Raw genomic sequence first — 53,741 nt, 5'->3', positions numbered from 1 at the left:
TTACCGGCACACCGGCCGCAGCCATGGCCTGCATGGTTGCCGCCATCTCATCAACGCCAAGCTTGTGCCAGCCCGAAAAAACTGCCGAAGGCCGTGTTTCAATAATAAACATCATTGCATCTCCTGAGTGCGGGGTTGGTGCATCTAATGGGTATTGCTCGCCATGTGATGCATTAACCGCAGCGCAATGATAGGTACATTTAATACCCGTTAAAGTCAATACGTCTGGGTACAAATAATATCCATTTTATTTTTGAGATTGTATTTCGCAAAAATAATCCGGCCTACTGGCCGTTTTATAGCGGTTATAGTCAAGCTAAAAGGGGCGCTTAATTATCGAACGGGAATTAAGTGATGGATAGTTATTATTTCACGCTTGACCTTGTTCTTGTCAATCAATTAACATGAACATATTGAGAACAAATACTCTTGATGAGGATGTGATGGGTGAGCGTTCAGATGCAGAGTTGATGCGAATTGAATTTATTTTTTTGCTCGGTCAACTTTCACCTGCGGCTCTTCGTCATTATGTTTCTCATTTAAAGAGGCGAGAATTTTTAGATTTTGAATTGCCGCCTCCTGTAAAGAAGGGGAAAGACTGTCAAAAAGATTAATGGCTTCTAATTTTAATTCATCGGTATCTGAAAAATGATCATCAGGTGATCCGATGCCGAAGTTCAGCCATGAAACTGATACATTATATGCTTTTGCATACTTCTTTGCATCGGCAATACCAAAGCCATTCCTGCCGGACTCATGGGCTTTGTAATTATTCACATTCCAGCCAAACTTATCCGATGCCGCCTTGGCCCCGCCAACATCAGCGCGTATGCGCGCAAGGGTAAGGCGTTCTGCGCGGCGTTCTTTTTCACGTTGTTCGTTATTGTTTGTCATGGTGTAATTTATACCCATACATGTGGGTATAAGTAATATCTCTGTCTCTTGACTGATTTGGGTATTAATAGTACCCATGTCACTCATGACACATTCTGAAATCATTGACTTATGGCCTTCCTTGGCAGAATTCGCGCGTGATCTTTGCATTCCTTATGGAACAGCAAAGGCAATGCGGCGGCGTGATTCAATTCCAGCTCAATATTGGAATGCAGTGGTTGCATATGCAGATCACAGAGCTATCAGTAATGTAGATTTGCAAGTTTTGGCTGATGCTGTTTCCATCACTACTTTGTTGCCGGTAAATGCACCTTCGCATTGTGAGGTGCAGCAATGACTGTTCCTTCACATCAAACACGGCTGCGCTTCGCCTGTCACGGAAATCTCATCCTTAAATCTTTCCGGTTCATCTGCCGCTTCCTCCCACGGCAGATGTTTGCCCGCCTGTGCGCCGCTGCCCTCGTTGGCGCATGGGCGGGTTTTTGTTGTGAGGTGTTGGCATGAGCAACCTGCGCCCCACAACAGAGCAGCAACGCCGCCAATTAAAGGCGGTTGTGCGCCGCCTTTTAGAGCTTGCTGGCGGGGTTACCAGTTTTGAGCATGTCACACGGGTTAAGGCGCCTGCTTTGTCCAAATATGGCTCGCCCGATGATGCTGCCGCCCATATGCCGCTGGATGTGGCGATGGATCTGATGCTGGACACCGGTTCCAACGGCATTTTATCGGCCATGGCGGCCATGCTTGGCTACAAGCTGGTGGCGCTGGAGGTGCAGGGGCAGGGCGCGCCCTTGCCGGATATTGCCGATATTGCCCATGTGGTGCGCGACAATTGCAATGTGGTGGATGCGGTTTCTGCCGCCTTGCAGGATGGAAAAATTACCGCCGATGAAGAGCGGGAAATTTCAGCAAATATTGAAAAAAGCGTGCAGGAACTGCGCATTTTGCAGCGCAAGGCCAAGGCGGCCGCGCAAGGCGGTGCGGCATGAAGCGTCATTTTGTTTTTTATGGCGTCAAGCCGTTTGTTTCCCATTCCCGTTATGGTGCGGCGCGTTCCAAGGCCGTGCTTAAAAAATATCCAAACCATGCCGATCGTCTGGCACGGCTAACGGTTGAAGGCCGTTTGCCAAAGCAATGCCTTGTGCCGGTGCGCGGCGGCAAAAAAGCAAAGGTGTGATCATGGCTGATAATACGGAAAACATAGGCATTACAGGCGGGATGTTGCGCGCATTTATCGAGCGCATTGAGCGGCTGGAAGAAGAAAAGAAAGCCATTGCCGATGATATCAAGGAAGTTTTTGCCGAACTAAAGGGCACCGGTTTTGATGTGAAAGCCGTGCGCACCGTTATCCGCCTGCGCAAAAAAGAGGCGCATGAGCGGCAGGAAGAAGAGGCGATGATCCAGCTCTATATGGATGCGCTTGGCATGGAGTGAGCGCCATGTTTGTTGCTGCATATCGCAATACAGAGCGGGGCATTGCGGCTGCGCGTGCGCGCAAGGCGGCGGTGTTGCCCTTTGCGCCCCAAGCGCCCAAAAGCGCAACCCCGCCAAAGGCGCAAAAAACCGCGGCTGACCGCGCATTGGAGCAGGCTGTTGCCAAAAAATTTGAGCAATATCTGGCAGAAATTGCTGCCGAACAGGCCTTGCGCATGCGGCAGCAGGCGCAGCGTGCCTACAGGGCGCGGTTTGATGTGATTGTGCGGCGGCTGTGCCGCGTGTTCAGGGTTTCGCCGTTGGATCTGTGCTCGGCGCGGCGCGGCGGCGCCACGGTGCATGCAAGGCAGGCGGTTTATTATTGGGCATGGCGGCTGTGCGGGCTTTCCAGCCCGCAGATCGGGCGGCGGCTTGGCGGGCGCGATCACACCACGGTTTTGCATGGCATTGTTTCTTATCAAAAAAAGCGCGCCCTCATGGGGCGCAACCTTCGGCAATTGCGGGGGGATAGCTGATGAAGCAGCGTTCAATCTGTTTTGATATTTTTGTTGTTGTGGCGGTCACGCTGGCGGCTTATGCGCTGCCCTTCGGCCTGCTGTGGCTGGCATTGGGAGGGCGCTGATTATGGCACATCAAAATGCTGGTTATGAGGCAAATGAGCTGCGCAAAGCCCGCAACCGGCTGGCGCTACTGGGGCAGGCAGAGTGGCTTCTTACCACCGATGGCGCTGAAACCATGCTGGAGGCACGCCACGGGCTTGAATGCAATGTGATTGCGCAGTTTGCAGGCCGCGCCACGCCGGATGAGATAGATTTTTTTGTCAATGCGCCGCATATGGTGGCGCTGTTGCTGCGCCTTGTTGACCGCGCAATTGCAGCCGCACGCAAGGGCGCTGCCAGCCCCGCGCGGCAGGGGCAAGAGCAAGGGCAGAAAAAAGCGGCCAATTATGCCGCAGAGGCCGCCATGAAGTGCGAAGAGGCGGCGTTTAGGGTGTTTTTGGAAGAGCGGCACGGGCTTTCCCGCCCGCTGACAGAAGAACGCTGCGCCCAGCGTTTGCGCACATTGCTTGGCATCTCTTCGAGAAAAGAACTGAACAATAGCAGCGCCGCGGCGGCACGCTGGCGCAGGCTGCGGGCAGATTATGCCGCGTGGAAAAAAGCCGGAACAGGGAGGGCAGAGCCATGAATAATTCTGTTCATCATCCAAAACATTATACCAGCCATCCGTCCGGCATTGAGTGCATTGAGATCACCGAGCATATGGGGTTCAACCTGGGCAATGCCATCAAATATATCTGGCGGGCTGATCTTAAAGGCAATGCGCTGGAAGATTTGCAAAAGGCGCATTGGTATATTGAGCGCGAACTGGCCTTGCGTGCAGGGAGGCCGGCAAAATGAGCATTGCATTGATGTCCCGTTTGTTCAAGGCGCAGCTTGGCTCGGCCAACCGCAAAATGCTGGCAATAAGGCTTGGCGATTTTGCCGATGATGAGGGGCGCGGCATCTGGCCAACGGTTGGCCGGTTATCGGCAGAGACAGAGCTTTCAGAGCGCACTGTGCAGCGGCTGCTGAAAGATTTTGTTGATGAGGGTTTGCTGATTGTGGTGGCAGAGGGCGGCGGCCGCCCGGGACAGGCCACGCGCTATGACTTCAACATGAAAAAAATTGCAGAGCTGGAGGGGCAAAAAACCACCTCCTACGGGTGTCACCATGACACGGGTGACACGGTGACACCCGTGTCAACCACGACAGAGAGGGGTGACAAATCAGACATAGAGGGGTGTCACGGTGACACCCAAACCATAATAGAACCATTAGATAAACCATTACTCTCTTCTGGCGCGTGCGCGCCTGATGAGGGAGAGGGGATTTCAGAAAATTTATCTCCGGAAGAAAATCCGCAGTCGGCCGCCTTTCAAAAACGGGTTTTGCGTTTTTGCACCGGCAACGGCTATGGGGCAGGGATATGGACAAACTGGGATACGGTTGCGCCAAGCTGGATCATGAAACAGTTTGCAAAACTCACGCCGGATGAGCGCAGACAGGCAGAACGCTGGCGCGATGCCTATCTGCTCGACATTGCAGCCCGCAAGGCTGCGCCAATGGCGGTTGGTGTTTTTCTGCGCGATAAGTGCTGGAACTTGCTGGATGCCGATATTTTGCACCGTGCAGAGCAGGAAAAAGCCGCCGATAGGCCGGTGCGCCGCACCGCCGCCCCTTACGGCAAGACATGGGGCGCAGCCCGCATGGCGGTTTTGCTGGCTGGTGCAAAGCCGCCAGCATGCCGCCCGTCCAAATTTATCGAAGACCAGATCTTGCAGGGCGGGGAAACCGGCGAATTCTACAAGCGCAACTGGCTGATGAAGGCCGGCTATCCGGTGATTGTGGAAATGCACGATGAAGCAAGGCAAAGGCGCGGCTATGTGGTGGATGAGCGTTATCTACCATTAGCCGCCCACATGGAGCAGGTGCGTGTGGGCAGTGAGCAATGGGTGCAATGGCGCAACCTGCATGAAGAGCGCGGTTGGCTGTGGTTTGATGAGCGCGATCTGCCGGAATGGATATGGTTTCCGGCTGGTGGCGTGGCAGGCCTTGGCGCGTTTGAGGCGGTTTTACAAGGATTGGAACAATGATGGTGGCAGATATTGATAAAACACGCATCCTTGAAGCTGCAAACCGGCTGGCAAGCCGCGATCCGGATCGTATCCGCCAGCGCATTCAGGCCAAGTTTCTCAAAATTGCTGCAGGCAGCGAGGCCGCAGAACGGCAATGGTTTGTGCTCAAAACAGCCCACCGCAAAGAAAAAGATGTGTATAACTCTGTGCAGGATGCAGGCATAGAGGCATGGTTGCCGATGAAAAAGCAAACTCGCTTGGTCAAATACACAACCAAGAAGAAGGTTGTGGAGGTGCCGGTTTTCAACGGATATCTGTTTGTAAAAGCAGTGCCATGCGCTGAAAGCTGGGTGGGGTTATCGCGCATTGATGGTGCAGTATCGCTGATATTCGGGCAGCAGGGCGCACTTGTTGTGAGCGAAAAATACATGAGCGATCTCATGGTGTTAACAAATGCCGGCGCGTTTAATGAGGGTGCGGCAATGCCAAGATATGCGCAAGGTGAGCGGGTGCGGTTTCCCATTGCCGGCAGTGTTTTTGAAGGTGTGCTGGAGGGCTATGTTGGCAAGCGTGCGGCACGTGTTCTTTCCTTCATATTTGGCCATGAGCGCGTGATAGAGGTGCCGCTTGCAAATTTAAAAAAATATGCCTAGCCTTATTGTCAGGGACGACCTGTGGACTGTGAAGCATAAGCTTCCGACACGGTGAGCAGCGTAAGACGGCCAGTGCCGCATTGAGCTCCCCACGGATCCCGGAGAAGCGACCGAAGCAATAGCAACCGGCAACCGCTTTTCCCCCCAAGGCGAAGCTATGAGAAAATTTCTGAAAAGCAAAAACCATATCACTCATGTTTATATGACGATTTGAACCCTCCGGTTTATTCAGGCCTTACATAAGTAAAAGAATCAAAAAATATTGTATCTATGGGATACTATATTCGTGTTTATAAATATGCTTGTCGTTTGTGGGTTCAGCGCAACCTCGATGTTTTAAATAATATGATTGAGTTTGGTGAGTATAGAACTTCATCAGCCGGTTCGTTACAGCTCATTGTGCTCAATGCAAAAGAGCCGGCTTATAAATATGTTGTCGATCTAAGCAAAGATTAATTCAATATGCTTGATGTTGCATCTTCAGTGGGCGGGGCTTCGTCATCTGTCGGTTTATCTGTTTATATAAACTTCAGCACCGGGGAATGGGAGAAGCAGCTTAAACGCTATGAGCGTGATGTTCTGCCAAAGGCCATCATCGGCGCATTAAACCGCACCGCGGCTGTTGGCCGTCTGGCCGTGCAGGATGAGATGGAAGCAAGGCTGGATCGGGTAACGCCATTTGCAAAACGCGGCGTTGCCTATGAGCGGGCAACCGCTGCCAATCTGTCGGCTGCGGTTATCATAGCAGGCAAATCATGGGCAAAAAACTCAACCCCGCCTGCAAATTTTCTGACACCGCAGTTTTTCGGCGGGCAGCGCAATCTCAAATCATTTGAGCATCAGCTCATTCGTGCCGGTTTTATGGATAAGGGCTTATATGCTGTTCCTGCAAGGGATTGCCCGCTGGATCAATATGGCAATGTTCGTGTGGCGCTGATTGTTCGCATTCTGGCAGATTTGCAGATTGCAGCACGCACTGCAGGTTATAACCGCCAGCGCAGCGCGGCTTCGCTCAAGCGCAATGCGCGTTACAAAAATGCGCGCTTCTTTGTGCCAGAACGCGGTTCGCATTTGCACCCCGGGGTGTGGCAGCGCAATCCGGTGGATAATTCCATCAAGCCAATATTGCTGTTTGTGAGAATGCGGCCTTATGAGCGTGTGATCAACTTTCATCAGACTGTGCAGCGCGTGGCAGAAGAACGCTTCGCCCGTTATTTCGCGGAAGAGGTTGGCAAGCGTTCAAGGTAGCTTTCCCTCATATTTAAAAGAAGGAGACATTGATGCCGATCATGGGCAATATTGCTCCTAACTTTAAATATAGAGTGAGGGCAGACATGAAACTGAATATGGATTTGGTGCGCGAGTTGCTTCTGTTCATTGAAGAGAAGGCTGATCGACCAATTTCACATATTGAGGATATAACGCTTACAGGTTGGTCAGCGAATGAAATCGCTTACCACGTGATGCTGTTAGAGGAAGCTGGTTTTATTAAAGCCGGGATTGATACTATCCCCGATTATGAAGATCCAATCATTTTGCATGTTACTTATACTATTAACCGGCTCACGCTAAGCGGACATGAATTTCTTGATGCAGCCCGTACCCCTCAGCACTGGATAGCGATCAAAGGTAACGCACAAAAGCTGGGTGTTAATAGTTTGAAAACTGTTGGGCGAATTGCTGAAAGCTACATCACAGACTTAATTAAACAGAGTTTGGGCGGTTAACCTTAAATTCGTGGGTGAGGCTAAGAAAGTTCGGGTAGCGCATTTTTAAGTTCTGCTTGTAGGCTTTTCCATCATTTCGGGTCCTTCCTGCCACGCGCCACCATCGGGTATTTCGCACCGCGGGTCTTCGGCAGTCTGAGCCTCAAATTAAAGCCTAAAGTCAGGGCTAAAGACCTAAAGTCCAGTACTAAATTCACGGGATGCAAGGCCGGATGTAAATTTTTGGGAAAATCATGGCGGATATTCATTCAGATCAGACAATGAGCAAGGGTGAATTTGCCAAGCTGATCAATGTTTCTGCCGGTCGGGTTTCGCAATATATTGCATCCGGACAGATCGGCCGTGATGCATTGCAGGGCGAAGGGCGCAGCGCACGAATTATTGTTGAGCGTGCCAAGCGCCATCTTAGCAACCGGCTGGATGTTTCACAGCGCGTTGGCATAAACGGGATGACAACGCGCATTGCAGATGCCCCTTTGCTGAAGAATGCGGAAGCACTGGTGCCAGAGGCGTTTCAATCACAAAGTGATTTGGTTGCCGATCAGATAGCCCGTGAAAAGCTTGAACAGGCCAGAATGCAGACAGCACGCATCAAGCGTGAAGAGGCGCTGGCATCAGGGCGATATATGCTTTCAGCCGATGCGAAAGCTGAAATAACCAGAGCCGTTGCCATGACATTCCGAGTGATGGAAGGCGGTTTGGCGGATATGGCCACCTATCTTGCAGGCAAGCTGGAATTGCCGCAGCGCGATATTCAACACCACCTGCAGCAGGCATTTCGCAGGGTGCGGGAACAGGCAGCGGAAGGCTTTGCCGATATGCAGGCGGCAGAGCCTGAAACATTGACAGATCCGGAACTGCCGGCAAGCGATCTTTAACACACAGAATAAATGGTTGGGACATGACACTGCTTTGCAATCCGGCATGGCTGACCTATTCGATATTGGCGCAGGAGACCATGCCGCCGCCACCGGTTGATTATCTGGCATGGGCAAAGAAGAATATTGTTTTTTCTGATCGCATCACCCAGTTTCCTGGGCCATATAATGAGGCATTATTTCCGTTTTTCTCGGAAATTTTAAAAGCCTTGTCACCGGAAGATCCGTGCAGGATTGTGACAATTGCCAAATCGGCGCAGGTTGGCGGCACGGTGCTGGCCAATATTTTTACGCTGGGCACCATGGATATGGATCCATGCGATTTTCTCTATGTGCATCCCACTGAAGAGAATGCCTCGCGTTGGTCAAAACAGAAACTGATGCCGCTGATCCGTGAAACCAGGGCATTGACGGCGCTGTTTCCTGACAAGAGCCGTGAAGGCGGCAATTCGATCCACTATAAGGAGCGCGCTGACGGGCGCGGCGCAATACAGGCGGCAGGTGCTAATTCCCCTTCTGGCCTGTCGATGATCTCACCGCGCAAGCAGGTGCAGGATGATTTGTCCAAGTGGCAGAATAATGAGGCCGGTGATCCTGAAAGTCAGGCTGAAAGCCGCTCTAAGGCGTTTATTGCTGCAAAGATTTTGAAAATCTCAACACCGCTGATTGCGCCTGGCTGCCGGATCAGCGCCAATTTTGAGCAGGGCACACAGGAACGCTATCATGTACCATGCCCGCATTGCCATGAATTGCAGCCATTGGAATGGGAGCAGATGCGCGATCATATTGATCCGGATCATCCTGAAAAAGCGTGTTTTTATTGCATAAAATGTGGCGGCGAAATCAAAGAGCATCACCGTGCCTGGATGGTTGCCCCTGAAAATGGCGCAAGATGGGTTGCAAAATATCCGGAGCGGGCGCGTTATCACCGCTCATTCCACATCTGGGTGGCCTATTCGCCGTTGGAAAGCTGGGAGGCAATTGCCCGCGCCTATATTCATGTGCAGCGCGGCGGCCCTGATGATAAGGGCAAGAAAGCCGGTGCCGAACAGGTGTTTTTCAATGATTGGCTGGGGCAGCCTTTTGAAACAGAGGGTGAGGCGATTGGCTGGGAAGTGTTGCGCGACAGGGCAGCGCAAACCGGATTGCCGCGCGGGGTTATTCCGCCAAAGGCGCTCATCCTTACCATTGGCATAGACGTGCAGGGTGACCGTGTGGAATGGCTGCTGGTGGGCCATGGCAAAAACCGCTATCGCGTGGTGATAGACCGCGGAATATTTGACGATAATACCGGCCGCAACCTGCCAGGATTCACCGCCCATTCAGGGCATATTTCTGAACCTGCTGTCCAGCATGCGCTGTCACAGCTTGTCAGGCGTGAATGGCCTGATTGCTGGGGCAACCGGCGCAAGGCTGATCTGACCGCGATTGATGGCAATGCCTATACGGAAGATGTCTGGGAATGGGCGCGCCGTCACCCGATCACCGATGTGATCATGGTGCGCGGGGATAACCGTGAAGCGGCGCCGATGCTGGCGCAGGTTAAGAAAGAGAAAGACAAGAAAGGCAGACCGCTTAAATATTCGCGGCGCTTCTTCAACTTCAATGCTTCAGTGATGAAGGCATCACTCTACCGCTCATATCGCAAGGAAGATCCTGAACAGACCGGCTATATTGATTTTGTACATGGTCTTGGGGATGATTTTTTTGAGCAGGCAACCTCTGAAAGACGTGTGCAGCGCACTGGCCGGTCTGGCCACCCTTATTATGAATGGGAATTGCCATCAGGCAAGCGCAATGAAGCCCTTGATATGCTCAACCAGTCCATGGCTGCGGCCTTGCGCCTTGGCATAAACTACTGGACTGAAGAGGAATGGGATGCACTGGCAGAGCGTCTGGCACAGGAACCGCCGCCTGCACAGCTTGATCTGGAAGAACAATTGCTGCTCCGGCCACAGCCTGATGCACCGGTTGTAAAATCTGATACAGAAAAGAAACAATCGCCATTGGTGGCAGCTGCTATTGCCCGTGCCAATGCGCGTGCAAGCCGCCGCGGCTGATCGGAAATATCATGACAGACAGAACTATCTTGCAGGCGCGTCTTACTGAAGCAGAGACGGCCTTGCATAAACTCATGGTTGGCAATGCCACAGTGCAGCTCAGCTATCAGGGTGAGAGCGTTACCTTTACAACAGCGGATGAAGGGCGGCTGCGCCTCTATATCCGTGAATTGAGAATGCAACTCGGGCTGGAAAGCACTTCCCGCACCCGTACACGCCGCGTGGTATTTTTATGAGTGAGACGGTTATTCTGGATGCCGGCGGCAAGCCATTGCCGCCGCGTATGCGTGCTGATGCCCGCAGGCGCGCTGCAATGAATGCTGCTTATCAGGCTGCAGGTTCTGATCATGCATCCATGGCAGGCTGGCGGCCTGGCACATATTCAGGGCAGGCTGCACTCACATTATCGCGCGATGTGGTGATTGACCGCGTCAATGATGCTGTGCGCAATAATGGCTGGGCATCGGCCGGTGTATCGCGGCTGGTTGATACGGTGATTGGCTCCGGATGGCGGTTATCATCACAGCCTAATGCCCGCACTTTGAACCTCACCGCCGATGAGGCGGATGAGATCGGCGATCAGATTGAGGGTTTGTGGTCGGATGTGGCAACAGATCCCGGTAACTGGTTTGATGCAGAACGCACCAAATCTGTTGCCGGTCTTCTGGGGCTGGCCGCGCGTCATCGTTTTACCGATGGGGAAGCCTTTGCGGTTTTGCCTTATCGCATGGGCGCAAACGGATATGGCACCTGTGTGCATGTGATTGATCCGGCGCGCATCTCTAACCCGTATGGCGCTATGGATACGGAATTTTTGCGTGATGGTGTTGAGATAGACAGCTTTGGCGCGCCAATTGCCTATCATGTGCGCCGGTCGCATCCGGGCGATATTACGCGGCCTATGCATGATATGTTTGTCTGGGATCGGGTGGAGCGGGAAACAGAATGGGGAAGACCCACCGCCGTGCATGCCTTTGAGGCCAGCCGCGCCGGTATGACACGCGGTGTAAGCCCGTGGGCTTCCGTTTTGCAACAGCTCAAGCAGGTTTCTGATTATAATGATTATGAGCTGCAGGCGGCTTCGCTCAATGCGGTGATGGCGGCGTTTATCAAAACACCACTGGATATGGATCAGCTGGCAGACAGTTTCAGCGTTGGTGACAGCAGCAAATCAATTAATGCATTTTTTGAGGCGCAGGCCATGGCACAGGCTGCCGCTTATAAGGCCGATCCTATCCGCCTCAAAGGGGCGCAGCTCAATTTTCTTAACCCCGGTGAGGATGTTGTTTTTACCAAGTCCGAGCACCCCAATGCCGCATTTGAAGTGTTCGTTAATGCCGCGCTGCGCAATATCGCTTCATCCATAGGGCTCACATATGAGCAACTAACCATGGACTGGTCAAAGGTTAATTATTCCAGTGCCCGTGCTGCCTTGCTGGAAATTTGGCGCGGTCTGACTGCGCGAAAAACCAGTTTTGCTCATAGTTTTATGCAACCCATTCACATGGCCTGGCTGGAAGAGGTGTTTGATCAGCGCCGCATCAGGCTGCCGCCCCATGCGGTTTCATTTGAGGCCAATCCGATTGGCTGGGCGCGGGCTGCATGGATTGGCTCGGGGCGCGGCTGGGTTGATCCGGAGAAAGAGGCGCGCGCCGCTGCAATCCGTCTGGCAACCGGCCTTTCCACACAGGAGTCAGAATCTGCTGAACAAGGGCGGGACTGGAAGGAAGACATGCTGCAACGTGCCCGTGAACAGCGGTTTGCAGAAAAGCATGGTGTTGTATCGGGTGAGGTGGCCAGTACCGCAGTTGTCTCGCGGTTTGGCGGGGATACCCCCCATGATGAACCGGCAAAAAATAATGAGGATGAGGATAAATGACATTTGCCATGCCGGAAATTGCGGCGCGTTTGTTTGATACGCCTCTGATGCTGCATGAGGCAAAGGCCAATATTATTGCCCGCAGCTTTGGCCCGCGTGTTCTGGGGCAGAATATTACTCTGGCAGACACGCCGGAAATGGGCGTTCTGTCTGAGAATATGCGGGAATTGCGCGATGGCTGGACAGGGGAAAAGATCTATAATGGCCCCAAAATGGTTGGCAATATTGCAGTGATAGAAATTGAAGGCTCACTGGTTAATAAAGGGGCATGGGTTGGCAAAAATTCTGGCATGACCTCCTATGAGGGGCTCAATATCCAGATTGCAGATTGCCGCAACAGCGATGATATCAAAGCTGTGGTGTTTGAGATTGACAGCTTTGGCGGAGAGGTGGACGGATGTTTTGCCTGCGCTGAAGAGCTGTATGCGCTCTCACAGGAAAAACCCACAATTGCCATTCTTACCGATCATGCCTGTTCTGCCGCTTATTTGCTGGCTGCCGCCTGCCGCCAGATTGTTATTCCTGCCACGGGCTATACCGGTTCAATCGGTGTTATTACCATGCATGTGGATGCATCGGGCTGGGCAAAAAATCAGGGGCTTGCAGTTACTATTCTTCGCGCCGGTGAAAAGAAAGCCCGCCCGGGCATGTTTGAGGCGATGAGCGAAGAAGAATATTCAGAAGCGGTGAATGATCTGGAAGCCATGCGCATCTTGTTTGCAGAGACTGTTGCCCGCTATCGCGGCGCACGGCTGACAACACAGGCCGCCCTTGCCACACAGGCAGATACGTTCCGCGGTCAGGCCGCGGTTGATTTAGGCCTTGCCGATGCGGTGGGGCATCCCAAAAAGGTCTTTGAGGCATTTTGTGCCGCAATGGCCGATTGATGCCAAACAATAATCTCCCTCTCTAAAATTTATCAAAAAGGAACATGCCGATGTCGCTCGCACGCGCTATCCGCGCGGCCGTTGCTGGCCGCAATACCCGCAAACGCCTTGAAGAAGACAAGCCGGAAGAAATGGAAGATGACCTGATGCCCGATGAGGCGGAAGATGACCCTGAAGCTGAAACGGATGAAGAGTTTGATCCGGCCGCTGAAGAAGATGAGACCGATGCCAGTGAGGATGATCCGGTTGCCAATGAGGATGAAGAAAAATCCGGCGATTATGCCCGTGGCCGCAAGGCAGAGCGCAAGCGCATGTCGGCTATTCTCGGATCATCCAAAGCTGATCACAATCCGTCATTGGCTGCGCATCTGGCGTTCAACACAAATATGTCGGCAAGGCAGGCCATTGCCACGCTTTCTGCCTCCGGCGCACCGGCCGGCACCGGCCTTGGCCGCCGCATGCAGGGGCGTGTGCCTGCCTTGGGCAATGGCGGGGCGCAGCCAAAGGCGGGCACAGCGGATGAACGCCTGATTGCCCACGCCAAAAAGCGCGCGGCCGCCACCACACGCCGCTGACAGCCTTTGGCTGAAATTCAACCATAATTTTAAAACCAGATCGGGAGTGCTGCCATGCACACTGAAACCTATATGCCAGGCGATCTTCTCGTTGGCGATTACCCTGTTGCTGTTCGCGCTGTAACTATTGCAGGCGGGCAGGGAATTCTTAAGCGCGGTACCGTGCTGGGCGAAGCCGCCGGCAAATTTCTGGTATCGGCATCCGCATCATCCGACGGCTCGGAAGTGCCAAGCATGGTGCTGGCAATTGATGTGGATACCACCGCCGGCGATGTGATCAAGGATGCCTATGCCTCCGGCGGTTTTGATGCCGGTAGGCTGATCTTTGGCACAGGCCATGATGCAGCCTCTGTTGAGGGAGCATGGCGGGCGGCCTCTGCGCCGCTGTTTGTGCATCACCTTTCCTGACCGGCCGGTTCGTTTTTTTATCTCCGGTTTATTTTCTCATTCACTGTGCCGCAGGCACAATTTTCAAGGATATCCGCTATGGATTTATTCAGCACAGCTGCATTGTTGACGGTTATCGAATCTCGTGACCGTCCGACAGCTTTCATCCGTGACACATTCTTCCCCAATGGTTTTCAGTCTGATCAGGAAGAGATCGCCTTTGACAAGCTGAAGCGCCGCCGCAATGTGGCGCCATTTGTCTCGCCTCTTGTGCCGGGCAAGGAACGCGCCATTCGTGGCCGCCAGACATCAACCTTTACCCCTGCTTATGTGAAACCGAAAAACACTGTGCGCCCAGGTGAGGGTTTCCGCCGCCGCCCCGGTGAGTCGCTCTATGGCAATATGTCTGCAGAGGAACGCTATCTGCAGACAATTACCGATATTCTGGCCGATCAGGATGATGAGGTAACACGCCGTGAAGAGGTGATGGCGGCAGAGGCGCTGCGCACCGGCAAGATTGTTGTGAGCGGTGAGGATTATGAAACCCAGATTGTCGATTATAACCGGCCGGCCAATCACACAATCGCCCTGACAGGAACAGACCGCTGGGGCGAAAATGGTGTATCGGTGCGCAAATCCATCCGCGAATGGGCAACCCGCGTTGCCACCACATCGGGCGGTGCGGCCACAGAAGTTATTCTGGGTGCAGAGGCAGCAGAGCTTTTGCAGGGTGATCCGGAAATTCGTGAAATTCTGGATAATCGCCGCCAGATGGGCGGTGAAATGCAGTTTGGCCCCGTTGCTGCCGGTTCTGAAGATATGGTGGCGGTTTATCTCGGCTCTGTCGGCCAGTTCAATTTCTGGCAATATACCCAGCTGTTTCAGGATGATGACGGCAATGATATTGAGGTGTGGCCAAGCTTTGGCGTTGGCGTTATTGCGCCAAGCCAGTTTCAAGGCTTTATGGCACATGGTGCCATTCAGGATATCGGCGCACAGATGAAGCCATTGTCCCGCTATCCGAAAATGTGGAATGTTGATGACCCGTCAGCCACTTTCCTGATGACGCAAAGCGCACCGCTCCCTGTGCCGGGTGATGCTTCGGCCTCGCTTTTTGCCATGGTTCGCTGAAACACCGGCAGGAAAGGACATTGATCATGGCAAAAATCAGGATAATCAAACAGGCCTATCCGGTGACATTGCGGATAAATGGCAAGGATGTGCCGCCTGGCACAATGGTTGCTCTGCCGCAGGATGAGGCTGATAAAATTGCCGTGCTATTTGGTGTGCTGCAAGGCACAAGGGCAGCGCCTGCCGCTGCTTCTAAGCCCGATCAGGCAGCAATTCAGGCCAATAAACCTGATTTGGCAGCTTTGCAGGCCGGGCTTGATGAGGCGCAGGCTGCCTATGATGAAGCCCATACCGCTTTGCAAAAGATTGATGCCGATAATGATGAGGCGCTTGCCTTTGAAAAGGCGGAAGCCCGTCTGGCCGCGGCTGAAAAGGCGCTGGAAGAGGCACAAGAAGAGGCGGGCGGCCAATGAGCCGCCCTGCCGTCTTTTCTCAAATGGCAGATGCCTTTGTTGACGGCCTTGGCAATGTTGAGGCCGGAATAACCTGCAAGGGCAACACTGTTTTGCTGAAAGGGATTTTTCGCAAGATACGTGAGACAGATCTGCTTGATCTGGAAGGGCTGGGGGCAGAAGGGGTGAGTTATAGCTTTGCCGCTGCCGGTATTGCGCTTGATGGCATCCGTCAGGGGGAGGCTCTTACCATTATCGCAAGTGATGATGGTAAACTGACAGGCAAGGTTTTTTCTGTGGCCGGTGTGGTTGATGACGGGCGGGCTATGAAGCGGCTGCTCCTGCATGAGGATGATTGAAATGATGCATCTTCGCCAGCAGATACTGGATAAAATCTGCCAAAATCTGCGCCCCGTGGCTGTAAGACATGATGGCATTGTCACCCCGATGCGCACAACAGCCGTGCCGCAGGAGGATTTTCCGTGTTTTACCGTGCTTTATACCAGTGATCAGAGCAGCCCTGATGGTGTGGTTTATGATGCTGTTACCGGCAATGAGCTGCCACGCCTCAATCACAGGTTGATTGTCAATGTGGTTATCCACTTCAAAGGGCGCAAAGACCCTTCCCGCGAGTTTGACAATCTGGCTCAGGATGTGGAGCGGGCATTGCCGCCAAGCCGCCTTGATGGCCTGATCATTGATATGATCTTGTCATCAACCGATCATTTTATTGATGCCGGCACTGCGCAAAGCCTTGGTGCCGGACGTATGGTTTTTGAAATTACCTACCGGACATTTGCAGGCCATCCCGAAAGGGCTGCCTGATGCTTGTTTGAATTCAGGCTTTTCATTTCACAAAAAATCAGGAGAAACACCATGGCTTTAGGTCGTGAGGTTGTGATCAAGCGCATGATGGCGCAGGATAATTTTGTTTCTGTTTGTGTGACAGAAGCCCGCTCGCTTGAGATCAACAATGAGGAAATTGATATTACCAAGCCAAATTGTGCAGATCCCGGTAGCAAGTTGGTTTTGTCGCTGATGTATGGCATCCAGCGCATCAATGTGCAGCTGGACGGGGCCTTTGTCAGCAATGCGGCATCACAGGCAATGACGGGCGATGCGGTCAATCAGGTTATCACGCCCTATCAGGTTGTGGTGCCTGAAGTTGGCACTTTTGAAGCTGATTTTCTGGTTTCGCTCACCTTCTCCGGTGATAAAACCAATGAAATGCAGTGTCAGGGGCGCATGTCTGCCACCGGCACGGTTGCTTTCACCGCGGCATAAACCATGAGCGTTCTTCCCAACCCCTTGCGCGGTGAGGCCGCCTGCCGGATTGGTGATACCGATCTGGTGCTTGTTGTGGAATTTGGCCGGCTGGCCACCTTGTGTGAGGTGGCCGGTTGCGACACCATGGAACAGCTCTATACCCGCCTTATCGGCTTTCATCCCAAAACGGTGATGGCTGCCTTACGTGTGCTCACCACCCATCCAGACGGGGATCAGGCCGCCCGCGATCTGGCACATAAGGCCATTGCCGGCTTGAGCGGTGCTGATGAGCAATCATTCCGCCGGGCAATCACCAGAGCACTTGCCGGCCACATAAACAGCGGCAAAAAACGCCGCGGTGAGACCGACCAGCTTGATGATCTGGAAAAGGCACTGGAGGCCGCATCGGGAAACGCACAAAGCCCCTCGTGATTTCAGAGCATATTCAGCAAATGCTGGCACTGGCAACCGGTGTTCTTGGCTGGCCGCCTCAAACTTTTTGGCGTGCCACCTGGCCGGAGCTGGAAGCCGCCATTGAGGGGCGTACCGGCAAGCGTTCAAAAGATATTATCACTAAGGAGCGGGCAGCGGCGATTGCCCGCCATTATCCTCCCACCAAATCCATCCGGCAGGTCATTTGATGTCTCGCAATGATATTATGGCATATATTGGTGCCAATTCCCGCGGTTTTCATGATGCGATGAACCGCGTGCGCTCCGACACCAAAACAACGGCCAATATGGCAAAGCGGGAGTTTTCTGACCTTTCATCCGGTTTCAACCGCTCAATGACGCTGATCAAGGGTGCCTTGGCGGGGGTGGGGGTTGGCCTGTCCATACAGGGTATCAGGCAGATTGTTTCTGATATCGGCAATATTGAAACCGCAGCACAGCGGGCAGGATTGACGATCAAATCTTTTCAGCAGATGAAATATGTTGCGGAAGCCAATCGCATTGAGGTGAATGCGATGGCTGATGCATTTCGTGAACTGAACCTGCGGGCAAATGAATATGCAGAGACCGGCAAAGGCCCGGCAGCCGATGCATTTGCCAAACTTGGCCTGTCGCCGGAAGAGGTGAAAGAGCGGCTCAAGGATCCGGCAGATTTTATGCTGGAAATTATTGACCGCACCCGCCGGCTCAAAGACACGGCAGCCGGCATGCGCATTTTTGATAAAATCATGGGCGGGCAGGGTGGTGAGCAGTTTGTGGCGCTGATTGAGCAAGGGCGCGACGGGCTGGCAGAAACCATAAAGGAAGGTGAAGAGCTTGGCCGTGTTCTCTCTGACGATGTGGTGAAGGCGGCTGCCGATGTGGACAAGGCTTTTGCAGATATTACCGATACGGTATCGCATGGGCTGAAAGCCGCGATTGTTGAAGCCTTTAAAGAGCTTCAATATTTCATGAACTTGTTAAATAAGGCAGATGAAAGAACAATCGGCACGCTTGAGAGGCAAATTCAGGAAAAGAAAAATACCATTGCCAAAACACAAAGATCAAGCGCAGCTCGCTTTATTATCGCGGGCAGAGATGGGAAGGGTATTGAGCGGCTTGAAAATGAAATTGCAGAACTGGAAAAAATAGTTGCTGATAAAAAAGCGGCTACTGCAAAAAGAGATGATGATAACCGGCCACCCGTTAAGCCTTATATCCCGCCAAAAAATGATAAAACCTCACGCGCTGGCGGCTCTCGCTCGGCTAAAATCAGCGATGCAGAGCGCGAAAAAAAAGCAATTGATGACCTTATTGCCTCATTGCAGGAAGAATTGCGGCTGGTTGGCCTCTCGGATGAGGCGCGCGATAAGGAAATTGCCTTGCGCAAGGCCGGTGCCGGCGCTTCAGAAGAACAGCGCAGCCAGATTATTGCCCTGATTGAGGCGCGCTATCAGGAACAAAAGGCAGTTGAGGCCGTGGAAGCCCAGTTGCGGCGCAATGCAGAGGCCGCACAGGATATGGCTGATATATCCATGCATATGATTGATACAATTATCAGCGGTTCTTTCTCTGCCAAGGAGGCATTATCCGGTTTGTTGCGCCAGATGGCGCAGGCGCTGCTTATGGGGCAAGGGCCATTTGCCAGCCTGTTCGGCATTAGCCCGCAATCATCCGGCCTTGGCGGTCTGGCTAGCCTGATGTTTGGCGGTGCGCGGGCAGCGGGCGGCAGTGTAACACCTGGCAATATGTATCGGGTTAATGAAAAGGGTGAGGAATTCTTCTCTCCCGGCACGCATGGCCGCATCATCCCCCATGATGGCTTGGATGGTGCATCCGGCGGCTTTTCCTTTGCGCCAGTCTATCAGATTGATGCCCGCGGTGCTGATCAGGCGGCAATTACCCGCCTTGAAAAAGGCTTGGCGAAAACCAACCGCGAGATGGAAGCCCGCGTGATCAGCACCATGCGCAAGGCGCAAAAATCCAACGTGAAATTGGGGTGACCGGTGGCTGATACAATTGATATTCTTAGCGACTTCCCCGGCTGGGCAAGTGAGTTTGATCTGTTTTACCGGCAAGAATTAAGCCGCACCGCCGGCGGCACCACGTTGACCCGTGATCTTGGCCGCCCGCTGTGGAAGGCAGCCTATATAACAAGGGTTTTGCGCCCTAATGAGCTGGATTATTGGAAAGCCCGCTTCAAGCCGCTGGATGGCGCATTGCAGCCCTTTGCAGGCCGGCCTGCGGGGCGGTGTTTCCCCGTTGCCTATCCGAACGGGGAGGGGCTTGGCGATGTTTCTGCGGTAAAAATAGCTGAAATCAGGCCGGATAACTGCACTGTTACGCTCAATGGCCTACCGGATGGCTATCGTGCCAGCATTGGCGATTATGTGCAGGTGGCCTCACACCTCTATCAGGTTGCAGGTGTGGAAGGGAACATGCTGCGGTTGTTCCCGCAGCTTTATCCGGGCACAGCCGCCGGCAATGCGGTGGTGCTGATCAGGCCTTCTGTGCCGATGATTATTCTGCCCGGCACATTCACCGCGCAGGCAGACCCCGCCACCGGCCGCGGCACAATTTCTTTTCAGGCAATTGAGTGTTGAGATAAGGAGAAGGATTATGTCTGCAACTTCGCATGATAATAAAGCTGTCACTCACTATCCTCAGGATGAACCGGTTGCTATTCACATCCGCCCGGATGAGAATGGTGAATTTATCGTCAGAGCCGGGAACCGTGGAGAGATATTTTTAGGAACTGCTGAATGGCTTGTTGAGACTGTGGTTTCAGCGGTACTGGGTGGAAGAGTGACGCGCCCCCCAGTACCGGAATGGGCTAAAGAGGCAGGTCAGGCATTTCAGTCTACACGATAGCGTTTTTTGATCAGGGCTGCGGCTTCATCAATAGTTGCAGCCTGATCGGCAAGACGGCCAATAATGCCGCCATTCTTTTCACGCATTTCAACCTTCCATTTCCCGTCTTCCATTCGCGTTATCGTTATCTGGTCGAATGCGTTTACTTCGAGACGTTCATCCATCTTCCGTTCTCCTGCTTGTTAAGTTTTCCCCTTTCTTTGGCCAGCAAGCACGATTCTGCATGTTTCACCTAATTGGCAGGTACTAAAATGCGTTATATTTCAGCTGAAAATCAGCACGCTTTAGAGCAGCGCCTGCTGGTTGCGCGTGACTTCTTGTGGCTTGTTGCCCGCGACAGGAAAACCGGCGCGCCGGTCACAGAAGGCCTGTGGTCTGATGTCGGCCATGTGGTGGCCGATATTATCAGCCCTGATACCGGTCTGGTGGTTACCCGCCCATGGGTTGGCACCGGCTCGCTCATCTCAATTGATGATATTCCGCTTGTTGCCAATTTGTCGGTGCAGAATGTTGATATCCGCATGTCGCAGGTGCATGAGGATGTGGAACGCATTGTGCGTGATTATGATTGCCGGCAGGCGCGGGTTGAAATTTATCGCGGGTTGTTTAACCCGCAAACACGCCTCATGGCCGCACCGGCAGAAAACCGCTTCACCGGCTTTGTTGATCAGATCGTTATCAACACACCTTCAGAAAATGAAGAAGGCAGCGTTGTGATGACCTGCACCAGCCACACACAGGAATTTACCCGCTCCAACCCTGAAACCAGAAGCCACACCTCGCAGGTGCTGCGCCACCCTGATGATACATTTTACAAGGATGCGGCAACAGCCACCGAATGGGAAATCTTCTGGGGCTCTGAAAAAGGCAGGGTGCCCACACAGAAAAAACGTAAGAAGTTTCTGGGGATTTTCTGATGGTGCGGCATGCAACAAGCGCCGATAAAATGGCCTGCATCAGGCTGTTGCGGCAGAGCCATCAGGCGGCAGGGTTTGATTATCCGTTTCAGGCGGCATATGCGGCGCAGCTTTTTGAGCAGCATCTGGCAAGCAATCAGGCCTGTGTGCTGGTTTTGGAGCATGGTGAGCATGTGAGCGGCCTGCTGATGGCGGCATGGTTTGAGCACCCTTTTGGTGCCGGCCGCTATGCCAAGGAAACAGTCTGGTTCATTGCGCCGCAAGCCCGAGGGCGCAGTGCGCTAAAAATGCTTGCCGCCTATGAGGCATGGGCAAGAGGGCAGGGCTGCACCGCCATTGGCATGGCTGCCCTTGCCGGCAATGATGTGTCAAAAATTTATCAGCGATGCGGCTATGAGCCTGCTGAAACACATTTTCTCAAAAGCCTTTGAGGCTGTTATTTCAAGGTTGCATTTATGGCTATCTTCTCCGGTATCGCAGCGGCGATTGGCGGCCTGCTTGGTGGCAGCTTTTTGGCTGGTGTTGGCGGGTTCCTGCTCAAAACAGCGGTTGGCATCGGGCTTAATTTGCTGGCGCAATCTATTGCCGGCAAGCCCAAAGAGCCTGTATTTTCTATTAACGGGCAATTGCAGGGCGGGGGCGATCTGCCGCGCTCATTTATCCTTGGCCGCACGGCAACCGCCGGCTCACTGGTGTGGGTAAACACATGGGGGCGGGACGGGGACACGCCAAATGCCTATCTCACACAGGTTATTGCACTGTCTGACCTGCCGGTTACCGGCTTGCGCAAAGTGTGGGTTAACAGCGAGCCCGTAACCCTGACCGGCAGCAACAGCGGCTGGGGCTACCGCGTGCCGGAATTTGATAATGAGGGCGGCAATCTCTGGATCAAGTTTTATGACGGCACCCAAACCACGGCCGATACTTTTTTGGTTAATACCTGCTCCAATTATAACCGGCAGTGGGACAGAAACCGCATTGGCCGTGGTGTGGCCTATGCCATTGTTACCGCGCGGGTGAGCAAGCAGATGTTCTCCGGTATTCCGAATTTTAAATTCGAGCTGGATGGCTTGCGCCTTTATGACATTGCCAAAGACAGTTCTGCCGGCGGCAATGGCACACACCGGTGGTCTGACCCTTCCACTTGGGGCGGCGATGGTGACCACCTGCCAGCCGTGCAGGCCTATAACCTGCTGCGCGGGCTGCGCTGGAATAATGAGTGGTTCTATGGGGTGCAGGGCATGGCAGCAGGCCGCCTGCCTGCGGCAGACTGGATACACGCTATTAACAAATGCCGCGCGCCAATACAGGGTGTGAGCGGGGCAGAGCCAACCTACCGCGCCGGCGGGGAAGTTACGGTTGATGCGCCACTTGCCAATGCGCTTGAGGCGCTGAACACGGCCTGTCAGGGGCGCATTCCTGAAATTGGCGGCACTTATCTTATGACAGTGGGCGCGCCGGATGCACCGGTGGCGCATTTTACTGATGATGATATTATCTCCACTGACGGGCAATCATTCACGCCGTTTTTCGGGCTGGCAGATACAATCAACGGTGTTTCAGCCACCTATCCCGCGCCTGAAGATGGCTGGGTGGTAAAATCTGCCCCGCCCATTCACCGCACTGATCTGGAGGCAGCGCACGGCAACCGCAGGTTGATGGCGGCGGTTGAGCTCAACTTTGTGCCCTATGCAGAGCAGGTGCAGCGGCTGATGAAATCGGCGCTGGAAGAGGCACAGCGCGCCCGCCGCCACACCATTGTGTTGCCGCCGCGCTTTTGGGCTTATGCAACGCCTGGTGCCATATTTTCATGGAGCTCTGCACGCAATGGCTACACAAACAAGCTGATGCGGGTGGACGGGGTGCTTGACCGCGCCAACCTTGATGTGCAGGTGGATTTAACTGAGGTTGACCCGTCTGATTATGATTGGGACAGCGGCACAGATTTTAAACCGCCGGTGGATGGTGCCCTTGGCGCATTGCGCCCGCAGCCGCAGCCGATTGTTGATTTTTATGCAGAGGCCGGCGTGGCCGTGGACAGCAATGGCAATAACAGGCGCTGCTCTGTTGTGCTTGGCTGGGATGGCAGCAAGGATGATATCGACCTGCTGCGCTTTGAGCTGCGGTTGGTATCCACCCTTGGGGTTATTTATACAGGGCGCACAGAGGATGTGCGCCGCGGCTGGATTGAGATAGCCCCCGGCATTTTGCTGCCCAATACTGAATATGAAGTGCGGGCAACCTATGGCACCTATGCCGGCAACCGCATGTTTGAATGGTCTGACTGGATAAGGGTGCGCACCAAGGATATACGGCTTGGCGCGCTGGATATTTATCCTATCAGCATCGATCAGCTGAATAAGGATGTCAGCGATGTTTTGGAATTTATCGGCGGCGGCCGGCGGGAGATTGAAGATGAGCTGGAGCGCATCGGCCAGCTGGTGGCAGAACAGGACAGCGGCAATTTTGCAGACAAGCAGGAACTGCGCCGCGAGCTTGTTTCATCGCTTGATGCGGCTGAAGCCAGATATGACCTGAAAATAACAGCGGCAACAGGGCCTGACTCTGCACTTGTAGCGCGGATTGAAACACTCACCGCACAGGTGAATGATGATATTGCCACGGCTGTGGACACGCTGCACACCCAGATCACCGATGTAGACGGGCGTGTGAGCGCTAATACGGCGGCAATTACCAGCCTTAAGACACAGGTGGATGATGACATTGCCACGGCAATGGATCTGCTGAGTGCAGAGATAACCACGGTTGACGGCAGGGTTACGGCAAATGCCGGCCACATACAGGCCTTGCTGGCAGAGGTTGACGGTTTGTCATCATCCGTCACCATGCGTGCTGAGGCGCATCAGTCAACAGAGGATGGCTGGGCGGTGTGGGGCGTGCAGGTAAAAACCGGCTCATCGGGGGGCTGGTCACAGGCTGCCTTATATATTGAGACCAGAGACAATTTGAGCCGCATGGTTATGAATGCTGATCAGTTCATCATCACCAATGGCGAAGACAGCACATCACCTTTTACCTTTATCAACGGCGCGGCAGCCATGCAGGTTGCCAATATTGGTGAGGTAACGGCAGGCGTTATCCGCTCGCCTGACGGGCGGTTTGTTATCAATCTGGATGAAGGTTATCTGAGGATTTCTGATGGCTGATGAGTTGTTCCTGACAGGTAAAAAACTGGTTGTGGCAAAAGAGGGGTTTAATGCATCAGACCCGTCTCTGCCTGATGGCAATAAAATGTTTGACAGTGACTGGCTGTTTGCCAGCACTATCGTTGAGGCAGGCCTGTATCTTGATCCGGCACCGCCACGCTTTAAGAAACCCCCGCAAAACCTGACCAGATGGGATGAAAAGACAGACTGGTCATCTCCGAATGTTATCAATTTTACACCGCTGGATTATGTACCGACAGTTATGCTCATCAGCCTTGCAGACCCTCGCTACTGGGCATACCACGGCATGGTTTTGTTAAGTTCAGAGCCGTTGATTAATGATCCGGATTATTATTGGCGCACCGGCGCAATAACGGTGACGGAAAGCAAGATTACCATTCCGCGCATCTACAACAGAGGCAACGGGACGCACTGCAAGGAAAGCTTTATCTATCTCATAATGGCGATGTGACATGGCTGGGAAAATACTTATTGGCAAAAACGGCAATGAGCACGGCATATGGGTGGCGCGCCCCGGTCAAACAGTGGAAGAGGGCGGCTCATATCTTATGTCATCTGTGGCGGATATGCTGAAAATCCACGCTCAGGGCTCTGTTGTCTCTTACGGGAAAAATGAATCTCTTGGTTATTGGCGGCATGATATTGAGGTGAACTTTCCTGAATTGCCATTTATCCCGCTGGCATTTATGGGGTTCAAATCCTCCGGCTCCGAGCCGTTTCGCTTCCCGCCCGATCTCCGGGATGTTGTTACAGCGCACTTTCTTGGAGGAAGCGTGGGGCTTGTCAATGTTATGCCGCCGGTTGGCATTTCGCATAACAAGCTGGTTTTTAAAGGATGGGCATATGGCTATGAGTGCCGCTTCAACTATACGGTGTTTTTGACCAAGCTTAGGGATAAGTTCTGATGGCCGGCCGTGTTTTGTTTCAAAGGGCTGGCGTGGCCAGCCGGTTTAAGTTTCGGGTATCAAAGCCCGGCAAGAGTGTTGATAGCACAGATCTGTTTGATTTTATCATGCATGAGGATATCGGCACGCTTGCGCCTTATGTTACGGGGTCTGTGCAGGTGCCTGCGCACAGCAATGTGCTCATACCTTTCAACCGTACCTATGATGAACCGGCGCTGATCATGCTCAAGCCTTCTGGCGGGTTGGTTGCCTTTATCTCGCAGTTTGAGGCGCGCATTCAGGCCAATATGGCATCTATGCGGATTTATAATAAAACCGGCACATCGCGCTATGTGACCTATTACGTCTATTGGAATTCTATAGGCGGCTGAATCCCCGCCCATCTTTCAACCTTTTAACATGGAGGTCACATGTCTCGTGTGGCTATCAACCACGCTGCGGCCTTGGCAGAGGCTGCGGCGCTGAATGACTATTACCGCAACCGCGCCCTGCTGCTGGCGCAAGCCAACCATGACCTGCAGATAAAAATTGCCGCCCTGCAGGATGAGATCAACGAATTACAGGCAAAGCAAAACCAAATTCTGGCCAAAAATGCGGAGACAGACAATGGCAATTAAAGGCGATTTCACACTGGGGCGGCTGACACTTGTGGCCGGCTCTGAAAATTTTACCACAACCGGCTCTGCCTTAAAAATGGCCGATGTGCGCAGCGGCGATATGCTGATAACGCAATCCGGCGCTGTGCTGGTGATTAACACGATCACCGGTGAAAACAGCGGCACACTTTGCGAGCCGTGCCCGAGCCTTGCCGCAGGCGCAAACCAGCCGTTGCGGGTGCGCTTTCAGGCAGAGCCTTCGCGCCTCATGGCCGCAACCAGAGAGCTTATCATGCAGCTTGGCTCTGGCAATGTGGAGGCATTTTCACGCCTTTCCGGTGCGGCGGATATGGTGCCGGTTTTCACCGGTGCGGGGGCTATGGCGCTGCTATCGGCGGCAGAGCTTGGCGAACGCGCCGGCGGCATGAAGCAGGGCGTTTACGACCCTGACGGCGTTAAGGCCGATGCCTTTGATATGGCGCATATGAAAGAGAGCGAAAATGCGCTTATCCTCACGCCTGATGAGCGCAGCGCCATTGCGCAAAACAGTGCTGAGCGGCATGAGCATGACAACAAAGCCGTGCTGGATGCGGCAACAGCCCCCTACACCACAGAAGAAAAAGCCAAGCTGCTGACCGTTGCAGAAAATGCCGCACCAACCAATGTGGGCACTGTGGGGGCGGCGCTGGCTGCTGCTGCCGGTGAGCAGACAATTTCAGATGCTGATGCCGTGGCCGGTGTTAAAAGCGGCACCTCGGCCATGCGCCGCTGGACATGGGGAAGTATCAAAGCAGGCATAAAAGCCATGACCGATGCCCTCTATGCCACCGCTGCACAAGGCGCAAAGGCAGACAGCGCAGTGCAGCCGGCTGCACTGGCAGAAAAACTTGGCAAAACTGAACAAGCCAGCGACAGCGCGGCACTTGGCGGCAAGGCGGCTGCACAGTGGCAGGCAGAGATTGATGCGGCGGGCAACTGGCCAGGCGTTTATACAGGGAGCGACCCGGATGAGGTTAATTTCCCGATAGGTCACTATGTGGTGGTTCCTTCGTCCGGAAAACCGCCTAGAAATTCTACGGCGACCATAAGGCTCGCCACAGAAAACGCCATTTACACTATTGGCGGTTCGGGGCCAGTATTGGCGGGTGTGTGGAGACAGCGCGGTTATTTTGAATATTACAACAACTTAAATCTTTACCAAAGGGTTAGCTAAATGAAAATCCACGAAATTTTTTCAGTCCGGCGTGATATTGACGGTGCACTGTTAATTGACGCTGATTTTACTGGGGTTAACACAGGGGAGCGCCTGCGGGCAGTCTACGCACTGCGAGACGGTGATAATTACGGCTCTGCGCCAATGTTTCGCCAGTGGCTTGCAGACCATCCAGAGCAGGAAATTCTGCCCTATGTGCCGCCTAAGCCGCAGCCCGAGCCTGTAACCGTAATGCCCGCAGTCACACTTTGGGAGAGGTTGAGCAATGATGAGGCGGAGCAGGTTGAGGCAGCTATGGCCATGCAGCCGGTGCGTGTGCGGCAGATTTTCATGACTGCCAGCACCTACCGCTCCGATCATGAGCTATGGCCGGTGCTGCAACAGGTCGCTGTTCAGCTATTTGGTGAAAAACGCGCTGCGGAGATATTGGCGGCGTAGGTTTATGTTTGAGGCTTATTGCTCTGCTATAAGTGCTTTTTAGCTGCTCTTTTTATAATCGAATGCGCAACAAAAAAACGCTTTGTAATGTGGAAGCAATAAGCCGCTCCTTTTTCTTTGTAGCATGCTTTCATGACGTATAAATAATTTCGCCCATGAATTTGCCGGAAAGTATCCATAAGTGCTTTCAACAGTTGCGCTTTGATATTTTCCGGTGCTGTTCTGGCAATCTTTCTGACAGCAATCCTTAGTTGATAAAGAGAAAAACCCATAAGGGCACTCAAGGCTTCATCATTCATTTTGCCATGAACTTTTTCATAGCGTGTTTTTAGATCAAGCACGGCCTGCATTGGCTTGATTTCATCTGTTATGCGCATGCTGCTTAAAATGCTGCCATCGCGCTGGCGATATGCATATAATGGCTTGTCTATATAAAATATGGATTTAGCCAGAGATACCATGAGAGGGATAACGCTGATATCTTCAAATATTTTTCCAAAAGGAAATTCTGTTTCTTTTATAAGGATATCCTTGCGGAAAATTTTTGAATGCGGGTGCAGGTTGACACTCCGTATTAATGCTGAAAATGCAATGGTATTATCTGTTTCGTGAAAACCGGATGCGCCAATATATGTTGCCTGCTCAAGCTTGAGGCACTGGTTTTGTTTTACAGGGTCATCAAATAATAGGTTAAAATTGAAAAATATAACATCTGCCTGAGCATTTTTGATTGCTGATAATATGACATCAACACTGCCCCCTAAAATCAGGTCATCAGAATCAAAAAACCACACATATTCTCCTGATGACAGAGAAAACAAAGTGTTTCTTGCAAAGCTTACCCCCTTGTTTTCTTCTGCTGTAACAAGTTTGAAGTTATTTTTGAGATAGATCGGGCTGTTTTTTATAATATCAACAGTGCTATCCGTAGAGGCGTCATCATAAACAATAACTTCGCACTCAGGAGTGAGTTGTTTTTCAATGCTTTCAAGACATTCATAAATATATTTTTCAACATTATATGCCGGAACCAGAATGCTAAGTTTAATTTTTGATGTTGACATATGCGCCTCGCCTTCAGGTGCCAGATGCCATATGGAATAACAGAAAACAAGGGGGAGTGATTACAGATAAATTGATTATAAAATTTGATTAACTTGGTTTGACAGAGCCGGAAGAAAACAGTTACTTGGCGCATAATTTTATAATTGGTTTGGCGGGACATGGCAATTTTTGTAATTAACCTTGAGAGAAGGCCGGAGCGGCTTGCGCATATTGGCCGGCAATTGCGCGGTTTGGGGCTTGGCTTCACCCGTGTGGATGCGGTTGACGGAATCAGGCTTGCTGCGGAGGAGCGTGAAAAATACAAGGTTGATCCTAACTGGCCGCGCCCCTCTGATGCAGAATTTGCCTGTTTTATGAGCCATCGCAAATGCTGGCAGCAATTGCTGCAAAGCGGTGAGAAATATGCCGTGGTGATGGAGGATGATGTTGTTATCTCTCCAAGTGCTGAAAAGTTTTTAGCAGGTTTTGATTGGGTGCCACCATCCATAGAGTTATTGCGTTTTGAAACGGGCAATATAAAGGCCAATTATAAGAGATGGGGCGCTTTTCCTGTCCTTGGCAGAAGTGTGTATGAGCTGGCATCCTTCCATTTTGGCACGGGTGCCTATCTCATTTCGCGTAAGCTGGCAGGCAGGTTGCTTGCTCTATCTGATAATTATATTCCGGTGCCAATTGATCATTTTTTATTTGATCCGGATATTAGCGGCTGCCATGGTGGCGGTGCGCACCAATTGGTACCTGCTATTTGCATTCAAGAGCGGTTCCTTGAGAAGGAAGATTCAATATTTGAAGGAGATATTGAGGGGCGTTCTGTTTATGATGCCAGAATGAAAAACCGGCCTAAAATTTCTGGTTATCGCAAAATTATACGTGAAATAAAAAAGGGGCTGAATAAAGCGGCCAGATTTCCTTTTGAAAAGCGTTTTATCGTTCCTTATGAGTAATTGGAAAAATATATGTCGCGTGTTGTGAATAGCCTTTGGATAGGCAAGCGCCTTGGTGCTGTGCATGCTGCATGTTTGCGCTCTTTTTTGCGCCATGGCCATGAGGTGGTGCTGCACTCCTATGGCACGCCGGAAGATACCCCCAAAGGGGTTAAGGTTTTTGATGCTGCCAAATTGATGAAAGAGAGCGAGATTGTGCAAACGCGCTCCGGCAATCTGGCTTTGGCATCTGATATTTATCGCTATAGAATTTTGCGCGAAGGTTTGGGCTTATATGCCGATTGCGATGTTTATTGCATCAAACCGGTGGAAGACAGTGATTATATTATGGGTTGGGAAGCGCATAATACAATCAATGGCGCTGTTTTAAAAGTGCCGCATAACAGCGCCATGCTGCAACAATTGCAGGCCGCTGCGGAAGATCCTTATTTTATCCCGCCGTGGTTTTCGCGCAGTCGCAGAATGCGCTATCAATTGAGAAAAGCTTTCTGGTGGCCAAAGCCTGTTTCGCGGCAGGCATGGGGCGTGATTGGCTCGGGGTTGATAACATATGTGGCAAAGGAGCTGGGGCTGGGGCACTTGGCAAGCCCGATAGATTATTATTATCCTATGCACTACACTTGTGCCTCTTTGCTTTCTGAAAAAGGCTTGAGTGTGAAAGAGCTGATAACCCCGCGCACAGTGGCGTTTCATTTATATAATTCAGCCACCGATAAACAGGAAATACTGCCCGATACCCCGCTATATGAAATTATCAATTCCTGAATTCTGCCATCTTGGCGGGGCAGTCGTTTCGGTGACGGGGCTGCGGCCTTGTGCATATTGGCCGGCAATCGGGCGTTTTGGCAGGGTTATGCCAAGCGCCAAGCCGGCTAAAACAGCCCATAATCTTGTTAGCTGGGCTTATGCTCAGGCAAAACCCAAAACGCCATCACCAATGATGAAACCGCGCCAAGCGCAAATGCACCGGCAAACGGCGCAGATAGCCAGCTCTCTGCAATTGCCTGCAGGTAAGCTTTCTCCTTGTTTGCCGGCACTATATACACACCCCATAAAAAAGCGCCGCACCCGCCCAAAAGAGCAACCAGCAAATAGCTCTGCCATGAACGGCACAGGCGCAAGGCTAAATAAATTATTGCCAGAACAAGAGCAGGCGGGGTGTTGATTGCAATGGCTGTCAGCGGCATTACAAATAAAGCCCAGGCGGCAAAGCCAAGAACTAAGAGAGCATCCAGTTGCGGCTGAAGTGCAGCATAATATGTGGCTATGAGCGCCACAATGCCCCCGCCAATGGCCGGACATAATGAAAACCCTATTCCGACCTTCCAGTAAGGATAACCATTCATAGCGCGCAACCTAGTTGTTTAGAGCAGCCTGAAAACCTGCCGCCACGGGCGGCTATTGGCGGGCAAGGTGGCATAGCCGGCTTTGCTTTGCAAAGATATCCTCAAAGTTCTAACTTGGGCTAAACGATTCAAATAATGCAGTTTATCCGGTCAGGGGTTTGACCGGATAAGCAATCAATTTTATTATTTTAAAGTCGGGTTAAAACTTGGGATTATCTTTTCATCTGTAGGGGGGAATTGAATACCAATGATTTTCTGCATGTCGGCATTAGATAGAGCGACATCTGCTTTAAACTGATGTTTACTATATCTACCGCTTTCAAACACAAGTTCTGCTATTTTTTTTAATAAAAGTGGCTCTTCAAAAGGTATTGCGTTGCTACCGATATCTAAAGGCTCGGTTGTCCTCCATTTTTTAAAGGATATTTGCTTGTAAAGATTCGTAACTTGTCGATCATCGAATAACCCTAAATCCTTTGAGCGATAAATCATCGCTTGGATTGATACTTTCCATCGCGCTTTTAAATTTACAAAGCCATCTAACCGAGATGAATAAACTTCATTTGGAAAAGATTGACGGGGTAAGAGAAAAGCAGACGCAAATTTATCCGCCTCTCGTTCAATGCGTTTAAGGCGATCTTTATCTTCGATTTCTTCAGCCCCTACCCATTTATGCAAACATAAGTGAGCTAGTTCATGCGCAACATCGAATCTTGCTCTTGCGGCAGATTTTTTTTCTGATGCAAGAAATATGAATGGGCGCGCACCCGACCAAAACGAAAATGCTTCAACATTTTCGTTTTCAACCGTGTATCGAGTAACAATGACTCCCTTTGTTTCCAGTAGTCTAATCACATTTGTTATCGGCCCCAGACCAAGCCCAAAATGCTCACGCACAGTTTGTGCGTGTTGTTCAATTTCATTGTCTGTGTAAGCCTCTCCAAGCGGTTCAAAGAATGGTATGTCAACGGCTGGATAGTTTACATACTCATCAAATGCATATGCGATTGAAGATGCCCATCGAGCATAAATTTCACACGCCCGATTGCGGCGCTTAGTGTCTGCACCAACCTTTCGGAAAAAGATTGCACTGTGAATTCCAAAGTCTATTCTGTTATCTTTAGTAAAAAAAGCATAGGGTAGCTGGAGCTCATGGATTATAGCTTCCATTACTGTGGGATCAGGCTTCTTATCGCCAGATTCATATGAGGATACAGCTTGTCTGGAGACGCCGATTTTTTCAGCTAGTTCAGTTTGTGTAAGCCGAGAAGCTAACCGCGCCTCGGTTAATCTTTCAGGAATCAGAAGCCGCCCAGGCAGGGTGGGGCGGGCGGTTCCGGGAAACTGAACAATTTTATCAGTTGTTGTCATTGTCCTTTATCCACCGCTCAATATCTTCCTTAAGTAAATTGAGTTCATCAAAGTCGTAGTCGGTATTTTCAGGTGGTACAGTTTTGTCAATTTTCACTTCGTGCGGGAGTTTGAGCAAATTTGGAGACTGCCAAGAGTACCTTTGATTAGAATCAGGTGCAGGCATTGCTATATGAGCAAATGTCAAATCTTGATAGCCATGTATTATATGAAAATGCGGCAATCCTGAAATTTCAAACTCTTTCTCGATTTCTGGGAACGCAAATAATGATTGAGTTCTTAGCCGTGCGTTTTCTCTGAAGGCAACTGGCCGCGGCTGACGTTTTGGGTTGGCAACTAAACTGATTGAAGCTGTTGAATGTGTAAACTGTAATTCAAGATAGCTTCCTGTAGGTTTGGCAAATGGTGTCCATCTGCATTCACAATCAAGAGAGCCATTTTTTACTGCTCGTTGAAAGCCAAAATCGACTGCCCAGGAAATGACGCGACCTTTATTAAACTGAGCGCTTTCAGCCTTAAAAATTGGGTTATCCTGATAAATTTCATCAACTGCTGCATATGCAGTTTTAAGAATTGTTGGGATTGTGGGTCATTGGGAAACAGGCATTTGGTCTTTAATGAAAGATTCAGGATGGATCACAAGAGCCTCTTTTTATTGGATTTTATAGATGGCAACCAAATACGATTTATTTATATATTTGTCAACCATTCATGAAAACAATTAAATAAATGCAGCCGTGCTGCCGCCAATCGGCGCTTCTGGGCTGCTGTTTAGCCCGCTCTTTTTTAAACGCCGCTGTTTTGCGGCATTTTCATAAGGAAAATCGAAAATGGATAAAACCGTGCCCGCCGGCGCGGCAATCCTGCTTAACTTCATCCGCAAGGTTGAGGTGGGGCGGGATGACCGCGCTTCTTATGATGTTATCTATGGCAATAATCAGCACCGGCTGCCAAAGCCCATTACCAGCATGACAATTGGTGAGCTGGTGGATGCGCAGGCTGATTTTGCGCGCCGGTTCAAATCTTCCGCGGCTGGCGGCTATCAGTTTATGCGTGCCACCTTGCAGGATCTTTCGCGTGAATTGCATCTTTCTGGCCGGCAGGTGTTTGAACCGGATTTGCAAGACAGGCTGGCCTATCATCTGCTCAAGCGCCGCGGCTATGAAGAGTTTATGGCAGGGCAAATTTCAACCACAGAGTTCGGTAAACGGCTGGCAATGGAATGGGCATCATTGCCGGTGCTGGTTGCCACCAAAGGCCGCCATTCGCCGCTTGTGCGCGGGCAATCTTTCTATGCCGGTGATGCATTGAACAAGGCTCTGGTGCGGCCGGAGGTGGTGGAGGCTGTGCTGGCGCAGGTGCAGGCAGCCGGCGTAGCGCAAGAGCAGGGGCAGGGGCAGCCCGCGCCGCAACCGGTTGGCAAATCCAAACGGTTTTGGACATGGCTCACCGCTGCGGCTTTGCCGGCGCTCGGGCTTTTGGATTGGCGGGTGCAGATGGTTTCTGTGGTGGGGTGCATCGGGCTTGCGGCCTATGCCATTTATTCCATGCCGCAGGTAAAGGCCAGAATAGCCAGATTGGTTGAGGGGCTGTGATATGAAAATTTATGGTTTGATTTTGCTGGCGCTGCTCATGGCCGGCGCCGGTTTGTATCAGCTTGGGCGCAGTGATGCGCTGGCGCGATATAATTATTCGGCTGTGCTTTCTTCAGTAAAAATTCTGCGTGATAAAGGTGCCATTCATGCGCAAGTCTCTCATTCTGCCGCTGCTGCTCTGTGCCGTGATTACGGGTTGCCAGACGGTGAAATCTCCAAATGTGTGCGAGGGGTTCGGGAAATTACAGCCAAGCCTTGAAACCGCAATCTATATCACCGCCAAAGACCGGCCATTTGCCAATCAGGTGGCGGCACATAACCGTTTTGGCGCAAAATATGGGTGCTGGTGATGAAAGAACAGGTTGCTGAACGTGCAACAACGGCCATTGCGGCCGGCGCTGCGATGAACCCTGTGTGGCTGCCGCATCTGGAGCAGGCGCTTTCCCTCACCCTGTCTGTTCTGGGGGTGATCTGGCTTCTGGTGCAGATAGCCCACAAGCTGAAACACTGGAAATGATAAACGCATAATAACCCCGCGCCGTGCAAGGTGCGGGGTGGGGGGGCAAAAAGAAAAACACTCTCTCCAATCGGTTAAGGAGAGAGTGTTGAGTATTTTAAATGTTTTTACTTTATGTATGTTATTTTTATTACACAGCTAGCAAAAAAGATATTTTTAATCGCTATGTTTTTTGTTTCTTGTAATTGTTATATTTTCAAGCGAAAGGTATTTGGGTTGTAATTGGCAAAAATTGCGAAGGCACATGATACATACTAAATTGCGAGAATTGCGCAAAAAATCTAAGAAACGTTTACAAGATGTTGCTGATGCAAATGAGTTGTCTGTGGGATACCTAAGTCAGATTGAGACGGGTAAAATTGAGCCATCAATTTCACAGTTGCGGCGATTGGCATCGTATTATGGTGTTGGTGTCGTTTATTTTTTTGAATCTGAAAATGATGATCAAATTTTGGTGCGCGCTAATGAACGCCCAGTCTTCGGTCGTCCAGGCTCGCCATTAGTCTATGAATTGCTTCGTAATAACATGGCAGGATTTGATCTTCAGGCCGCAATAATTAAAATTGCACCTCATTATGAAGAACCGCAAGGGCTTTTTGTAACCTGCCAGAGTGAAGAGTTTATTTATGTTTTATCTGGCGTTTTAGGATTTGAGTATAATGGACAAATGTATTTAGCTAATGAAGGGGATTCCATATGTTATCGGGCAAATTTCCCTTACAGATTGTTCAACCCAACCGATAATATGACTATAATTATAGGTATTGGAGCTCCATCAGCTACATGAAAATAAAGCTGCCAGAGATGTCCGGCAGCTTTAATATCTTACAATGCTTGTTGTTTTAAATGTCGTGGACGTTTTATTGTTTTTACATAGAAAACAGGGACTATGTATAATATCCCTACATATGCTGCAACAGTTGTAACAATATTAACAAGTACTGAAAAACTGCTAATACCGCTGGCAAGATAAGCTAAGACTGTTGTAGCTACTAATACCCACTTATAATAATGTGTTTTTTCTTTGGAGAAAACATTGGTTACAGCCCATATCAATGGTGCAGAAGTGGTGTAAAGTGCAGCTACAAGTACAACTCCATAAATTGCACCTAAGATTGGATTGATTTGAGTTCCTAAATGTAGGGTAGGAACCTCGATGCCATGTAGGTCAGTAATGTTGGCCATAAAAGCTAGCAGCATTATGATACAGGCAGCTACATAAACCATTGCTCCGATAATGACGCTTTTTGTTAGCTGGCTGGTGGATGCGGGATTTGTGGTGGCTAGGCCGGAGAGATATGATGCTTGAAAAAGAATGCAATACGAAAAGTACATTATAGCTGCCCAGAGCCAGTTAGTGCTCGGCTTTAGCAGGTCATTTGTAATAATGTACTGATTTCCCGCCTCTAGTCCATCAGGGCCACGTAGTAAGGCTATGATCGCGATGAGCATTACAAAAACAATGATACAAGGACCAATGCTGCCTATAACGTCCACCATTCTTCTCATGCCGAGCAGGCCGGTCATTAGAACAAATACGGTCATGATAATGCGACCGATCTCATTGCCCACCCCAAAATATTGTGAAAATGCTGCGCCTGATCCTGCAATCATGAGGCTTGCCATGCAGAACAAATAGGCGATAGAGAATACAAATAGCGTATTTCCCAAATATTTTCCGCAATAAAATATATATACTTGGTGTAGTGTTGTAAGTTTAAATTCTCTGGAGTCGCGTACAATAAATACTGCGTATGTTCCCCAGAGTATTGCACTAAGCAATATTCCAACAATACCTATATAGCCATAGGACATAAAATATTGCATGATTTCCTGGCCGCTACCAAAGCCAGATCCTGCTAAATAGGCAATATATGCCCCAGACAGCAAGAAAACAGTAAGCAAATTACTTCGTTGCACGGTACCCTCCCGCTTGTGCTTTTAATGAGAAGTAAAATTAGATGATTGTATCTATAACTTTCGCCCATCCATTCTGGGTTGTTGCTTTAAAGTCTGTTATAGAATAACCGCCCCCAAGAATTTTTAAGTTTGCAAAATCTCCTATTGGGTCGCTGGGGGAGCTATTTAAGGTCACTTTCACTTCGGCAAAAGTATTGGAGATAGTTTTGCAAGTGGAAGAGTTGTCGCGCGCTGTGACCCGTTGTGAGAAAATACCTGGTCCATCTGGATTTGGTATTGTTAGCAGGTTTAAATGTGGATAAGTCGTATGAAGACTTGGTACAGTTTCAATAGGCTTGGAGCAATCTAATTGAATATCTATAAGCTTTACTCCGCGCCGAGTTGCTGTACCATGGATGATGTTACCTTTTTTCTCTAAAGTCATGTGGCCAAATTTTTTTGGATATCCCCAGTATCGACCGGTCTCGATCGCAGCATCATCATCCTCCCACTCATACATATAATAACCGCCATATGTATCTTTGTACTTTACGGTAAAGATAATTCCGGCATCCATATATGGCAGTTCTGGGCTTTCTGTGAAATCATTCACATAAATCATGCAACGATTATTTACATATTCAAACGGTGTGACAGATAGATGCTGTAGCAGAATGTCTCTATCTACTTCACAGATTGCATAGACAGTTTTGCTGTTTTTACAGCTATAAGGAAGAACTGGATCTGGCACTAGTGGGGCTTGTATCGGCATATTATTGCCGGCATTCATGATCTTGGACATGCGACCCTCAAATTTTAACAATGCTAAAAAAAAGATATTTTTTTTATATATACTAAAATTAAAAAAGTCGATAGCGTTAAATCACAATCTAAAGCTGTAAGGCAAAGGGTCTACGCTATATCGAAGATCATATTTATATTAGAGTCATCTGAAGTTATTAAGTTAACTGCCATTTCAGTAGGTTATAGACGAGTATGATTTTGTTTGTTTTGTAGGGCACCTATGGGTGCACATATCAGCGCACCAAACGGCGCACGCAAAACCTCTTCTTATTGTAATTAAAAGATAATTTTCTTATTCAGCCTTATGGTGGCGCAACTCGACCGTACCATTTAAATCATAAAAATATCCCGTAACATGTTGTTATAAAAGGGAAAATTGCGCAGATACTTATAGATTTATTGCCTGTCAGTTTTAGCGGGAAGGCTGCGGGAAGTTGTGCGTGATATATCAATTCAGATTAAGAGGCCGGCCTTCTCAATGAGCAGCTTGATATCTGGCAGGAAATAGCCGGTTCAGTGGTGGTGCAGGTTGCATATGGCCGGCAGATGGATCCTGTGAAAATTTACAGCGGACGTTTTTTAAGCGGTGCGTTTGGCTGCCCGTAATTGCTGGCCATAATAATCGGGATCTTGTTTGCGCAAAAATATAGCGAATACTCGTTTCGTTGAAAAAGGAAGACTTTCTTAAGCAGGAAGTATATTGCGGGGGCATGATGATGATTGTGAATACGGTCTGGATCGGTAAAAAATTAGGGCCGGTACATGCTGCATGTCTGCGCTCGTTTGTGCGCCATGGCCATGATGTTGTGCTGCATGCCTATGGGCGGCCGGATGATACTCCCAAAGGGGTAAGGCTTTTTGATGCCGGCAAGCTTATGGGTGAGCATGAAATTTTTGCACATAAATCAACCGGAAGCCTGTCAATTGCCTCTGATATATATCGTTATCGGATACAAAGAGAGGGAATGGGGCTATATGTTGATTGTGATGTTTTTTGCATCAAACCTTTTACAGATAAAGAATATATATTTTCATGGGAAAGTAATATACGCCTTAATAATGCAATTATTAAATTTCCGTCAAACAGCGCATTGTTAAATTCAATTCTGGAGGCATCGGAAAACCCTTACTTTATTCCTCCCTGGTTGCCGGCAAAGAAACAGCGCAAAATGCGTTTTCGCAAAATGATAGGGCGCGGCAAACATATTGCCAATCAGGCGTGGGGCGTTGTCGGGCCTGATCTGTTGACATATCATGTCAGGAGATTGGGCTTGATGGAGCATGCTGCGCCAATCCAGCGTTATTCACCCATGTTTGGTCTTGTCTCAAACATGTTGTTTGAGAGAGGGTTGACGGTCAATGATCTTATCACCTCTCAAACAGAAGGGTTACATTTATATAATTCTGGTTTTACCGGTAAGGAAATATTGCCCGATACCCCGCTATATGAAATTATCAATTCCTGAATTCTGCCACCTTTTACGCAGCCGGTGCACACCCATATTGCAGGGCTGTGCGCCATTTATCTCCCTCATAATTTTGAAGAAAATAAGCGCATAAAGGCTGGCATTTTTTTAAAACAAGGAGCCCTGATCCGGTTCTGCCTGTTTTGCTTTTTTGAGTTTTTTCTCTTTTGCCGCAGGTTTTGCTGCAGGGCGCACCGGTGGCGGATTGCCTTTGGCGCCGGCTATTGCCGCGCGGTCACCGTCATGGAACCGCAATGTCAGATGTTCCCCTTCTGTCAGTGCGGTTGCAGCTTTTACCGGTTGGCCCTGATCATTGATCACAATGGCAAAGCCGCGTTTCAGCACACTGGTGTATGAGAGAGTATCCAGCAAACGTTTGAGTTGCTGATTGCGGCGCAAATATCGCTCCAGATAATGGCTGATTGCCTGATCACCGCGCCTTTGCAAGTGATCAAGGCCAAGCGCCCATTGCCTGCACCGGCGCAAAATCAGCTCGCCGTTCAGCCGTACTGCTATTTGTTGCAGGCTGTTACGGCTGGTGTGTGCCATGAGGGCAAGGGCTCTTGGCAGGCTCAGCCCAATCTGCCGCAGGCGTATTTGGCGCTCGCGGATTTGCTGTTGCAGAAGCCGTGGTGAAAGATGGCGGTGCAAACCATCAAATCGCGCGCGTTTTTGCGCTGTGCCGGTGATAAGGGCGCGGCCAAGTCTTGCCGATGCCTCATCAAAACGCCGCCTTGGCAGGGCAAATAACTGATCTGTTGAGGGGAGTGCCCGCTGCAGGCTGCGATAGGCCTCACGTCTGCGATCCAGCAATCGCGACATGGACGCGCCAAGCCTTGCACTGTGGGAGGCAAGCCGTGCCTGTAATTCCGAGCGCACAGGCACGGCTATTTCGGCAGCGCCTGTGGGGGTCGGGGCGCGTTGATCCGCGGCCAGATCAATCAGTGTCCAGTCGGTTTCATGCCCCACGGCAGAGATGACCGGAAGGGCAGATCCGGCGACAGCGCGCACCACGCTTTCATCATTAAAGCCCCAGAGATCTTCCAGGCTGCCGCCGCCGCGGGCAACAATCAACACATCCGGCCTTGGCAAAACTGTGCCGAAATAACCGGAATTGAAGCCCTGAACGGCACGTGCAACTTCCTCGCCGGTGGTTTCTCCCTGCACCCGCACCGGCCAGACCAGCACATGCAGCGGAAAACGATCGGTAACACGGTGAATAATATCGCGGATAACCGCTCCGGTGGGGGATGTGATGACACCAATGACACGCGGCATAAAAGGCAGCGGTTTTTTGCGTGCTGTATCAAAAAGCCCCTCGCGGGCAAGCCGTTGTTTGCGCTCTTCCAAAAGCGCCATCAATGCGCCTGCGCCGGCCGGTTCCATCTGCTCAATAACAATCTGATATTTGGATGAGCCCGGATAGGTGGTGAGCTTGCCGGTGGCAATCACTTCCATGCCTTCTTCAGGGCGGAATTTGAGCCGGCTCATCGAACCGCGCCATATCACAGCTTCCAGACGGGCGCGTTCATCTTTAAGTGCAAAATAAGCATGGCCGGAAGAGTGCGGGCCGCGATAGCCTGAAATCTCGCCGCGCACCCGCACATGGCTGAATGTGTCTTCAACAGTGCGTTTCAGCGCCCCGGAAATCTCGGAGACAGAATATTCTGCCACATTGGATGTGGCATTTTCTGCTCGGGAAGCCGCATTTTCTGCCTGAGACGAGGGCGAATCTTGAAAAAAGCTCATTCCCTATTGGCCATTTTATAAGGGCAAGGGTCAATAGGCTTCATTGACGCTGCTTGCAAAGGTTCATAGTGCCTGCAAAACTGAAAGCGGGTCTGGCGGTAGATCTGCCGGCCTGAGAATATCTTTTTTAAAGGCAGACTGGATAGCCCGTGCGACCAGATCAATCGCAGGCGCATGGATCCCCTGAGAGCGGATGAGCGAGAGCGCACAGACAGGCAGTTTGGGAAAACCGTCTTTTTCAGTGAGAATACGTAAATCCGGCTCCGCCATATTTTCAGGCATGATGCTGACCGCGCAGCCCGAGCGCACCGCCATGAGAATGGAACGGGCAGAGGAAGTGGATAATATAATCCGGTATTCCCGCTGAATCATACTCAGTGTATCCGTCAGTGCCTTGCGCCAGATGCAATTGGCGCGGTTCATGGCCAGCGGTAATATTTCCCGCTCATGAGGGGAATGCGTGGCTGAGGTAACCCAGACAAGACGGCTGGTATTGAGCACTTCACTTCGTCTTTGTCCGGTTTGCTGGGTAATCAGCGCCAGATCCAGCGCCCCGCGGCGAATATGATCAATCAGCGTATCTGTCGTTTCACATTGCAATATGATTTCAATTGCCGGGTAATTGCAAAAAATCGGCCGCAATGCCTCATAGATCATATGTTCCAGATAGGCATCCGGCAGGCCGATGCGCACTGTGGCTTGTAATTTTTCGGTGCGGAATGAGGCAACCGTTTCGTTGTTCAGCTCCAGCAGGCGTCGGGCATAGGTAAGAAGCTTTTCCCCATGAGGTGTGAGCCGCAGGGTGCGACCATCACGCGTGAAAAGCGGCTTGCCAATCCGTTCTTCCAATCGGCGGATCTGCATGGAGATGGCGGATTGGGTTCTTAAGACAGTATCGGCAGTCTTGGTAAAGCTTCCTGTTTCAGCAATCAGCAAAAAAGTTCTCAGCTGATCAAGGTCAAGAAGTGTTTGCATATAACGCTCCGCTCAGGTTCCGTTAATCATAAGGATTATGGAGCTGAACGCAAACAATTTATTGTAATTATTACTTTATTTTATTCAGATAATTTGAATTGATGCTTTGCTGTCGCAAAATTGCAGAGTAAAAAAAGAGGAGTGCGCATTATGCGCACTCCTGAAGATGTTTATTAATAGGCATAGGCCTGAAAAACCGGTTCGACAGAGCCGCCCCAATCACTGTTAAAATGCGCGAGCATCTGTGTGGATAGTGTTTTTCCGGTGGCAAGAACAGCCTGAAGCGGCTCCAGATATATGCTCTCATCACGCCCGTGAGCATCCGCCAAAGCGCGGTTTTTCAAACCCTTAGCTGATATTTCAACGGCCTGGCGGGCGATATCGGCCAGTTTGCCTTTTCCAAATGGCGTGTTGAGACCGCCGGCCGGTACGCCATTGCGCATGTCACGCACTTGTTCAAATGTCCAGTCTTTTGTCAGGTCAAGGGCGGCATTAAGCGCATCTTTGTCATAAAGCAGCCCCGCCCAGAAGGCCGGAAGTGCCGCAATATGCGCAAGCGGGCCGCCATCAGCGCCGCGCATTTCCAGAAAACGTTTAAGGCGTACTTCCGGAAACAGTGTGGAGAGATGATTGGCCCAGTCGCCTATATTGGGCTTTCCTGCGGCGGGGTGATCTTTTAACGCGCCATCCATAAACTGGCGGAAGGTAATATGGGTGCAATCAATATAATGTCCCCCGCGCATGATAAAGTACATCGGCACGTCCAGAGCCCAGTTTGCATAATCAGCAAAGCCAAAACGCTCGGAAAACACAAAAGGCAGCACGCCGGAGCGATTATTATCCGTATCGCGCCAGATATCCGAGCGCCATGATTGCAGGCCGTTTGGCTTGCCTTCAGTGAAGGGGGATGAGGCAAACAAGGCCGTAGCCACCGATTGCAGCTTCATACCAACCTGCATTTTATGGCGCATATCGGTTTCCGAGCTAAAATCAAGGTTAACCTGAATAGTGGATGTGCGATACATCATATCCAGCCCCTGCGTGCCGACCTTTGGCATATAGCCGGTCATAATGGCATAGCGGGATTTGGGCATGGCAGGGGTTTCAGCAAGGCTCCATTTCGGGCTGCCGCCCATGCCCAGAAAGCCGATGCCAAGCGGCGCGCTGATATCCCGCACTGTCTGCAAATGCCGGCTGGCTTCCGCATAGGTTTGATGAATGGTCTGTAATGGCGCGCCGGACAATTCAAACTGGCCGCCCGGCTCCAGCGAGATGGCGCCCTGACCCTCAGGGTTAACAAGGCCGATCAGCTTGCCTTCATCAATGATAGGATCCCAGCCAAGGCGCTGCTGCATGGCTTCAAGAATCACGCAGATACTTTGCGCCCCTTCATAGGGCACAGGGCTGTTATCCTTTATAAAATAGGGGAATTTCTCATGTTCTGTGCCGATACGCCATCTCTCTTGCGGCTTACAACCTTTAGCGAGATAGCCAGCCAGTTCCTCAATGCCGGAAATGGTTGTTTCGTCTGTTGTATCTCGAGCCATGCTCTGCATTACCCTATTTTGTAGTTATGACTATTCATATATGTGCTTGACGTTTTTTCTTCAAACACGCAAGCGCAAATATCGGGTAATTCTGTATTAAACCCGACATTGTCTGTTTATCTCATAAAGTTTTGGCTAAAATAACTGCAGGAAAGATGGAGGCGGCTCAGTTCCAGTCGCCGATAGCGGCCTGAATCACCGTCATGGCTGCAACGGCGGCAGTGTCGGCACGCAAAATACGGCTACCCAGCGGAATCGCGGTAACAAAGGGCTGCCGGTGAAGAAAACGGCGCTCAGCCTCAGAGAAACCGCCTTCAGGCCCGATAAAAACCCCAAGCGCCTTACCCTTGAGAGGGGTGAGCAGGGGCAGCGGATTGTTGCTGTCATGGGCCTCATCGCAGAAAATCAATGCGCGATCAGCATCCCATTGCTCCATAAATTTATCGAACCGTAACGGCTCACGATATTCAGGCAGGGATAATATGCCGCACTGCTCGGCTGCCTCGCATATATTGGCCCACATGCGCTCACTATTCAGTTTTGGCATCTGGCAATGCTGGGTAATAACCGGCTGCAAAACGGATGCGCCCATTTCAACAGCTTTCTGCACCATATAATCCATGCGTCCGGTTTTGAGCGGTGCAAAACAATAGTGAAAATCCGCCGCCTGCGGTTGCGGGCGTGTTTGTTGTTCAGGGCGCAGGGAGAAGCGTTTTTTACCTGTTTGCACAATATTTGCCAGCCATTCGCCATCATGCCCGTTAAAGAGCAATATCTGGTCGCCATCATGCATTCTAAGCACGTTGAGCAGGTAATGGGCAGTATCGGCCGGCGGCTCAATCATCTGGCCGGCCTGCAAGGGCATATTGGTGAAAATTCGTTGCATTTTATAATTTGCGCGCATGTATGACCGATGGCAGAAGATGAGCCTTCCGGTCAAGAGGCAAAGCGGTTTTGCCAACATAATCGGGGAGGTAACAGGCAAGACGCGGTAAAGACTCACCTGCCTGTTTGTGCTGCGCGGATGACGGGCGGGGGAGTTAAACCTGTTTTACGCGGGGTTTAATGAGCGGATATGGTTATCAACTTGTTACAATTTTGTCTTGTTGCGCTTTGGGCGGCGCAACTTCGTTGCTTATATGCCACAATGGATTTCAAACTGATTTTATAGCGGTTTTTTCGCGGTAAAAGGCGGCAGGTTTCATTGCTGTTAAACTTGTGTGCTTATAGATGAGGGCGTCTTTCAAATCATGCAGGTTTTGTCCGTGCCCGATAAGGCGCGGCGGAACATGCCGGCCTAACTCCGTCGGGGAGAGTTATTTCCATGTCCGTAAAGAGCGCCACGCTCCTGACTATCCTTATGTTGTCAGCTATTTTGTTCACAGGTCTTGGTCTGTTATCGATTGAAACCGGCGGCAATGCGGTTGCCAGTGACGGTTATGGTATTTCCAGCTTTCATCAAAACTGAAATACTTTGATTATTGGCCGGTAAAAAATCAGACCGGCCGGATGGTCGGGTTTGAAAAAAAGAAGCCGCACATAGGATTTTGCGGCTTTGATGGGTTTTTAAGGTCTGCAACCCGTCTGAGATTATCAGTATATGTGGCGGGCAAGACCGGATTGCGGCTGTAAAATCGTTTTTAATGCGGGGTGGATGTCTCATCGCGATATTCAAGAATATCGCCGGGTTGGCAATCAAGCACGCGGCAGATTTTTGCAAGAGTTTCAAAACGTATTCCGCGCACCTTACCAGATTTCAGCAGAGAGACATTGGGCTCCGTAATGCCAATATCTGCGGCAAGCTGGCGGGAGCGGATTTTCTTGCGGGCTAAAACGACATCAAGATTTACAACAATAGACATTATCTCACCTTAATATTGAATAAAAAATACATTTTTACTTGGGGTTAATTTAATTTGCTTGGATTTAATTTAAACTTTAATGCTTGAGGAAACTTCATAATCTGAAGCTCAGAAAAAACTCTGAATGACAATAAATTAACAGCGCAAAAGAAAACGTCCTTTCTCGATTGGAAATTTATAATTCATCATATAAAAAAAACCATAAATGGATACTGCAATAAAATGCAGGTAATAAAAAGGGTGTAAGTAATTTTTATGCTGCCATATTTATTTTATGGTTAATGAATTTATTTATTTTATATGTCTATTTGTTTTTAAAATATATTATATTTTTTTATATATTTAACTTTTAGAATATTCATAAAGTAAATATAATATATTGACTTTCAAAGAATATGTTTTTTCTATTTCTGTAAATAAAAACCCGCATAATAGGGTTATGCGGGTATGCAGCGTCAATATGATGTAATTTTTGCCGTTTATGCTGCAGGCTGCTCTTTGTCTCAGCAGGCAATATCAGCCGAAAGTTGTCGGGTCAGGGCCGATGCGCCCCTCAACGGCATCCAGCTTGTTGATGGCATCATGCTCCGTGCCGGACAGTTTAAAATCAGTCACAGCAAAATTCTCGCGGATGCGCTGCGGTGTCACGGATTTGGGGATTATGATATTACCGATATCAAGATGCCAGCGCAAAATGATCTGGGCAACGGATTTATTATGTTTGGCGGCGATGGTTGTGAGAACCGGATTATCCAGAATTTTACCCTGGCCAAGCGGGCTCCAAGCTTCTGTGGCAATATTATGCTGCTGATGATATTGGCGCAGCTCATCCTGTTGAAAATAAGGATGCAGCTCAATCTGGTTTACAGCCGGAATAATATCTGTCTCCTTCTGCAGGCGGCGCAGGTCAGCGGTGCGGAAATTGGACACACCGATAGATTTAACGCGCCCTTCCTCGCGCAGCCTGATCAGAGCCCTCCATGTATCTGAAAACAGATCCTTATTGGGCATTGGCCAGTGTATAAGATAAAGATCAAAATAATCTGTACCAAGGCGGTCTGATGAGGCTTCAAAGGCTTTTAGTGTTGCATCATAGCCCTGATCATCATTCCACACTTTTGTGGTAAGAAAGATATCCTTGCGTGCAATGCCGGAATTGCGGATAGCCCGCCCCACACCCTGCTCATTCTTGTAAATGGCGGCGGTATCAATATGGCGATAACCGGTTTCCAGTGCCGTGGAAACACTCGTTACCGCCTCTTCATCGCTGATGCGCCACACACCGAAACCGAGTTGCGGAATAAAGTTGCCGTCATTCAGTTTAATTGCAGCTACGGTCATATTCTTATTCCTTTTCTGTTTTTTGCGCCGGCAGTGTCTTGGTCATGCAAGCCATCCGGCGAAGCATTACGCAGTAATGCAATCTTGAATCAGTTCCTGATATTTTTGCAAGTCTGCTTGCGGGCAAAATTATAAATTGTTCGGGAGAGGCTTGTTATTCTGTTGGCGGATGGTTGCCCCGCCGTGCGGGAGGGGATTTTTTGTTTGCAATAAATTACCGCTTTGCCGAAATTGTTAAAGGAAAAGCCTGTATTCTCCGGCAGGTTGCAGAAAATACAGGCCTTGTAAAATATTGATATTTTTATGTTTAAGCTGTTTTATTGCCGAGTGCGGTAATTTTTCGTCAATGCCGGAACCTGCATTGTGAAACAAGAAAAACGGCAATGCGGAAACAAAATACCCCTCACATAACGATAACTTTGGTGCCCACCGTTACGCGGTTGTAGAGGTCTTCCACATCCTGATTGCGCATACGTATGCATCCTGAAGAAACAGCCTTGCCGATTGTGGAAGGCGCATTGGTGCCGTGGATGCGATACAGGGTATTTCCCAGATAGAGCGCGCGCGCTCCAAGCGGATTATTAATGCCGCCCTTCATCTGTGCAGGCAGGATGCGGCCTTTTTTGCGCTCACGGGCAATCATGGCTGCCGGCGGTGTCCATGTCGGCCATTCGGCCTTGCGGCTGATTGTCTGCGTGCCTTTCCAGCTGAAGCCTTGTTTGCCAACGCCCACGCCGTAACGGCGGGCTTTGCCATTTTGTCCCACGAGATAAAGGAATTTGTTTTTCGTATCGATAACAATGGTGCCGGGCTTGTGATCTTTATTATAGTCAACATCTTGCGGCAGATAAACCGGATTAAGGCCGCCGGCTGCGCGTTTGGGGTTTGCTGGCGCTGCAACACTGGCGCGAATAACAGGCGCTTGCTGGGGTGTTGTGGCTTTGCGCGCAGCCGAGGTTGTTTTTTTAGCGGGTTTTTGTGTGGTTGCTTTTTGTGGGAGGCGGGGTTGTGCCTTGGGTGAATAGGCAGGGGAAGGGGAAGAAGAGCGGTATTGAGAGGCGGGCTGGACGGGTTGCAACTGTGTAACCCATGGCGCACTCACATCCGGGCTCACGGTCACAGGCGGGGGAATGGCATAGCGATCATTGGCAAATGCGCCTCCCGCAGAAAGGGCAGACAAGGCAAATGCGGCAATGGATGCAATCAGCAAAAGATGGCGCGGCTTCATCAGATCGTCCTTTGTAGCTGTGTTGCGATGCAGGGCGGTTTATCTCTTTGCAATATGAAATTGTTCTCCTGCAAACTGTGCCGGTAAGCCCTTGTAAAAAAGTGAATCTGCCTGATGCATGGCCGGATATGACCTGAAAAGCTGTGATTGTGGTTATCAGCAGGTAAATGCTGCCAAAATCACAGTGAGAGATGTAGTCGAATTCAGGGTAAATTTGTTCTTTTTTTGTTCCAAGTCAAATAAAATATGCTATGAGAGGGAAAAACTTTTTTGCAGGTGTTTCATGAGTGAAGAAATCAGGCGCAATACAGCATTGCTGGCAGATGGCCTTTGCCGTGGCGAGGATGGCAAAATCCGTTGTAGCTGGCATGGGAACTTGCCGGATTATCAGCATTATCACGATAATGAATGGGGACATCCGGTGGATAGTGATTTTCGTCTTTTTGAGAAAATCTGCCTTGAGGGGTTCCAGTCCGGCCTGTCATGGCTGACAATCCTGCGCAAAAGGGAGAGTTTTCGCAAAGCCTTTGCCGGATTTGATTTTTATAAAGTGGCTGCATTTACCGAGGCTGATATTGAGCGGTTGATGCAGGATAAGGGCATTGTGCGCCATCGCGGCAAGATCCGGTCGGTGGTGAATAATGCCGCGCGCGCCATCGAGCTTGTGGGCGAAAAGGGCTCTTTGGCTGCTTATTTCTGGCGTTTTGAGCCCGATGCCGCCAAGCGTCCTCAGCATATTGATCTGGCCACATTGCGTGCCAATCCGCTGACGGAAACCTCATCGCTTATTTCCGGAGATCTGAAGAAGCGCGGCTGGACTTTTGTCGGGCCGACAACGGTTTATGCCTTTATGCAGGCGATGGGGATGGTGAATGATCATCTGGAGGGGTGTTATTGCCGCCCTGTGATTGATCGCCTGCGGCAGGATTTTATACGCCCTTCATAAGAACTGTTACAAAGATGTGCCGTAAAATGCGGTTTTACAGCTTGCGAAGTTGCGATGAATAGTCTTTCCGTGTTGATCTTGCTCTTGCCGCATGCAAGCTGATCAGCTAGGAAACATGCGCGCCTTCAGGGCATGTAATTCTTAATGATAACTCAAGTTTAGCGGATCAGGATCATGGCAAATAAAGCGGAAAAGATGAAAGCGCGGCTGCCGCGCGGCTTTGTGGACCGTGAGCCCCATGATCTGCGCGCTGCGGAAAAAATGCTCGCCACCATCCGCGAGGTTTATGAACGCTATGGTTTTGATCCGGTTGAGACACCGCTTGTTGAATATACGGATGCGCTTGGCAAATTTCTGCCGGATCAGGATCGCCCGAATGAGGGTGTGTTCTCGCTGCAGGATGATGATGAGCAGTGGCTGTCATTGCGTTATGATCTGACAGCGCCGCTGGCGCGCCATGTGGCTGAAAATTTTAATGAAATCCAGCTGCCCTATCGCACTTACCGCAACGGATGGGTATTTCGTAATGAAAAACCGGGGCCTGGCCGTTTTCGTCAGTTCATGCAGTTTGATGCTGATACGGTTGGCGCGCCGGGCGTTTCTGCCGATGCGGAAATGTGCATGATGGCTGCCGATACGCTGGAGCGCCTTGGTATTTCGCGCGGGGATTATATGATCCGTGTCAATAATCGTAAGGTGCTGGATGGCGTTCTGGAATTAATCGGCCTTGCAGGTGATGAAAATGCCGCGCGCCGTCTTAATGTATTGCGTGCGATTGATAAGCTTGACAAGTTTGGCGCAGAAGGCGTGAAATTGCTGTTGGGAGAAGGCCGCCGGGATGAATCCGGCGATTTCACCAAAGGTGCAGGGCTTGATGCCGCCGCTATTACCAGAGTGCTGGATTTTACCGCAGCAGGCGCTGATAATGGCCGGCAGACCATTGAAAATCTGCGCAAGGTTGTGGCGGGCAGTGCCCGTGGTGCGGAAGGTGTTGAAGAATTGGCGCAGATGCAGGCGCTGTTTGATGCCGGCGGCTATGCCGGCCGTGTTAAAGTTGATCCTTCTGTTGTGCGTGGTCTGGAATATTATACCGGCCCTGTTTATGAGGCCGAGCTGCAATTTGATGTCACCAATGAAAAGGGTGAAAAGGTTGTGTTCGGCTCGGTTGGCGGCGGCGGGCGTTATGATGGTCTGGTCTCGCGTTTTCGTGGCCAGCCGGTGCCTGCCACTGGTTTTTCCATCGGCGTTTCCCGCCTGATGACGGCTTTGAAAAATCTCGGCAAGCTTGGGCAGGAAGAAGAGCTGGCGCCGGTGGTGGTGACGGTAATGGATGGTGATGCGGAAAGCCTTGGCCGCTACCAGAAATTTACACAGGCTCTGCGTGATGCCGGTATCCGTGCGGAAATGTATCAGGGCAACTGGAAGAAATTCGGCAATCAGTTGAAATATGCCGATCGCCGCAATGCACCGCTTGCAATTATTCAAGGCGGTGATGAGCGCGCCAAAGGTGAAGTGCAGATCAAGGATCTGATTGAGGGCAAGCGCCTTTCCGGCGAGATTGCCAGCAATGCAGAATGGCGCGCCAGCCGTCCGGCGCAGATCACCGTTAAGGAGGCGGATCTGGTGGCGCAGGTGCGGCGTATTCTTGATGAGCAGGCGCATGATCGCTTGCAGGAAAAGAACAGGCGGGCAGATTGAAATGGCAAAGCGTCTGACAGCTGATATCGCCGCGGATCTGGCCGCGTATTTCGCACAGTTTTCTACTGAAAATGTGGATATTCCTATTCTCCAGCCCGCTGATCCGTTTCTGGATATGGCGGGTGAGGATTTGCGCAGCCGGATTTTTCTGACTGAGAATGAAAATGGCGACAGCCTTTGCCTGCGTCCTGAATTTACAATTCCGGTATGTCGCAACCATATTGCGCGCAATGCAGCCACGCCCAAACGCTATTCCTATGTGGGGGAGGTGTTTCGCCAGCGCCGTGAGGGCGGCACCAGTTTTTATCAGGCCGGTATTGAGGATCTAGGCGGCGATAATGAGCCGGCCTGTGATGCGCGCTCTTTGAGTGATGCGCTCAATGCGGTGCATTATATTGCGCCGGATGCTCCGTTGCAGGTTTTGTTAGGCGATCAATCGGTGTTTGAGGCTGTGCTTGGTGCGCTTGGCCTGCCGCGTGGCTGGCAGAAAAAACTGGCGCGGGCTTTTGGCAATCCGGCACAGTTGAAAACGGCTTTGCAGGATCTGGCTTCACCGCGCAGCGGCAATGGCGTGCCAGAGCCTTTGCGCCAGCTAGTGGATGAGCATGGTGAGGATGCATTAATTGCCGCACTGGAAGAAGAGATGCGGGCTGCCGGCATTTCTCCGGCTGCAGGGCGCACGCCGGTGGAGATTGCCCGTCGTTTGATGGAAAAGCAACAGCTTGCTGCGGTGCAGCTTGCTGATCGTGTGTTGAATGCCTTGAAAACATTCCTCTCCATTCGCGTGCCTCTGGAGGAGGCTGCCATGCGACTGGAGCAGTTTGCACAGGAGAACGGGCTTGATCTTGGCGCCGCCTTGCAGGGCTTTGGCAAGCGTGTTGAGGAAATGCGGGCAATCGGTATTGATCTTACCCTTGTAACCTATGATGCCGCTTTTGGCCGCCCGCTCGATTATTATACCGGCCTTGTTTACGAAATTACCAATGGTGAGGCTGATTTCGGCGTGATTGTTGGCGGCGGGCGTTATGACCGCCTTCTGACAATGCTTGGCGCTAAAGAGCGGATTTCCGGCGTCGGTTTTTCTATCTGGCTTGATCGCTTGCAACAATGCGCAAAAGCAAAACAGGCAGGAGAACGCTCATGACAGTAACATTGGCTCTGCCATCCAAGGGGCGTCTTAAGGAACAGGCAATTGCTGTGATGGCCAAGGCCGGGCTGCAAGTGGTGCTGCCGGAGGATGAGCGTAATTACCGCGCCCGCATTGCCGGGGTGGATGATATTGATATTTTGTTTCTGTCGGCCTCTGAAATTGCGCGCGAGCTTGGTTACGGCACCGTTGATCTTGGGGTTACGGGTGAGGATCTTATCCGCGAAACACTGGCGCGCGCCGATGAAAAAGTGCGTATTGAAGTGCCTCTTGGTTTCGGCCATGCGGATGTGATCGTGGCTGTGCCTGAAGTCTGGCATGATGTGGATACAATGGCGGATCTGGATGATGTGGCGGCTGATTTCCGTCAGCGTCACGGGCGCCGTTTGCGTATTGCCACCAAATATTGGCGGCTGACACAGCAGTTTTTCTCACAAAAACACGGTATTCAGGTTTATCGCATTGTGGAGAGTTTGGGCGCAACTGAAGGTGCGCCGGCGGCAGGCTCTGCGGATATTATTGTGGATATTACCTCAACCGGTTCCACATTGCGCGCCAATAAGCTGAAAATTCTGCAGGATGGTGTGATGCTGCGCTCACAGGCTTGTCTGGTTTCTGCACGGCGCAGCCTGGATAATCCGCGCGTAACAGAGATTATCGGCCTTATCAGCAACAGTTTGAAATAAAGCTTGTTGGTTTTAAATTTAAAAAAGCCGCTATTCCTCAAGAAGAGCGGCTTTTGGTGTTAAAAGAGTTGAGATTTTGCAAAACTTATCCGCGCCCGCGGCCATCAACCGAGAATAAGCCGGCACCGGTCACAATAAGAAGAAGCAAACCACCGGTAATTGCCAGATTTTTCTGCGCCATAATAATATTAAGCCCCTGAGAAAAATCGAGATGCGCTACCAAAATGGTGCCAATGGTGAATAATGCAATAATTGCAGCCGCAATGCGGATTTTAAAGCCGATAAGAATGGCCAGTCCGCCAATAAATTCAATGAGGCCAACAATCACCGCCATTGCCATCGGGGCGGGCAATTCCAGCCCAAGAAAATATTGCGTAGTGCCCTCAAGGTCGCTCAGCTTAGACCAGCCGGCGAGGATAAAAAGAATAGAAAGAAAAATGCGGGCAATTAAAATAATTGCAGAATTCTGTGCTGGATTAATCATTTCAAGCTCCGAAATTGCGATGAAATAATGGATAGACAACTCAATATGTTGCGTAAATAGAGACAATTATTGACATAATGTTCACCAAATAAGCATCAATAATGGTGATATGTACTTTAATCACCGGATGATATTGGGTTCTGACATGCGGGAAAAGTGTAAGTTTATGAAGTATTATGAACCAAATGTGGGACGGTTCTGCGTGTCTGTAAACTGCAATAAAAAGCAATGAGGGCATTCCGGTTTTATGTGAGCCGGAATGCTTCAGGTAGAAAACTATGCGCGTATAAAACTCTCGGCGCGTATAAACTTATAGAGAAAGTGCAGGCAGAATGTGCCTGCACATGTTTTATGCCGGATGCAGCATTTGTTCCGGCCGCACCAGCTTGTCATAATCGGCTTCGCTCACAAGGCCGCTCTTTAGCGCCTCTTCACGCAAGGTTGTGCCGTTTTGATGGGCGGTTTTGGCAATTTTTGCCGCCGCATCATAGCCGATATGCGGAGCCAGTGCGGTGACCAGCATCAGCGAATTTTCCATCAGGTCATGAATGCGCTTTTCATTAGCCTTAATACCGTTAACACAGTGATCGGTAAAAGAATTCATGCCATCGGCAAGCAACCGGATGGATTGCAGCACATTGGCGGCAATAACAGGTTTGTAAACATTCAGTTCAAAATGCCCCTGGCTTGCCGCTACAGTAACAGTTGTATGATTCCCAAAAACCTGTGTGGCAACCATGGTCAAGGCTTCTGCCTGTGTCGGGTTTACCTTGCCCGGCATAATAGAGGAGCCGGGTTCATTTTCCGGCAATTGCAATTCGCCAAGGCCGGAGCGCGGGCCTGAGCCAAGAAAGCGGATATCATTAGCAATTTTGAACAGGTCTGCAGCAAGTGCATTGAGGCTGCCATGCAGATTGAGCAGGGCGCCGTGTGAGGCCAGTGCTTCAAATTTGTTCGGTGCGGTTTTAAAGGGTAGTCCGGTAATATTGGCCACGGCTTCAGCAAAGCCGGTATCAAAACCTTTGGCAGAGTTGAGGCCGGTGCCCACGGCTGTGCCGCCTTGCGCTAGAAGATAAATATCCGGCAAGGCTTGTTCAATGCGGTGTTTGCCATATTCTGCCGCGGCGCGGTAGCCGGAAAATTCCTGCCCCAGTGTAATCGGTGTGGCATCCTGTGTGTGGGTGCGCCCGATCTTGATCAGATTTGCAAATTTTTCTTCCTTAGCCTTGAGCGCGTCAATTAACCCGTCCAGCGCCGGAAGCAGGCGTGATGTAACTTCAATGGCAGTGGCAATATGCATGGCCGTGGGAAAGCTGTCATTAGAAGATTGCCCCATATTGACATGATCATTGGGGTGAACAGGTTTTTTACTGCCCATTACGCCGCCCAGCATTTCAATGGCGCGATTGGAGATCACCTCATTCACATTCATATTGCTCTGTGTGCCGGAGCCGGTTTGATAGATAACCAGCGGAAAATGATCATCAAGCTTGCCAGCCGCCACTTCTGCCGCAGCCACGGTAATTGCGCGCCCCAGAACCGGATCCAGCTTGCCAAGGGCAATATTGGTTTCTGCCGCTGCCTGTTTGACAACACCAAGCGCGTGAATAAGCGACAAAGGCTGGCGATCTGTGCCGATTTTAAAATTCTGTAAAGAACGCTGTGTCTGTGCGCCCCAATAGCGGCTGTTATCAACCAGAACAGAGCCAAAACTATCTGTTTCGGTGCGTTGGTCAGA

66 protein-coding genes (2 of these 66 only partly in view) are annotated in these 53,741 nt (G+C 50.6%); 49 read left to right on the top strand and 17 right to left on the bottom strand.

Features of this window, described 5'->3' with window-relative positions; all coding sequences use genetic code 11:
• Window positions 1-115, bottom strand: the 5' portion of a protein-coding gene (locus ACSTTO_RS12700; RefSeq protein ID WP_439273571.1) for a hypothetical protein. Its footprint begins 110 nt before the window's first position; the window shows 115 of its 225 coding nt (coding positions 1-115); the start codon lies at window positions 113-115; its stop codon lies off the left edge, out of view.
• A gap of 368 nt (window positions 116-483) precedes the next feature.
• Window positions 484-981, bottom strand: a complete 498-nt coding sequence (locus tag ACSTTO_RS12695) for a helix-turn-helix domain-containing protein (RefSeq protein WP_439273570.1) — start codon at window positions 979-981, stop codon at window positions 484-486.
• On the opposite strand from ACSTTO_RS12695, the gene ACSTTO_RS12690 reads away from it, so the two are divergent.
• From ACSTTO_RS12690 to ACSTTO_RS12555, 28 genes are all read left to right on the top strand, one after another.
• Entirely contained in the window at window positions 980-1,231 is a 252-nt protein-coding gene (locus ACSTTO_RS12690) for a hypothetical protein (protein WP_439273569.1), read from the top strand. The two genes, ACSTTO_RS12695 and ACSTTO_RS12690, sit on opposite strands and share 2 nt — an antisense overlap.
• A gap of 163 nt (window positions 1,232-1,394) precedes the next feature.
• The gene (locus ACSTTO_RS12685; RefSeq protein WP_439273568.1) at window positions 1,395-1,880 is read left to right on the top strand and encodes a phage regulatory CII family protein; all 486 of its coding nucleotides are present in this window, start codon (window positions 1,395-1,397) and stop codon (window positions 1,878-1,880) included.
• Complete coding sequence (locus ACSTTO_RS12680) at window positions 1,877-2,068, top strand: hypothetical protein (protein WP_439273567.1); 192 nt, start codon at window positions 1,877-1,879, stop codon at window positions 2,066-2,068. Before ACSTTO_RS12685 ends, ACSTTO_RS12680 begins: the two co-directional genes overlap by 4 nt.
• Before the next feature lie 2 nt (window positions 2,069-2,070).
• Entirely contained in the window at window positions 2,071-2,325 is a 255-nt protein-coding gene (locus ACSTTO_RS12675) for a DUF2312 domain-containing protein (RefSeq protein ID WP_439273566.1), read from the top strand.
• 5 nt (window positions 2,326-2,330) lie between these two features.
• A complete protein-coding gene (locus ACSTTO_RS12670; RefSeq protein ID WP_439273565.1) occupies window positions 2,331-2,840 on the top strand; it encodes a helix-turn-helix domain-containing protein in 510 nt (169 codons plus the stop codon).
• Window positions 2,841-2,949: 109 nt separating this feature from the next.
• Complete coding sequence (locus tag ACSTTO_RS12665) at window positions 2,950-3,510, top strand: hypothetical protein (protein ID WP_439273564.1); 561 nt, start codon at window positions 2,950-2,952, stop codon at window positions 3,508-3,510.
• Window positions 3,507-3,722 (top strand): DUF3310 domain-containing protein, encoded by a 216-nt coding sequence (locus ACSTTO_RS12660; protein WP_439273563.1) that lies wholly within the window; start codon window positions 3,507-3,509, stop codon window positions 3,720-3,722. The genes ACSTTO_RS12665 and ACSTTO_RS12660 overlap by 4 nt, the downstream gene beginning before the upstream one ends.
• On the top strand, window positions 3,719-4,957 hold the full coding sequence (locus ACSTTO_RS12655) for a helix-turn-helix domain-containing protein (protein WP_439273562.1): 1,239 nt from the start codon (window positions 3,719-3,721) through the stop codon (window positions 4,955-4,957). The genes ACSTTO_RS12660 and ACSTTO_RS12655 overlap by 4 nt, the downstream gene beginning before the upstream one ends.
• On the top strand, window positions 4,954-5,592 hold the full coding sequence (locus ACSTTO_RS12650) for a transcription termination/antitermination NusG family protein (protein ID WP_439273561.1): 639 nt from the start codon (window positions 4,954-4,956) through the stop codon (window positions 5,590-5,592). The genes ACSTTO_RS12655 and ACSTTO_RS12650 overlap by 4 nt, the downstream gene beginning before the upstream one ends.
• Before the next feature lie 462 nt (window positions 5,593-6,054).
• Window positions 6,055-6,840 (top strand): hypothetical protein, encoded by a 786-nt coding sequence (locus tag ACSTTO_RS12645; RefSeq protein ID WP_439273560.1) that lies wholly within the window; start codon window positions 6,055-6,057, stop codon window positions 6,838-6,840.
• A gap of 32 nt (window positions 6,841-6,872) precedes the next feature.
• Window positions 6,873-7,319, top strand: coding sequence for a DUF2513 domain-containing protein (locus tag ACSTTO_RS12640; RefSeq protein ID WP_439273559.1), 447 nt, complete (start codon window positions 6,873-6,875; stop codon window positions 7,317-7,319).
• A gap of 233 nt (window positions 7,320-7,552) precedes the next feature.
• Window positions 7,553-8,197: a hypothetical protein gene (locus tag ACSTTO_RS12635; RefSeq protein ID WP_439273558.1), complete on the top strand. Its 645-nt coding sequence runs from the start codon at window positions 7,553-7,555 to the stop codon at window positions 8,195-8,197.
• Between the two features lie 23 nt (window positions 8,198-8,220).
• Window positions 8,221-10,257: a phage terminase large subunit family protein gene (locus ACSTTO_RS12630; protein ID WP_439273557.1), complete on the top strand. Its 2,037-nt coding sequence runs from the start codon at window positions 8,221-8,223 to the stop codon at window positions 10,255-10,257.
• Between the two features lie 11 nt (window positions 10,258-10,268).
• Complete coding sequence (gpW, locus tag ACSTTO_RS12625; protein ID WP_439273556.1) at window positions 10,269-10,493, top strand: gpW family head-tail joining protein; 225 nt, start codon at window positions 10,269-10,271, stop codon at window positions 10,491-10,493.
• On the top strand, window positions 10,490-12,136 hold the full coding sequence (locus ACSTTO_RS12620; protein WP_439273555.1) for a phage portal protein: 1,647 nt from the start codon (window positions 10,490-10,492) through the stop codon (window positions 12,134-12,136). Before gpW ends, ACSTTO_RS12620 begins: the two co-directional genes overlap by 4 nt.
• Window positions 12,133-13,023 (top strand): S49 family peptidase, encoded by an 891-nt coding sequence (locus ACSTTO_RS12615; protein WP_439273554.1) that lies wholly within the window; start codon window positions 12,133-12,135, stop codon window positions 13,021-13,023. Before ACSTTO_RS12620 ends, ACSTTO_RS12615 begins: the two co-directional genes overlap by 4 nt.
• 50 nt (window positions 13,024-13,073) lie before the next feature.
• Window positions 13,074-13,598 (top strand): hypothetical protein, encoded by a 525-nt coding sequence (locus ACSTTO_RS12610; RefSeq protein ID WP_439273553.1) that lies wholly within the window; start codon window positions 13,074-13,076, stop codon window positions 13,596-13,598.
• A gap of 54 nt (window positions 13,599-13,652) precedes the next feature.
• Window positions 13,653-14,006, top strand: coding sequence for a head decoration protein (locus tag ACSTTO_RS12605; protein ID WP_439273552.1), 354 nt, complete (start codon window positions 13,653-13,655; stop codon window positions 14,004-14,006).
• 78 nt (window positions 14,007-14,084) lie between these two features.
• On the top strand, window positions 14,085-15,116 hold the full coding sequence (locus tag ACSTTO_RS12600) for a major capsid protein (RefSeq protein ID WP_439273551.1): 1,032 nt from the start codon (window positions 14,085-14,087) through the stop codon (window positions 15,114-15,116).
• A 26-nt stretch (window positions 15,117-15,142) separates the two neighbouring features.
• Entirely contained in the window at window positions 15,143-15,529 is a 387-nt protein-coding gene (locus ACSTTO_RS12595) for a hypothetical protein (RefSeq protein ID WP_439273550.1), read from the top strand.
• Complete coding sequence (locus ACSTTO_RS12590) at window positions 15,526-15,867, top strand: hypothetical protein (protein WP_439273549.1); 342 nt, start codon at window positions 15,526-15,528, stop codon at window positions 15,865-15,867. Before ACSTTO_RS12595 ends, ACSTTO_RS12590 begins: the two co-directional genes overlap by 4 nt.
• A gap of 1 nt (window position 15,868) precedes the next feature.
• A complete protein-coding gene (locus tag ACSTTO_RS12585; RefSeq protein ID WP_439273548.1) occupies window positions 15,869-16,333 on the top strand; it encodes a hypothetical protein in 465 nt (154 codons plus the stop codon).
• A 51-nt stretch (window positions 16,334-16,384) separates the two neighbouring features.
• A complete protein-coding gene (locus ACSTTO_RS12580; protein ID WP_439273547.1) occupies window positions 16,385-16,792 on the top strand; it encodes a phage tail tube protein in 408 nt (135 codons plus the stop codon).
• 3 nt (window positions 16,793-16,795) lie between these two features.
• On the top strand, window positions 16,796-17,206 hold the full coding sequence (locus tag ACSTTO_RS12575) for a hypothetical protein (RefSeq protein WP_439273546.1): 411 nt from the start codon (window positions 16,796-16,798) through the stop codon (window positions 17,204-17,206).
• Window positions 17,203-17,415 (top strand): phage tail assembly chaperone, encoded by a 213-nt coding sequence (locus tag ACSTTO_RS12570; protein WP_439273545.1) that lies wholly within the window; start codon window positions 17,203-17,205, stop codon window positions 17,413-17,415. The genes ACSTTO_RS12575 and ACSTTO_RS12570 overlap by 4 nt, the downstream gene beginning before the upstream one ends.
• Window positions 17,415-19,208, top strand: a complete 1,794-nt coding sequence (locus ACSTTO_RS12565; protein ID WP_439273544.1) for a phage tail tape measure protein — start codon at window positions 17,415-17,417, stop codon at window positions 19,206-19,208. The genes ACSTTO_RS12570 and ACSTTO_RS12565 overlap by 1 nt, the downstream gene beginning before the upstream one ends.
• Before the next feature lie 3 nt (window positions 19,209-19,211).
• Window positions 19,212-19,808 (top strand): hypothetical protein, encoded by a 597-nt coding sequence (locus ACSTTO_RS12560; RefSeq protein WP_439273543.1) that lies wholly within the window; start codon window positions 19,212-19,214, stop codon window positions 19,806-19,808.
• Between the two features lie 16 nt (window positions 19,809-19,824).
• On the top strand, window positions 19,825-20,076 hold the full coding sequence (locus ACSTTO_RS12555; protein ID WP_439273542.1) for a hypothetical protein: 252 nt from the start codon (window positions 19,825-19,827) through the stop codon (window positions 20,074-20,076).
• On the opposite strand, the gene ACSTTO_RS12550 is transcribed toward ACSTTO_RS12555, so the two are convergent.
• Window positions 20,061-20,240, bottom strand: a complete 180-nt coding sequence (locus ACSTTO_RS12550; RefSeq protein WP_439273541.1) for a hypothetical protein — start codon at window positions 20,238-20,240, stop codon at window positions 20,061-20,063. The genes ACSTTO_RS12555 and ACSTTO_RS12550 overlap by 16 nt on opposite strands.
• Window positions 20,241-20,327: 87 nt before the next feature.
• Between ACSTTO_RS12550 and ACSTTO_RS12545 the strand changes: the two genes are divergently transcribed.
• Genes ACSTTO_RS12545 through ACSTTO_RS12505 form a run of 9 tightly spaced genes read left to right on the top strand, consistent with a single transcriptional unit; the run spans window position 20,328 to window position 27,333 of the window.
• The gene (locus ACSTTO_RS12545) at window positions 20,328-20,993 is read left to right on the top strand and encodes a hypothetical protein (protein WP_439273540.1); all 666 of its coding nucleotides are present in this window, start codon (window positions 20,328-20,330) and stop codon (window positions 20,991-20,993) included.
• The gene (locus tag ACSTTO_RS12540; RefSeq protein WP_439273539.1) at window positions 20,993-21,424 is read left to right on the top strand and encodes a GNAT family N-acetyltransferase; all 432 of its coding nucleotides are present in this window, start codon (window positions 20,993-20,995) and stop codon (window positions 21,422-21,424) included. The genes ACSTTO_RS12545 and ACSTTO_RS12540 overlap by 1 nt, the downstream gene beginning before the upstream one ends.
• A 24-nt stretch (window positions 21,425-21,448) precedes the next feature.
• On the top strand, window positions 21,449-24,160 hold the full coding sequence (locus ACSTTO_RS12535; protein ID WP_439273538.1) for a phage tail protein: 2,712 nt from the start codon (window positions 21,449-21,451) through the stop codon (window positions 24,158-24,160).
• Window positions 24,153-24,632, top strand: coding sequence for a hypothetical protein (locus tag ACSTTO_RS12530; protein ID WP_439273537.1), 480 nt, complete (start codon window positions 24,153-24,155; stop codon window positions 24,630-24,632). Before ACSTTO_RS12535 ends, ACSTTO_RS12530 begins: the two co-directional genes overlap by 8 nt.
• 1 nt (window position 24,633) lies before the next feature.
• Entirely contained in the window at window positions 24,634-25,086 is a 453-nt protein-coding gene (locus ACSTTO_RS12525) for a hypothetical protein (RefSeq protein ID WP_439273536.1), read from the top strand.
• Window positions 25,086-25,457, top strand: coding sequence for a hypothetical protein (locus tag ACSTTO_RS12520; protein ID WP_439273535.1), 372 nt, complete (start codon window positions 25,086-25,088; stop codon window positions 25,455-25,457). The genes ACSTTO_RS12525 and ACSTTO_RS12520 overlap by 1 nt, the downstream gene beginning before the upstream one ends.
• 39 nt (window positions 25,458-25,496) lie before the next feature.
• Window positions 25,497-25,703, top strand: coding sequence for a hypothetical protein (locus ACSTTO_RS12515; protein ID WP_439273534.1), 207 nt, complete (start codon window positions 25,497-25,499; stop codon window positions 25,701-25,703).
• Entirely contained in the window at window positions 25,693-26,895 is a 1,203-nt protein-coding gene (locus tag ACSTTO_RS12510) for a hypothetical protein (protein WP_439273533.1), read from the top strand. Before ACSTTO_RS12515 ends, ACSTTO_RS12510 begins: the two co-directional genes overlap by 11 nt.
• Window positions 26,896-27,333, top strand: a complete 438-nt coding sequence (locus tag ACSTTO_RS12505; RefSeq protein ID WP_439273532.1) for a hypothetical protein — start codon at window positions 26,896-26,898, stop codon at window positions 27,331-27,333.
• Window positions 27,334-27,359: 26 nt separating this feature from the next.
• On the opposite strand, the gene ACSTTO_RS12500 is transcribed toward ACSTTO_RS12505, so the two are convergent.
• Complete coding sequence (locus ACSTTO_RS12500) at window positions 27,360-28,397, bottom strand: glycosyltransferase family 2 protein (RefSeq protein WP_439273531.1); 1,038 nt, start codon at window positions 28,395-28,397, stop codon at window positions 27,360-27,362.
• A 159-nt stretch (window positions 28,398-28,556) separates the two neighbouring features.
• Here ACSTTO_RS12500 and ACSTTO_RS12495 point away from each other — a divergent pair, with 159 nt between their 5' ends.
• Together ACSTTO_RS12495 and ACSTTO_RS12490 are read left to right on the top strand one after the other, a co-directional pair.
• Complete coding sequence (locus ACSTTO_RS12495; protein WP_439273530.1) at window positions 28,557-29,342, top strand: glycosyltransferase family 25 protein; 786 nt, start codon at window positions 28,557-28,559, stop codon at window positions 29,340-29,342.
• Between the two features lie 12 nt (window positions 29,343-29,354).
• Entirely contained in the window at window positions 29,355-30,107 is a 753-nt protein-coding gene (locus ACSTTO_RS12490) for a glycosyltransferase family 32 protein (protein WP_439273529.1), read from the top strand.
• Between the two features lie 128 nt (window positions 30,108-30,235).
• On the opposite strand, the gene ACSTTO_RS12485 is transcribed toward ACSTTO_RS12490, so the two are convergent.
• Complete coding sequence (locus tag ACSTTO_RS12485) at window positions 30,236-30,688, bottom strand: hypothetical protein (RefSeq protein ID WP_439273528.1); 453 nt, start codon at window positions 30,686-30,688, stop codon at window positions 30,236-30,238.
• 183 nt (window positions 30,689-30,871) lie between these two features.
• On the bottom strand, window positions 30,872-32,059 hold the full coding sequence (locus ACSTTO_RS12480) for a helix-turn-helix domain-containing protein (protein ID WP_439273527.1): 1,188 nt from the start codon (window positions 32,057-32,059) through the stop codon (window positions 30,872-30,874).
• An 830-nt stretch (window positions 32,060-32,889) separates the two neighbouring features.
• Here ACSTTO_RS12480 and ACSTTO_RS12475 point away from each other — a divergent pair.
• The 4 genes from ACSTTO_RS12475 (at window position 32,890) to ACSTTO_RS12460 (ending at window position 34,958) form a co-directional block, all read left to right on the top strand.
• Window positions 32,890-33,654 (top strand): lysozyme family protein, encoded by a 765-nt coding sequence (locus ACSTTO_RS12475; protein WP_439273526.1) that lies wholly within the window; start codon window positions 32,890-32,892, stop codon window positions 33,652-33,654.
• A 1-nt stretch (window position 33,655) separates the two neighbouring features.
• Window positions 33,656-33,913 (top strand): hypothetical protein, encoded by a 258-nt coding sequence (locus ACSTTO_RS12470; RefSeq protein ID WP_439273525.1) that lies wholly within the window; start codon window positions 33,656-33,658, stop codon window positions 33,911-33,913.
• 90 nt (window positions 33,914-34,003) lie between these two features.
• Window positions 34,004-34,171 carry a hypothetical protein gene (locus ACSTTO_RS12465; protein WP_439273524.1) on the top strand — a complete coding sequence of 56 codons (168 nt, stop codon included), beginning with the start codon at window positions 34,004-34,006 and terminating at the stop codon, window positions 34,169-34,171.
• Between the two features lie 244 nt (window positions 34,172-34,415).
• A complete protein-coding gene (locus tag ACSTTO_RS12460) occupies window positions 34,416-34,958 on the top strand; it encodes a helix-turn-helix domain-containing protein (protein ID WP_439273523.1) in 543 nt (180 codons plus the stop codon).
• A 38-nt stretch (window positions 34,959-34,996) separates the two neighbouring features.
• Here ACSTTO_RS12460 and ACSTTO_RS12455 read toward each other — a convergent pair whose 3' ends face one another.
• Window positions 34,997-36,091, bottom strand: coding sequence for a YkvI family membrane protein (locus tag ACSTTO_RS12455; RefSeq protein WP_439273522.1), 1,095 nt, complete (start codon window positions 36,089-36,091; stop codon window positions 34,997-34,999).
• Window positions 36,092-36,128: 37 nt separating this feature from the next.
• Complete coding sequence (locus tag ACSTTO_RS12450; protein ID WP_439273521.1) at window positions 36,129-36,872, bottom strand: acetoacetate decarboxylase family protein; 744 nt, start codon at window positions 36,870-36,872, stop codon at window positions 36,129-36,131.
• Between the two features lie 712 nt (window positions 36,873-37,584).
• Here ACSTTO_RS12450 and ACSTTO_RS12445 point away from each other — a divergent pair.
• Complete coding sequence (locus ACSTTO_RS12445) at window positions 37,585-38,340, top strand: glycosyltransferase family 32 protein (RefSeq protein ID WP_439273520.1); 756 nt, start codon at window positions 37,585-37,587, stop codon at window positions 38,338-38,340.
• Between the two features lie 108 nt (window positions 38,341-38,448).
• Here the strand turns inward: ACSTTO_RS12445 and xseA are convergent, their stop codons facing one another.
• The 4 genes from xseA to ACSTTO_RS12425 all read right to left on the bottom strand — a co-directional run bounded on the left by xseA (window position 38,449) and on the right by ACSTTO_RS12425 (window position 43,515).
• A complete protein-coding gene (gene xseA, locus ACSTTO_RS12440) occupies window positions 38,449-40,089 on the bottom strand; it encodes an exodeoxyribonuclease VII large subunit (RefSeq protein WP_439273519.1) in 1,641 nt (546 codons plus the stop codon).
• Between the two features lie 63 nt (window positions 40,090-40,152).
• Entirely contained in the window at window positions 40,153-41,064 is a 912-nt protein-coding gene (locus ACSTTO_RS12435) for a LysR substrate-binding domain-containing protein (protein WP_439273518.1), read from the bottom strand.
• 173 nt (window positions 41,065-41,237) lie between these two features.
• Window positions 41,238-42,611 (bottom strand): glutamate--cysteine ligase, encoded by a 1,374-nt coding sequence (locus tag ACSTTO_RS12430; protein WP_439273517.1) that lies wholly within the window; start codon window positions 42,609-42,611, stop codon window positions 41,238-41,240.
• 166 nt (window positions 42,612-42,777) lie between these two features.
• On the bottom strand, window positions 42,778-43,515 hold the full coding sequence (locus tag ACSTTO_RS12425) for a 16S rRNA (uracil(1498)-N(3))-methyltransferase (protein WP_439273516.1): 738 nt from the start codon (window positions 43,513-43,515) through the stop codon (window positions 42,778-42,780).
• Between the two features lie 420 nt (window positions 43,516-43,935).
• Between ACSTTO_RS12425 and ACSTTO_RS12420 the strand changes: the two genes are divergently transcribed.
• Window positions 43,936-44,079 (top strand): hypothetical protein, encoded by a 144-nt coding sequence (locus ACSTTO_RS12420; protein ID WP_439273515.1) that lies wholly within the window; start codon window positions 43,936-43,938, stop codon window positions 44,077-44,079.
• 172 nt (window positions 44,080-44,251) lie between these two features.
• Here the strand turns inward: ACSTTO_RS12420 and ACSTTO_RS12415 are convergent, their stop codons facing one another.
• The 3 genes from ACSTTO_RS12415 to ACSTTO_RS12405 form a co-directional block, all read right to left on the bottom strand.
• Window positions 44,252-44,473 carry a helix-turn-helix domain-containing protein gene (locus ACSTTO_RS12415; protein ID WP_439273514.1) on the bottom strand — a complete coding sequence of 74 codons (222 nt, stop codon included), beginning with the start codon at window positions 44,471-44,473 and terminating at the stop codon, window positions 44,252-44,254.
• Between the two features lie 516 nt (window positions 44,474-44,989).
• The gene (locus tag ACSTTO_RS12410) at window positions 44,990-45,814 is read right to left on the bottom strand and encodes an aldo/keto reductase (protein WP_439273513.1); all 825 of its coding nucleotides are present in this window, start codon (window positions 45,812-45,814) and stop codon (window positions 44,990-44,992) included.
• Between the two features lie 403 nt (window positions 45,815-46,217).
• Complete coding sequence (locus tag ACSTTO_RS12405; protein ID WP_439273512.1) at window positions 46,218-47,042, bottom strand: L,D-transpeptidase; 825 nt, start codon at window positions 47,040-47,042, stop codon at window positions 46,218-46,220.
• Between the two features lie 283 nt (window positions 47,043-47,325).
• Between ACSTTO_RS12405 and ACSTTO_RS12400 the strand changes: the two genes are divergently transcribed.
• The 4 genes from ACSTTO_RS12400 (at window position 47,326) to hisG (ending at window position 51,519) form a co-directional block, all read left to right on the top strand.
• Window positions 47,326-47,988: a DNA-3-methyladenine glycosylase I gene (locus ACSTTO_RS12400; protein ID WP_439273511.1), complete on the top strand. Its 663-nt coding sequence runs from the start codon at window positions 47,326-47,328 to the stop codon at window positions 47,986-47,988.
• A 174-nt stretch (window positions 47,989-48,162) separates the two neighbouring features.
• Window positions 48,163-49,686, top strand: coding sequence for a histidine--tRNA ligase (hisS, locus tag ACSTTO_RS12395; protein WP_439273510.1), 1,524 nt, complete (start codon window positions 48,163-48,165; stop codon window positions 49,684-49,686).
• Between the two features lies 1 nt (window position 49,687).
• The gene (locus tag ACSTTO_RS12390; protein ID WP_439273509.1) at window positions 49,688-50,830 is read left to right on the top strand and encodes an ATP phosphoribosyltransferase regulatory subunit; all 1,143 of its coding nucleotides are present in this window, start codon (window positions 49,688-49,690) and stop codon (window positions 50,828-50,830) included.
• Window positions 50,827-51,519, top strand: a complete 693-nt coding sequence (gene hisG / locus ACSTTO_RS12385; RefSeq protein WP_439273508.1) for an ATP phosphoribosyltransferase — start codon at window positions 50,827-50,829, stop codon at window positions 51,517-51,519. The genes ACSTTO_RS12390 and hisG overlap by 4 nt, the downstream gene beginning before the upstream one ends.
• A gap of 85 nt (window positions 51,520-51,604) precedes the next feature.
• On the opposite strand, the gene ACSTTO_RS12380 is transcribed toward hisG, so the two are convergent.
• Complete coding sequence (locus ACSTTO_RS12380; protein ID WP_439273507.1) at window positions 51,605-52,003, bottom strand: DoxX family protein; 399 nt, start codon at window positions 52,001-52,003, stop codon at window positions 51,605-51,607.
• Window positions 52,004-52,352: 349 nt separating this feature from the next.
• Window positions 52,353-53,741: the 3' portion of a class II fumarate hydratase gene (gene fumC / locus ACSTTO_RS12375; RefSeq protein ID WP_439273506.1), read on the bottom strand. The gene runs 3 nt beyond the window's last position; the window shows 1,389 of its 1,392 coding nt (coding positions 4-1,392); its start codon lies off the right edge, out of view; its stop codon occupies window positions 52,353-52,355.

This window comes from Pseudochrobactrum albidum (assembly GCF_051851455.1).
Taxonomy (GTDB): Bacteria; Pseudomonadota; Alphaproteobacteria; order Rhizobiales; family Rhizobiaceae; genus Pseudochrobactrum.
The sequence above is the reverse complement of the archived record's forward strand: the minus strand, read 5'-3'. Positions and strand labels throughout refer to the sequence as shown.

Bases quoted from the DNA above. Each gene is read 5' to 3' on its own strand.
- xseA (WP_439273519.1), bottom strand. From the start codon at position 40,089: ATGAGCTTTTTTCAAGATTCGCCCTCGTCTCAGGCAGAAAATGCGGCT.
- ACSTTO_RS12595 (WP_439273550.1), top strand. From the start codon at position 15,143: ATGGCAAAAATCAGGATAATCAAACAGGCCTATCCGGTGACATTGCGG.
- ACSTTO_RS12430 (WP_439273517.1), bottom strand. From the start codon at position 42,611: ATGGCTCGAGATACAACAGACGAAACAACCATTTCCGGCATTGAGGAA.
- ACSTTO_RS12635 (WP_439273558.1), top strand. From the start codon at position 7,553: ATGGCGGATATTCATTCAGATCAGACAATGAGCAAGGGTGAATTTGCC.
- ACSTTO_RS12590 (WP_439273549.1), top strand. From the start codon at position 15,526: ATGAGCCGCCCTGCCGTCTTTTCTCAAATGGCAGATGCCTTTGTTGAC.
- ACSTTO_RS12620 (WP_439273555.1), top strand. From the start codon at position 10,490: ATGAGTGAGACGGTTATTCTGGATGCCGGCGGCAAGCCATTGCCGCCG.
- ACSTTO_RS12505 (WP_439273532.1), top strand. From the start codon at position 26,896: ATGAAAATCCACGAAATTTTTTCAGTCCGGCGTGATATTGACGGTGCA.
- ACSTTO_RS12615 (WP_439273554.1), top strand. From the start codon at position 12,133: ATGACATTTGCCATGCCGGAAATTGCGGCGCGTTTGTTTGATACGCCT.
- ACSTTO_RS12420 (WP_439273515.1), top strand. From the start codon at position 43,936: ATGTCCGTAAAGAGCGCCACGCTCCTGACTATCCTTATGTTGTCAGCT.
- ACSTTO_RS12405 (WP_439273512.1), bottom strand. From the start codon at position 47,042: ATGAAGCCGCGCCATCTTTTGCTGATTGCATCCATTGCCGCATTTGCC.
- hisG (WP_439273508.1), top strand. From the start codon at position 50,827: ATGACAGTAACATTGGCTCTGCCATCCAAGGGGCGTCTTAAGGAACAG.
- ACSTTO_RS12545 (WP_439273540.1), top strand. From the start codon at position 20,328: ATGCGTTATATTTCAGCTGAAAATCAGCACGCTTTAGAGCAGCGCCTG.
- ACSTTO_RS12565 (WP_439273544.1), top strand. From the start codon at position 17,415: ATGTCTCGCAATGATATTATGGCATATATTGGTGCCAATTCCCGCGGT.
- ACSTTO_RS12400 (WP_439273511.1), top strand. From the start codon at position 47,326: ATGAGTGAAGAAATCAGGCGCAATACAGCATTGCTGGCAGATGGCCTT.
- ACSTTO_RS12655 (WP_439273562.1), top strand. From the start codon at position 3,719: ATGAGCATTGCATTGATGTCCCGTTTGTTCAAGGCGCAGCTTGGCTCG.
- ACSTTO_RS12465 (WP_439273524.1), top strand. From the start codon at position 34,004: ATGAAAGAACAGGTTGCTGAACGTGCAACAACGGCCATTGCGGCCGGC.
- ACSTTO_RS12415 (WP_439273514.1), bottom strand. From the start codon at position 44,473: ATGTCTATTGTTGTAAATCTTGATGTCGTTTTAGCCCGCAAGAAAATC.
- ACSTTO_RS12575 (WP_439273546.1), top strand. From the start codon at position 16,796: ATGAGCGTTCTTCCCAACCCCTTGCGCGGTGAGGCCGCCTGCCGGATT.
- ACSTTO_RS12550 (WP_439273541.1), bottom strand. From the start codon at position 20,240: ATGGATGAACGTCTCGAAGTAAACGCATTCGACCAGATAACGATAACG.
- ACSTTO_RS12490 (WP_439273529.1), top strand. From the start codon at position 29,355: ATGTCGCGTGTTGTGAATAGCCTTTGGATAGGCAAGCGCCTTGGTGCT.
- ACSTTO_RS12660 (WP_439273563.1), top strand. From the start codon at position 3,507: ATGAATAATTCTGTTCATCATCCAAAACATTATACCAGCCATCCGTCC.
- ACSTTO_RS12510 (WP_439273533.1), top strand. From the start codon at position 25,693: ATGGCAATTAAAGGCGATTTCACACTGGGGCGGCTGACACTTGTGGCC.
- ACSTTO_RS12645 (WP_439273560.1), top strand. From the start codon at position 6,055: ATGCTTGATGTTGCATCTTCAGTGGGCGGGGCTTCGTCATCTGTCGGT.
- gpW (WP_439273556.1), top strand. From the start codon at position 10,269: ATGACAGACAGAACTATCTTGCAGGCGCGTCTTACTGAAGCAGAGACG.
- ACSTTO_RS12650 (WP_439273561.1), top strand. From the start codon at position 4,954: ATGATGGTGGCAGATATTGATAAAACACGCATCCTTGAAGCTGCAAAC.
- ACSTTO_RS12680 (WP_439273567.1), top strand. From the start codon at position 1,877: ATGAAGCGTCATTTTGTTTTTTATGGCGTCAAGCCGTTTGTTTCCCAT.
- ACSTTO_RS12610 (WP_439273553.1), top strand. From the start codon at position 13,074: ATGTCGCTCGCACGCGCTATCCGCGCGGCCGTTGCTGGCCGCAATACC.
- hisS (WP_439273510.1), top strand. From the start codon at position 48,163: ATGGCAAATAAAGCGGAAAAGATGAAAGCGCGGCTGCCGCGCGGCTTT.
- ACSTTO_RS12690 (WP_439273569.1), top strand. From the start codon at position 980: ATGACACATTCTGAAATCATTGACTTATGGCCTTCCTTGGCAGAATTC.
- ACSTTO_RS12605 (WP_439273552.1), top strand. From the start codon at position 13,653: ATGCACACTGAAACCTATATGCCAGGCGATCTTCTCGTTGGCGATTAC.
- ACSTTO_RS12460 (WP_439273523.1), top strand. From the start codon at position 34,416: ATGATACATACTAAATTGCGAGAATTGCGCAAAAAATCTAAGAAACGT.
- ACSTTO_RS12495 (WP_439273530.1), top strand. From the start codon at position 28,557: ATGGCAATTTTTGTAATTAACCTTGAGAGAAGGCCGGAGCGGCTTGCG.
- ACSTTO_RS12410 (WP_439273513.1), bottom strand. From the start codon at position 45,814: ATGACCGTAGCTGCAATTAAACTGAATGACGGCAACTTTATTCCGCAA.
- ACSTTO_RS12535 (WP_439273538.1), top strand. From the start codon at position 21,449: ATGGCTATCTTCTCCGGTATCGCAGCGGCGATTGGCGGCCTGCTTGGT.
- ACSTTO_RS12585 (WP_439273548.1), top strand. From the start codon at position 15,869: ATGATGCATCTTCGCCAGCAGATACTGGATAAAATCTGCCAAAATCTG.
- ACSTTO_RS12435 (WP_439273518.1), bottom strand. From the start codon at position 41,064: ATGCAAACACTTCTTGACCTTGATCAGCTGAGAACTTTTTTGCTGATT.
- ACSTTO_RS12665 (WP_439273564.1), top strand. From the start codon at position 2,950: ATGGCACATCAAAATGCTGGTTATGAGGCAAATGAGCTGCGCAAAGCC.
- ACSTTO_RS12475 (WP_439273526.1), top strand. From the start codon at position 32,890: ATGGATAAAACCGTGCCCGCCGGCGCGGCAATCCTGCTTAACTTCATC.
- ACSTTO_RS12390 (WP_439273509.1), top strand. From the start codon at position 49,688: ATGGCAAAGCGTCTGACAGCTGATATCGCCGCGGATCTGGCCGCGTAT.
- ACSTTO_RS12500 (WP_439273531.1), bottom strand. From the start codon at position 28,397: ATGTCAACATCAAAAATTAAACTTAGCATTCTGGTTCCGGCATATAAT.
- ACSTTO_RS12630 (WP_439273557.1), top strand. From the start codon at position 8,221: ATGACACTGCTTTGCAATCCGGCATGGCTGACCTATTCGATATTGGCG.
- ACSTTO_RS12670 (WP_439273565.1), top strand. From the start codon at position 2,331: ATGTTTGTTGCTGCATATCGCAATACAGAGCGGGGCATTGCGGCTGCG.
- ACSTTO_RS12695 (WP_439273570.1), bottom strand. From the start codon at position 981: ATGAGTGACATGGGTACTATTAATACCCAAATCAGTCAAGAGACAGAG.
- ACSTTO_RS12525 (WP_439273536.1), top strand. From the start codon at position 24,634: ATGGCTGGGAAAATACTTATTGGCAAAAACGGCAATGAGCACGGCATA.
- ACSTTO_RS12685 (WP_439273568.1), top strand. From the start codon at position 1,395: ATGAGCAACCTGCGCCCCACAACAGAGCAGCAACGCCGCCAATTAAAG.
- ACSTTO_RS12600 (WP_439273551.1), top strand. From the start codon at position 14,085: ATGGATTTATTCAGCACAGCTGCATTGTTGACGGTTATCGAATCTCGT.
- ACSTTO_RS12470 (WP_439273525.1), top strand. From the start codon at position 33,656: ATGAAAATTTATGGTTTGATTTTGCTGGCGCTGCTCATGGCCGGCGCC.
- ACSTTO_RS12450 (WP_439273521.1), bottom strand. From the start codon at position 36,872: ATGTCCAAGATCATGAATGCCGGCAATAATATGCCGATACAAGCCCCA.
- ACSTTO_RS12640 (WP_439273559.1), top strand. From the start codon at position 6,873: ATGCCGATCATGGGCAATATTGCTCCTAACTTTAAATATAGAGTGAGG.
- ACSTTO_RS12555 (WP_439273542.1), top strand. From the start codon at position 19,825: ATGTCTGCAACTTCGCATGATAATAAAGCTGTCACTCACTATCCTCAG.
- ACSTTO_RS12445 (WP_439273520.1), top strand. From the start codon at position 37,585: ATGATGATGATTGTGAATACGGTCTGGATCGGTAAAAAATTAGGGCCG.
- ACSTTO_RS12425 (WP_439273516.1), bottom strand. From the start codon at position 43,515: ATGCGCGCAAATTATAAAATGCAACGAATTTTCACCAATATGCCCTTG.
- ACSTTO_RS12515 (WP_439273534.1), top strand. From the start codon at position 25,497: ATGTCTCGTGTGGCTATCAACCACGCTGCGGCCTTGGCAGAGGCTGCG.
- ACSTTO_RS12480 (WP_439273527.1), bottom strand. From the start codon at position 32,059: ATGACAACAACTGATAAAATTGTTCAGTTTCCCGGAACCGCCCGCCCC.
- ACSTTO_RS12530 (WP_439273537.1), top strand. From the start codon at position 24,153: ATGGCTGATGAGTTGTTCCTGACAGGTAAAAAACTGGTTGTGGCAAAA.
- ACSTTO_RS12485 (WP_439273528.1), bottom strand. From the start codon at position 30,688: ATGAATGGTTATCCTTACTGGAAGGTCGGAATAGGGTTTTCATTATGT.
- ACSTTO_RS12675 (WP_439273566.1), top strand. From the start codon at position 2,071: ATGGCTGATAATACGGAAAACATAGGCATTACAGGCGGGATGTTGCGC.
- ACSTTO_RS12540 (WP_439273539.1), top strand. From the start codon at position 20,993: ATGGTGCGGCATGCAACAAGCGCCGATAAAATGGCCTGCATCAGGCTG.
- ACSTTO_RS12580 (WP_439273547.1), top strand. From the start codon at position 16,385: ATGGCTTTAGGTCGTGAGGTTGTGATCAAGCGCATGATGGCGCAGGAT.
- ACSTTO_RS12520 (WP_439273535.1), top strand. From the start codon at position 25,086: ATGGCCGGCCGTGTTTTGTTTCAAAGGGCTGGCGTGGCCAGCCGGTTT.
- ACSTTO_RS12380 (WP_439273507.1), bottom strand. From the start codon at position 52,003: ATGATTAATCCAGCACAGAATTCTGCAATTATTTTAATTGCCCGCATT.